This window comes from Candidatus Poribacteria bacterium, assembly GCA_009839745.1.
GTDB lineage: Bacteria > Poribacteria > WGA-4E > WGA-4E > WGA-3G > WGA-3G.
The window spans coordinates 1-48,162 of record VXPE01000021.1; the positions used below are offsets into that span (position 1 = coordinate 1).

Sequence of the window (48,162 nt, forward strand, 5' to 3'; positions counted from 1 at the left end):
CGAGGTCCCCTCGCCCGCTGTCAAATGTCCCATTAATTATGGGTTTTACTATAAATCAGATTGTTGGGGATTTACAGGAGATGCGTCTTGAATTAGAGGAGGTGGAACCGTATCTACGAAATGTAGAATTTTTAAGATACGCCCGCCAGAACCGAAAATCAGAGAATTAGCATCGTAAAGTGGAGAAGGACGAAAAGTAGGCAGGACACGTTTTGGTCCTGCCTATTGCATTGCAAGAATATATTTTGAAGTCATCTAAGACGTTACAGATAAACCCGCTACAATCCCCTTGCATTTTACGGGTAGGGTTACCACAGCGGGGCATCTTTTTCAAGGGGCTTGTAGGGCATTCTCGAAAGTTTTTTTTACAAGTTGTGTTTCCGGTTTAAGACACACCAATAGAAAATCTCTAAAATCCTAAAAAGTCAGCCATTGATGAAAGAGGACACCTTTCCCTTCGGGTTCGACCACTCGTAATAATACTTTCCCATCGTTGAGAAAATCTATCGCCATGAAACCGGTATGTTGATGTGCGAACAGGGTATTGTCCCCAGACATCACTTCCGTCACTTTTCGGCGCGCCGCTGCACCACTCACAAGAAGATAATCGGTAACGTCGCCTTTCAAAACCTGCAGGGAATGTTCATGTCCGGCAGCGTAAATTAAGAGCGGTGGACCTTGGGGCGGCAATTTTCGCGTGGCAAATGCTCGGTTTAGTGCCGCGACCATAGCTTTGTTGCGTGTGCTATGCATGTCTTGATCGGATCTAAAGAGGTGCGATCGTGCATAAGGATACATGGAGCCGACTATCGGTATCGGGATCCAGAGCCACTCATTCAGAGCTCTAACGGGAAAGAGGTGTGCCTTCCAGTCGTAGACCCCGCCATGTTCACCATACGTTTCCAATGGATGGTGTCCGACAACGATGACCGGTAATTCCGTATCTAAGAGTGCGATGAGCTCTTCTATCACCTGTTCAGGTGCTTTCTTCGGTTTTTCATGCTGATGGAGCCACCACTGCGTGTCCAGCACGATAAGACGCAGAACCGGATCGGTTTTCGGGAGTTCAAGGGCAACAGGACCCGGTGAGCCGCCGGGTGGCAGAAAATTCGATTCACCAGCGAGGGCATCGTTGATAAACTTTTCTTGTGCAAGGACTGCCCTAAGTCCTTCTGCCCTTCCACTCGCCCAATCATGGTTTCCGGGGATAAAGAGTCCGTGGGCACCAGCAGTTTTGGTAACAGCAAGTTGTGGGGTAAGTCGAGATGAGGCTTCATGTTTTCTCCGTTCCGTCATCCCGTCAGGATACATGTTGTCTCCTAAAAAGATGACGCTTGTGCGTGCCGCATCCTTCTCTGCCCATTTGCTGAGCGTTTTCAAGACAGGTTCATCCGGTTCCGGTTCTCCACCATCCCCCAATAATAAAAGGCGGTATTGGAGCGTGCCTTCCGTTTTGCTCTCATGTTTCGCGCTATCGGGTATATCGGGATGGTAATACGGTTTTGTGTGACTACACCCCGCGATTGTCAGTTGCACTGCTTGAACAATACAACAAAGAAGGATAATATAGCGAGTGAAATTGGGACGTTGATAAATTTGCCTCATGTTTCCCTAACGTTGCTATTGCTATTTGGAAGATTCAAGTGAATAATCGTTTTAACTGTCTATCCATCGTTGGATGTGCTCGACGAGTGCTTCCCGCGGGACGACCTGCTGCTCTCTGATTGCGAGATTCCGAATCGCTACGTTGCCTGCCTCCAATTCGTCAGAGCCAAGGATAACAGCATACGGGATACCTTTCGTATCCGCATATTTTATCTGCGTGCTGAGACGCGTTGGGCGACTGTAGACCTCTGTCCGAATACCATTTTGGCGTAGAAGCGTCGCCAATTTCAGGGATTCTTGGGCGAGTTCAGCATCGAAAATAGTGACTAACACCTGTGTCACCGTTTTGCCCACAGTCGTGGGGAACATATCAAATTCTTCCATCACGTCAATAATCCGCTCAATGCCAAAACTGGTCCCAGTTGCCGGGTAACCCTGCTTGCTGAAACTTCCGATGAGTTCATCGTATCTGCCTCCACCAGTGATGCTCCCAATTTTCGGTTCCTCTACAACGGTTTCATAGATCGGACCGGTGTAGTATTCCAAGCCGCGCACCATTGAAACGTTCATCCTATAGAATTTGTCCGGCACGCCAAGCGTTGTGAGATAGCCATTCAGCTCTTCTAATTCCGCGACACCCTCTCTCGCTATCTCAGAATCCCCGAGTTGTTCACTGAGTGCATTCAGCACCGTCGCTGGATCGCCTTCAATCTGCAGCAGCGCGAGCAACTGTTCAATGACGGGTCCCGGAATCTGATTCTCCGCCAACTCGTCCCTGACACCCGAAAGCCCAATTTTGTCCAACTTATCAATGGATCTATAGAGTCCGCCGAGTTGTTCTTCAGGCACACCAGCGAATTGCCCGATACCGGTGATTAATTTTCGATCATTGATATTAACCTCGAATTGTTCAAAACCGAGTCGCGTTAGCACTTGATAGATGAGATTTACATTTTCAGCATCAGCGAGCATACTTTCGGTGCCTACGGTATCCGCATCACACTGGAAAAATTGACGATAACGTCCTTTTTGTGGGCGTTCTGCGCGCCAGACAGGATCGATTTGGTATCGCTTAAACGGTTTCGGAAGTTGCGGATGCATCGCAACCACTCGGCAAAGTGGTACTGACAGGTCGTAACGAAGGGAGATGTCCTCCTTTCCGCCAACATGTCCTGCCTGATAAATGAGTTTCTCAGCATCCGGTCCGTATTTGCCCGTGAGCACTTCAGACAATTCAAGCGCAGGGGTTTGCAGAGGTTCAAATCCGAATTCCTCGAACACGTCCCGAATCACATCTATAACATACTGTCTGCGAATCATCTGCTCAGGCAAAATGTCTCGCATCCCGCGCGGAACACGCGGTCTAATAAAGGTTGCCATGCGTTTTCCTCCTTCAAAGGGGCTTCCCTTCTAACCTAAGGTTTATATGTGTCCGGGGAGCACTCGACTCCGCCGTCTGCGCAAACCTTTCCGCAAGGTCTGCTTCAGTTCTTCAATCTTCCCATGTTTCCATGAATCCCGGAGTGCCTTCGGATTCGCAATAAGCGTAGATTCGGATTCGCGCAACAGTTCGATCACCTTAAGTTCATTCGCCTTGAGCGTGCGCCGCGATGTCGTCGAATTGTCAATGATCGCATCCGCCTCTTCCGGAGGTTTCCCCTCAGTGGCACCAAACGACAGCATGAGTGTGATAGGTGACTGGTAACTGCCAAGCGTGTTTAGTCGCTTCCATGGTGTTAGAATCGTAGGAGCGACCCTATTTTCCGTCTTTTCAAGGATATATTTCTCGGCGATGTTCAAATATTCGGTAGATATTCGGATGTCTCTATCTGAGAAATTCACCAGCTCGTCGAACGTGTTGATATCGTCTCGTTCTTCACGTACCGCGAGGATAATATCAATATGCCCGTATTCCAGAGGCAAGATTTCCTCAACATCTGCGTCAGTTTCTTCGACCCAATCTTGACCGGTAATTCCTACATCGTAGAAGTCATCCATGCCGACATAAACCGGTATCTCTTGGGGACGTGAAATCTTGATTTGAAATGCGTTGTCGTTACGGAAGGTCGCGCGATAAGACCTATCCGTTTCGGTATAACCGTTGAGTTCATAACCGGCACGCTGAAACATTTCAAGCGTATCCCCCTGTAGACTCCCTTTCGGTAAAAGTAGTTTCAGCGTCCGTTGTGATTCCGTTTTCATCGTAAATTCTCCTTCTTCTATAAAGTGCGAAGAAATATTTATAGAAGATCTGCGACAGTAACCATCTGTGTATCGCCGGTTTTGATATGAATCCTGCGGATCGACGCATCCGGGACCAGGCGGAGCAGATAATCGTAGTTCGCTTGACTGGCGTAATCTTGTTGTGCCTGCAAATTGCGTTCCATCAAGTCTACTTCAACGTTCTTACCTGATCCCCGAAGTATTTCAGCAAGTCGTTGTGCTTCAGCAATACCTTCGGGTGTTTCCGCTGCGATGAAGTAGTCTTTTCTCCCGTTAACAGTTGTCTTATTTGTGTCATTAAAGGCTTCCACAAGCACGTCAAATTGGAAAGCAAATCCAGCACCAGGTATTGACGGCCCACCGAAGGAAGCGATCAAATTGTCGTATCTCCCACCACCACAAAGCGATAGACGTTTCTCAGGCAATTCGATTTGAAAAACCGTGCCGGTATAGAAATCGAAACCACGCGTGATACCCAAATTGATTTCAAAATCTGTAATACCGTAGTTTTCCAGAGAGTCACAGAGGGTAAGTAGTTCTTGGCGCGCGGGTTGCGCGGTATCCCCGAGACACTTCTCCCACACTATCATCACAGTGTTCTTATCACCACAAACTTTTGAAACCTCTATACAACACCGCGCCATTTCTTCAGCAACATTGAAATAACGGTGCCATCTCGCCTTATAAGTCTCCTCAGCGATAGTCGGTAGTTTTTCTGCAAAAGTGGGGACGGTGCTTTCGGTTAATTCCTGAATCCAGTCAGTCTCAATTTTGCCATCGCCTTGGTAATCAACTCCTTGCAGACGCCGCAGCATATTGAGCGTATCTCGTAGTGTTTCGAGATCCCAAAGTTCACTGTCATTACGGAGACTTACAAGATGGTCGATGTCCCAAATCATTTCTGCTTGGTCTTTTGGATCAAGCCCGCCTTGTTTGAAAATCTCACGGAAAACACCTGTATTGCCAATTTTTAACTGTGTATGTGAGATGTTGAGTTTCTCAAGGACTCGAATCGGCATCGTAATAATTTCAGCATCTGCGTGGGCGGAAGCCGGTCCAATGAGTTCAACACCTGCCTGTCGGAATTCCCGCTTTACTTCAGCACCATCAGTAATCGGTTCCTGTCGGGCACACTGCCCAATATAATAGAGTTTATACGGATAGGGAAGGTGTTGTAGTTCGCCATTGGCAATGAGTCTGCAGACAGGGGCAGTCAACTCAGGTCTCAGGGCATAATCCACCCGATCCGAACCCACGAACGTGAACATCTTGTGTCGGATCTCTTCACCAGATTGCGCCGATAATAGAGCAAAGGATTCAAACAAGGGGGTCTGAACTTGTGCATATCCATAAGTTTCAAAGGTTTCACGGACAATATTTTCAACAAAATTTCGCTGAACCATCTGCTCAGGTAGAAAATCGTTCGTTCCAGCGGGTTTCTCAAACTTTTCCATATTTTAATTTTTCCTTAATATGTCAAAAAAAAACCCAGTAAACGGTTTGCTCTTTTTCTCACGGGCACCGACAACGCGGTGCGGAGGAGAGCGGCTTGTTTACCAGGGTCCAGACAAGTTAGACTTGCTTCGTATCAAAGATAGTTATTCATATTCCCTCATCCGCTCAACTTAGAAGTGGACCGAATGATGGTGATGAATGTTAAATGTATTGATGTTACACATTTTTTAGTATCGCTTGCAAGTTGGAATTTGCCATTAATAAAGTCGTTGATTTTAATTCAATTTAATGATATTATACCTCATTGAAGAATGAATGTCAAATTTTTTTACAGACCACCGAACAACGCAATGCAAATTAAACCTATTTACATCATCTCTATCCTCGGTGTCCTGCTATCGATATTCCTATGCGGTATCTATTTTCAGTTCTCCTACTTTGAGCCAGACACCGTCTCGTATCTATTCCAAGCAAAGCTGTTCGCCGAGGGTAAGCTCTCAGTACCATCCCCCCCGGAACACGGATTCTCCTCTTCTCCGCATATCAATGTGCTAAACGGGAAATGGTATTCAAAATACCCATTCGGAAACGCCTTGATGCTGATGTTCGGCGTATTTATCAACGCGCCGTGGCTGATTCCCGCACTTGCAACAGGGGGCGCGTTGCTGCTGCTCTACCTATTTGTGAAAGAGATATATGGAGACATCCATCCGGGAATCGCACTGATTGCCGCAGGATTCGCGCTTATTTCGCCAGCAACGCTTGGGATGGGTTCGACGTGGTTTAGTGAACCGGTAAGTCGTTTCTACCTTTCACTTTATCTCCTTACACTCCTCAGGACGCTGAATTGCAAAGACGATGCCTCTCTGCTCGCACGGATTGGCTACCCGCTTCTCTCAGGGTTTGCGTTGGGATATGCGTTTAATACACGTCCACTCTCGGCGGTCGTCTTTGGTGTTGTCGGTGCGGGGTTAACCCTTTACCATCTGTTCACCCAATGGTTCAAAGTATCTGATCATCGCAAGTCCCTCGAAGGTTTATTAACACTTGACTATCTGTTCACCCAATGGAAACATCAACACGAAGCAGCGCAGGCGTTGCTTCCTACACTGAAACGCTTAGGGTTCTTCTTTATTCCATTCGTTGTGATGTTGGGTGTGTGTATGTCATGGAACGCACATTTTACGGAAGATCCGTTCATGTTCACGCATACGGTCGCGCAGCCTTACGACAAAATCGGTTTCGGGCTTCGCATGGAAGGATACGAACCCAATCTTGAAGAGGGGTTTATTTTTACACCCGCATGGGCACTCGAACGGACCTGGCGACACATCCTCCCAGGCATCAGTTTCAACGCCCTCGGTTGGGGAAGTTATCACCATAATTTATTGAAGGAGATAGAACTATCAGTGACGTGGTTCATCGCCTTTGTGCCGTTAATCCTGCCGTGGTGTCTCGTCCTTCTGCCGTTCTTCCACGGCTCGCGCAACAGATACGATGTGTTTTGCATCGCCCTACTCGTGGGCAATTTATTGCTTTATGCCTTCTTCTACTTTGAGGGTTCGACGTGGGGATTCACGCCTGTGAATGCGCGTTATTATACCGAGTCAACATTTCTTGGGTTCATCCCGTTAGCAGCGCGTGGTATATGTATCCTCTATGAACGGTTCAAACCGTTCCAAAGACGCGGGCTTGCAATTGGGGTCGGGATATGTTTTCTGTTGCTCAGTGTCAACATCGTGTGGAGTTATGTCCGCATCGGAGAGGTGTATCAGAATTGGGACCCTGTCTATCAAAAATTGCCGCCGATGGTAGCGGAGCAGAACATTCATAACGCTGTTATTTTTGTACCCCAGCGCCGCGATGCACCGATTGGAGATTATCCCTTTCAGTCTCTGGAAGAGGCGGATATTGTCTATTTTAAACTCGGTCCCTTACCTCGATGGAAATTGACAAACAGTGATTGGCAGAATGTCTACGCCCAGTATTTCACGGGTCGGAACGCCTATCTGTATGACCGGAGCGAGAATAGCCTTACACAGCTGAAACAGGAGTAATACGATCCCTACGAGGCGAGATTCTACATTACCTGTTCCAAGATGATAATATCCCCAGGGTTCCACGATTGCGCAATAATGTAAAGTTTGCCGTCAATCTTGCGGATTACCGCGCCATGCAGATGCTGGAAGGTCTCCACACCCAATTCCGCTTTTAACATAACCGTTGAAACAAGGTTGTTGCCCTCCAAGATGTAGAGCGGTGCGCCTTTTTCCTTGTTGGGTCCAAACAGACACGCGACGACAGCGTATCCCGCTTCGTAGTCAATGCTACACGGGAATGATCCTTTAATAAGCGGGAGTGTTTCCAAGTAGGCGCCATCTGGAGAATAGCGTTCAATTTCTGCATTTGCCCGATCAGAAGCATCCAATCGCTTTGTTCCGTCCGGCACGGTAATGTGATGTCCTGTACCGAATTGCCCCGGTTCATCACCTTTACCCCCGAATGCCAACGGATACCAACTCGCCTCAAGCGGTTCAAGGCTCGTGAGTTCCGCGCCCAAAATGTAATCTAAATCGGAGTAACCCGTCGTAACGTAAAGCATTCCATCAATATGTGTTATGCCGGTAGGCACAAACTTCCCACCTTCGCTGAAATAGGTGTTAACTGCCTGATGTTTGAAATCCGTCATTGCGTCCGGAGCTTCCAGTGTATGGACGAGTGTTCCCTCCATCGTCGTCGTGAAAATCTTGCCGACATCGTTTGCTGGGAAAGAGAGATAGGGAGTTCCTTCAGAGGTCATCCAGACGGTTGTGTAGTGTGCGTTGGCTGCTTTCAGAGCTGGAGGGGTCTCGATGAGGTGTGTGGTCTTCAGGTCAGCACTTATCTGGATGATGCCGACCCCCGGTAGTGCGAAATAGGTTTCACCTTTCCCGTCCCGTCGGTCCACATCAAACCCACCGTGTGCCGTGTCGAGTGCGGCGACAACTTCTGGCGGAAAATGGTCACGCATATAAAGCACCTTGAACTTCAGCGCGCCCTGCCCACTGGTCCGCTCAGATACTTCATGGTGTGCTACAAACTGGAAATCTCCTGTTTCTGTTGGGGGGTGTTCTGGCACGTGTGCATAAACGTGTCCAACTGTTATTATAAAGGTAAGGGCAAAAATTAAAAAGGCAATCCGTCTCATCCGAAATCTCCTTTCTATGCTTGTATCATCGCTCGGAACTTTTGGGTGAACTCGCAGCTGCGCGCGATACTCGCGACATCTTCCATCTTGTACTGGACAACGAGCGGCCCTGAAAAACCGATCTCTTTTAAGCCTTGCGCAAACGTTTCAAAATCGAAAACGCCACCCCCCGGTTCGCCGCGATTACTCCCTGATAGATGCACATCACCGAGGCATGCCTTCATCGCGTGCGCTGCTGTGTGCGGTTCCGCACCATCGTTAAAAAGATGATACGTATCACACGTCAGATAGACCTGCAGACCGGTATCCTCAACAAATTCCACGCCTTCGCGATAGTTATCAAGCGGACACCCCTTTTCAAACTCAAGCGCTATCTTCATTCCATTTTCATTGCAAACGGGTATCATCTGAGACAGACTGTCAGCAAGTGCGTCCAGAGATTCCTGTCGCGATACCCCCTCGGAGGGGTTCACCCACACCCCGATAACTTCAGCGTCAAATCGGCGAGCGACTTCGAGGACAATCTCAAAGTGCTGCAGTGCCTCTTCTTTTCGGGCGGGCGTTGTCAGGATGTGATTGCCGAATCCGATCGTCGGGGCAACGAGATTGTGTTGCTCAGCAAGACTCACAGCGTCATCTATCTCCGCAGTCGAGAGTTCACCGAGAAAGCCGGAATTCACAGGGATGTTGATACCTTCGTAGCCTGCATCAGCAACGAGGTCAAAAATCTCGGCACGTGTGAATCTGCCTAATGTGCCAGAATACGGGTCGTAACAGATAGTTAACATTTTTCCTCGCTTGAATCGGTTTCTTTCGATAAGGGATACGGGTCTTCTTTCGTCAGTTCACCGTATTGTCCTTACCAATGGCGACTTCCTGAAAGTGTTCCGCAGAGTTGTAAAACAGATGCCACCGATCCACCAGATCACTTTTTGTTTAGACAGCACTGCTTATATTTCCGTCCACTACCACATGGACACGGCGAGTTTCGTCCGATTTTCCGTGAGATTGTTGTGGCGCTGACGCGTGTTTTCTCCTGTTGACGTTGACGGAGGAGTGGCATAATACTATTTGCAGGGCGTCCGGCTTGTAGTGCGGAAGCCATCATCTTCATCGGTTCGTCAATGTGATTGAAAAACCGTTTATAGCCAGCACAGAGGTAGTTCAAGCCATCTTCACCTGTAGGCGTTTTGATGAATCGGTTCTTTGGGCAGCCCCCATTGCAGACGAACTTCACTTCGCAATTCCGGCAGTATTCAGGCAATGTATCCCGTTTATCGGTCCCGAATTTGCGTTGGAATGTTGAATCCACCATCTCGGCAATCGTATTTTCGGCAATGTTTCCGACGTGATAGTCGGGTGTGACATAATGATCACAGGAGTAGAGGTCGCCGTTATGCTCAATGGCAAGCGCATCCCCGCAGGTTTCATTGAATATACAGAGGCTCGGATTATAACCCAGCCATCCCTCTAATGCGACATCAAAAATTTGGACGAAGATCCTTCCGATGTCGTTGACGACCCATTCATCGAAAATAGTGCAAAGGAATTTGCCATATTGACGCGCCGTGACGGAACGCGGGGATACATTCTTGCCCCCGAAATGCTCAACCGCTGGGATAAACTGCATGAATTCTGCGCCGAGCTCTTTGAAATAGTTGTAGACCTCCAGCGGATATTCAGCGTTATGTTTATTGACGACGCACAGTATATTGTAATCGACCCGATGCTGCTGCAAGACACGCAACCCGCGAATTACCTGATCAGAGGATGGCCTGCCGCGTTTGTCATAGCGGTATTTATCGTGAATTTCTGGGGGACCGTCGATGCTGACCCCGATTAAAAATCTGTTCCGCTTGAACAGTTCCGCCCATTCATCATTGAGGAGGGTGGCGTTCGTCTGAAACGTATTTTGGATCTGCATACCGGGACGTCTGTACTTCTGCTGGTATCTGACTGCCTGTCGGAAGAAGTCTACCCCCATCAACGTGGGTTCTCCGCCTTGCCATGCGAACGTGACTTCGTTGGTCTCCTGTGCATCAATGTATTGCTTGATGTAGTTCTCCAAAATTTCGTCAGTCATGCGGAAGGAGCGCGTTTCGGGATAGAGTTTCTCTTTATCCAGATAGAAGCAGTACTCACAGTCTAAGTTACATATCGGCCCGATCGGTTTCGTCATTACGTGAAATACGCGCGGTGTGTTCTGTTGAACCATCTGATTGTCCTCTTTTCACCTTAACCGTGTAACATAAAGTTTCCAAAGATGTCTTAAAGTTTAGCATATTCCACATGAATCTACAAGTTTTAATTTTTCCTTGCGGTTCGGTCAGGTGCATTTGAACTTTAATGTGCCTTTACGTAGAACCGCTTGCGCCGTTGTTGCAAGCTACGGGTTTGGTGAAAAAGAACATCTCTTAACTGATAACTGAGAACCGACTGCCAATTTTTCCTTGCGGTTCGGTCATGCACAAATCCTGGTTTAGAAAAAAGAGAGATGTGATATAATATCTTATGTAAAAAATAGAGGATAACCCGTTGGCTCAGTATTTTAAAACTGAGTGTCCAACAAGATTTTAGACGTTTCGCATTTCATGGAGAATTTCAAATGAAACTATTATATATAGGTACTGCTTTGCTTTTATGCTTTGGTGTCACCTCGTGGGCATTAGAAGAAGACGATCCGGCGATTGTTGGCGTCTGGCTCTTTGAAGGCGATGTTAAAGATGCAACAGCTAACGGCAATGATGGAAAGCTTGTCGGTAATTTTAAGTTTGAAGACGGTAAATTTGGTAAAGCCGTCGTTGCGGGTGGTGGGGGTAGCATTGATGTGTCAGATTCAAAAAGCCTCCAAAGTATATCAGACGAATTGACCGTGGCTGCCTGGTTTCGCGTAGATGCCGACTCAGATACCGGTGTCAGAAAAAACGGTGCCTACCTGTTAGAAGACCAGTCCGGTGGTGAACCGATACCCGACGGTTTCTCATTCAGAGTCTGGACAGGTGCCGGTATTACACCCGGATTCTACGGTAAAACAGAATTGGAACAAGGGAAGTGGTACCATGTCGCCGGGACATACGACGGAAAAAATGTTGAGATGTACGTTGACGGCGAACCTGAGAGCAAAAAAGGAGCGTTGTCATCCAATAAAGCAGATTGGAAACCGGAGTGGAACGGTAAGGTTAATCCTGGAGAAACGCTACAACTTAAATTCGGTCCAGAACAGTTTACAGGGGGTATCGACGAGATTGTCCTTCTCAGTCGTGCCCTTGAGGCGGATGAGATTCAGCAGCTACTCAATGGGTGGGACGAGGCTTTCGCCGTTGAACCGGAAGGAAAACTGGCGACGACATGGGCAAGAGTGAAGACAGCCCGATAAGTTGATGATGAAACAGTGAATCAAGCAGAAGGTCGCGGTTCAGAGATTGACCCTGCGATGAAGAATCGCGACCAAAATACCGCTCTTACGATACCGAATTGGCAGACTATGTTGGATAAATCAACTACAATTGGAGAGGTATTTACCCCACTGGAATGGGCAAAGTGGCTCATCAATAAATGGGATATTTTCGATGCATGGATTGAGGGTGCACACATCTGCGACCCCGCAGCTGGGAAAGGCGCATTCGTCCTCGCATTTCTGGACATCGCGCGTCGTAGAGGTGTTCCAATTACCGCAGAGCGCTTATCCCGACTCACGCTCATCGAGATGAAGACTTCACATCTAACGTGTTTTAGAAAAAACGTCGCACAAGAATTCGGTTTTGATTTCCCAGCATCCCAACTCTTCTGCCAAGATGTGATTATAGAGTCGCACGCCGGAAAGTATGACATTCTTGTTGGCAACCCACCGTGGGTGAATTTCGCAAATCTGCCATCGGATTACAAAACGCGTATAAAGCCTTTTTTTCTCTCAGAAGGGTTGGTTCCAGACAAACAACGATTGCTCTTAGGTGCCTCTCGTATCGACATCGCGGCACTTGTTTTGAAGATCGGCCTCGGTCAATTGCTAAAAAAGAACGGAGTTGGGTATTTCTATCTCCCGCTTTCCCTCTTTTTCGGTGACGGCGCGCATAGTGGTTTTAGAGAGTATCGCGCAAACCGGCGCGATTTCGCCGTAGATACGGTTTATGAATTCACGTCGACACGGGTATTTGAAGGGGTCGGCACGTCATACGGTTGTGCTAAATTTCGGTGCGATACGCCTCAGAAGTTTCCAGTTAGGTATTTCAGGGAACTGAACGGAAACTGGACCGAGCATCAGGCTGTTCCACTTAAAAAGTCTACAGACCCATGGCGGGTCGTGCGGGACCTCAACGAACTAAACACAGACATAACTGTTGACCTTAATTTGCCGCCGACACAAACCCCACGACAGGGCGTGAATACATGTGGTGCCAACAGTGTTTTTATTTTTGAAGACAAGCCTTCACATCTTCCTGAAGCATTTTTGTATCCGCTTGCAACAAAGGAGATTTGGCGACAGGACGCGTCATCTCCTTATAAATGGATACTGCTACCGTATCATCGGGAAACAGGAAAACCGCTTACGCAGCATCAGATTGAACAGCATCGTCCGTTGAAAGAATACCTCCGCGATGCTGAACAAACACTGCGATTCCGGAAGGGAACGCTTCTCAGAAGGGCGATTGATAGGGGGTATTGGTGGGCACTGTTGGGTGTCGGTCCCTACTCGTTTGCGCCGTTCAAAGTGATGTGGGAAGCGTATGGGAAAAGCCAATTTAAGCCTGTTGTGCTGAGCTGCGTAGATGGACAGGCGTGGCAAGGCAACCAATCGATGCATGCGTTTATCCCGTGTTGGTCTGAAGATACCGCACACGAGATTAAGCGTGTGCTTGAGAACCCCGAAATCCCGAAATTGTTGCGGCAGCTCAACGGTGCAGGCAAATGCAATTGGGCACAGCCGGGAAAAATCAAAAAACTTCTAATGTAATTTCTCGAATTGAATTTTAACTTGATAAGGGGCATATAACGGGTTATAATTTTAAAGTGCTATCCTACCGATGGCAAATGCCCTGTATGGAGTGCTATTTCCATGCGTCGAGATAAATTGCTGGAAAAAATGAGGAATAATCCGCGCGATAACTGGCGGATTACCCATGTTGAGACCTTAGCAAGACGATATGGATTTTCAATCAACCGACCGAAACGCGGAGGCAGCCATGTTACACTACGTCACGATTCAGGTGTTCGGTTGACCATTCCTGACCACCGCCCAATAAGACCTATGTATATTCGACGACTTGTGAAAATGATAGATCAATTGGAGGTATGAATTATGAATAAGCTCGGGTATCCATTTTATATAAGTATACTGCCTGATGAAGAAGGTGGAGGGTATTTAATTGAATTTCCTGACTTGGAGGGGTGTATCTCCGATGGAGACACCATTGGGGAAGCAATAGCAAATGGTGCAGACGCGATATCCTGTTGGATAGAAACATCAAAACAGTATGGCGATGAAATCCCTCAGCCTCGCTCATCTGTGGACTCCCCCGAACTTTTTGAAACGGAAGTTGAGCAGGATGAAAATCCGTCAGGTGTTGACCTTGGTAACGTAATTCGCGAGTACGAACCTTTCCCTGAAATTTCGTCTTCAACTTGGCGGTTCACTTGGGCTGTAACTTATCCTTAAACTTCTTTGGCAATGAGGGCAGAATCGTTACTTGATACTGTGCTTTGGATATAACAAATGGGCATAGAGGAGAACAGCATGGGAAAAATAGCCGATGCAACTTTTAAAGGCAAATTCAGCACCTATGCCTTTGAGGTTTATACTACAGACACAGTTTTCAATTCTGTTGGGGCAGTTTACATACTCTCAAGACGTACCGTTGGTTCAGACGGAATAGGTAAACACGCGTTTTTATACATTGGTCAAACCCACTCACTGAAGGATCGAATTCCAAGTCACGAAAAGTGGCATTGTGCGAGAAATTACGGTGTTAATTGTATTTGTGTCCATCGGGACAATAATGCGAATTCCCGCCTGCACAAAGAACTCGACCTTCTCTCCGTAAACAAGACTCCGTGTAATACCCAATAGTCACTCTAACAATCCAAGGTCCAAGGACTGCCAATATGACACAAAAAACAGGGTTCGCCTATCATCCAGATTACCTTAATCACGACACCGGTCCGAACCACCCAGAACGCCCCGATCGGCTGCGCGCGAGTTTAGCCGCACTTCAGGAAAGCGAGGTCTGGGAACAGTTACATCCCATAGAACCGGTACCCGCGAGTGTCGCACAACTCTGTTACGCACATAATCCTGCTTATCCGGAACATATCCGACGACACTGTGAACAGGAAATTCCGCTCACTTATGATACCACCGTCGGGCATGAATCGTATGATATTGCTTTGCTTTCAACTGGGGGTGTGTTGCGTGTAGCGGAGGCGGTTGCAATAGGAACTGTGAAAAATGCTTTTGCGATGGTGCGTCCGCCCGGACACCACGCGACACAGGGACAGAGCATGGGGTTTTGCTTGTTCAACAACATTGCGATTGCTGCTCGTTATCTTCAACGGGAACAAGGGATTGGCAAGGTCGCGATTGTAGACTGGGATGTCCACCACGGAAACGGCACACAAGACATTTTTTATGAAGATGAGACGGTCTTCTTTTTCTCGATTCACCAGTCGCCGCTCTACCCCGGCACAGGTTCCAGTTATGAACGTGGAAGTGGAAAAGCACGTGGCACAACGCTGAACATGCCGATGCCTGAAGGGAGTGGTGATAATGAATACACTGCGGTCTTTACGGATGTTCTCATTCCTGCCTTAAGAGATTTCTCGCCGGAGGTCATCTTAATTTCAGCCGGTTTCGATGGGCACTACCTTGATCCGCTCTCAGGGACTGAACTCACGGCAGACGGATTTTCTACACTGACCGACCTAATCCTTGAACTTGCTCAGGAGACGGCATCAGGACGTGTTATCTCTGCGTTGGAAGGAGGTTACAGTTTAGAAGGGGTATCTGAATGCGTTGTGGGGCACGTTGAACGTTTACTGAAGTTTGATGGCAGTGTTTAGTGCCGATGCGTCTGATAGCATTAGGTATGAAGTGCCGATACAATTAGGTCAGGCAGTTATCAGGTTTCTGACCAACATGAATTGAAACGATACCGAACGTTTTTCGATAGAACCGGACATCTGTCAGTCCACACTGCTCCATAACGGCTTTCAACGCCTCACAATTCGGGAACTTCATGACGGAACGGGGGAGATACCCGTAAGCGTCGTCCTGACTCCGAGAGATGAGGTTACCGACAAAGGGTAGGATCTTGGTGAAATAGAAATAGTAGAGGCTCCGGAATAGCGGATTCACGGGCTGCGTAAACTCCAAAATAACGACCCGACCTCCGGGGGCTGCGACGCGCGCCATCTCGCGTATCCCCATCTCCAGATCTGAGACATTTCGGATACCAAAACCGACAGAAACCACATCAAACGTATCGTCTAAAAAGGGAAGGATCAGGGTATCCGCTGCCAGAAAACTCGTGCCTGTTCCGCGTTCCTTCCGTTCCACCTTCTCATCGCCGATGACCAGCATCTCAAAGCAGAAGTCTGAAGCGATTACAAACCCTTCTGCTCCAATTTTATCGGCATACGCAAGGGCGAGTTCACCCGTGCCTGTGCAGACATCCAGCACCTTACTCCGTAAGTCAACACCGCTTGCTTTGACCGTTTCGCGCCGCCAAGCCCTGTCGCGTCTGAGACTCAACAACGAGTTGAGAAAATCGTAGTGGTAGGCGACGGCTGCAAATAGATTTTGTATTCTTTTCTCGCTCAAATTTGGTCGAAGCCTCAGATATATAGCAATCGGCTTTTAGTAGATCGTTGTGCGGTTACAAACGTTTTGTCCGGCACAAGCGGGCGACTAACCACTGACCACTGACAACCGATAACCATTAAACTACATGCGTAATTCCGCGCCCAATTCACGATTCAGCCCTTTGACAACTTCGTCGTGAAGGGCATTGACGGCTTTATCTGTCAAGGTTTCGGTCGTAGAATGATAGGTGATCGTATAGGCGAGACTCTTTTTACCCTTCGGAACCTGTTCCCCTTCATAGACATCAAACAGACGCACCGAGTCTACGGAGTCGCCGCCCGTTGTATAGATAAGTGCCGTCGGCATATCTGACAGTATCTCCTTATCCACGACAATCGCAAGGTCGCGAGCCACCTTCGGATAGACGGAAATCGGTTCAAAGCGTTTGGCAAATGTAGCAACATCTGTTAAGCCGTCAAGGTCAAACTCAAAGAGGTATGCCTTATACGGTAAATCGTAATTTTCGAGAACTTCTGGATGTACCTCGCCGAAAACACCGATCCGTTTATCACCTAACAGCACTTCCGCGTTCCTACCCGGATGGAAGGTCGGAGTATCCGTCTTCTGTAGCGTCCAATCAACAACGCCGCATACCTCAAGCATCTCCTCTACAAGTCCTTTGATGTCAAAGAAATCTGGGGGACGGTAAGGATCGCTATAGACCCCTTCCCCAATCTGCCCTGCCAGAACACCCGCAACGCGTTCCGGTTCTTTCTCTTCGCCATCGTGGACGAATACACCGCCGATTTCAAAGAGCGCGATAGTGTCTATCTGGTGGTTACGGTTATGCTGTGCATTTGCGAGCAGCCCTGGCGTTAGTGTTGTGCGTAGCACTGACATCTCTGGACTCAACGGGTTCTGGAGTCGCAAGGTGTTACGAAGTCGATCATCCGGATTCAACCGGATCTTATCAAAACAATTCGGGTCGCAAAAACTATAATTCACCGCTTCCATCATCCCAGCTGCGAGGAGAAAATGTTTGATTCGCTTTCGAATTTCTGTCTTCGGATCCTGTGCTGGAACAGGAATATCGCCTTTGGGCAATGTTGTCGGGATGTTATCGTAGCCGTGGACCCGCGCGATTTCCTCGATGAGGTCGATTTCGCGAGTCATGTCAGCCCTGAACGTCGGCACAGTGACGTGATAGATATCTCCAGTAGCATCCACATCGAAACCGAGACGATTCAAAATCTGCACCATTTCTGATGCTTCAAGGGTCGTCCCCAATACGAAATTGACGCGTTCCGGACGGAGTTGAATTTCGGTCAAGGGCTGTTGTCCCGGATAGACATCAACGACACCTTCACAGATTGTTCCACCCGCCAACTCCACAATGCGTTGGGACGCACGGTCAAGGGCAGCGAGGACAACACCCGGATCGGCACCACGCTCAAATCTGTAGGATGCCTCTGTGCTGATTCCTAACGCCTTTGCGGTGGCACGAACGCTTGATGGGTTGAAATAGGCACTCTCTAATAGCACATCACAGGTCGCTTCCGTAATTTCCGAATCGTAGCCACCCATAATTCCAGCGAGTGCGACAGGTTGTTCAGCATCCGCGATGACGAGCATATCGGATGTGAGTTCGTGTTCAACTTCGTCAAGCGTTGTTATGTGTTCACCCTCCCTCGCCCGGCGAACAACAATACGGTTCTCTGTGAGTTTGTGATAATCAAAGGCATGGAGCGGTTGTCCATATTCCATTAAGACGAAATTAGTGACATCGACAATGTTGTTAATAACGCCTATACCGACAGACGCAAGTCGCTGTTGCAACCATGCTGGAGATTCTGCTACCTTAACGCCTTGAATGACGCGTGCTGCGTAACGCGGGCAAAGATCTGGGGCATCAATCGTGACAGATGTTAACTCTTGGGCGTCGATGTCGCTTTCTGTCAGGTCAACAGTAGGCGGTTTTAAAGGATTTCCGGTTTCCGCTCGGATTTCGCGAGCGATACCGATCAGGCTGAGGCAATCCGGACGGTTGGGCGTAATCTCGAGTTCAAAGACGACATCGTCCAATCCGAGAGCCTCTGAAAGAGGGGTCCCAAGGGGTATATCTGTCGGGAGTTCCATCAAACCGGCGGCAGCGTCAGAGAGTCCTAATTCCTTTTCGGAACAGAGCATCCCTTCTGAAGTTTCGCCGCGCAGCTTCGCGCGTTTGATTGTCAAACCGACGGGTAGTGTCGCTCCGATTGTCGCAACAGGCGCGAGCATTCCCTCGCGGACATTCGGGGCACCGCAGACAATCTGAAGTTCTTCAGGACCACCAGTATCTACCTGACACAGCACAAGCTTATCAGCATTTGGGTGAGGTCGGACCGAGGTGACACTTCCCACAATTACACCTTCGAGATCGGCTCCAAGATGCTTGACGGATTCTACCTCAACACCTAACATTGTCAACCGATCGGCGAGTTCAGTTGGAGAAAATTCAAAATTGATGTAGTTTTTAAGCCAATTTAGGGTTACATTCATAACTAACGAGGCTCCGGTCTGCTATGTCGACGTTTCAAGTCCCCCCAAGCGATCGGCAATTTTGCACGCGGTGAAACATCAAATGGCACGAGAAGATCTTCAAAATACTCAAATTGCGCGATCTGCTTACCTTTACCGTCACAAATACCGGCATAGATACCGACTTCAAGGGGTTCATCGAACTCCTGTTCGGTTTCGCCGATGTCTATCCATGTATCCTTGGCCTTCCGTTTCCACCATGCCGTGAAAGTATCTTTTTCACGGCGGAGTCGCATGTAAAGTGCCATTTCACCCACTGGGTCCTGGAAACCGGGGACGACCCCGACAAGTCCTTCACCGCCATCAAATTGTCGTTTCTGGTATTGGATAACGGCATTGTTGTTTTGCGCGGGACCGCGTCCCCAGAGTTTAATCGTCACCCATTCCCCTTCACGTCCCTGATGATCCTTTGTGGTCGGCGAGTACGCAACAACTCCCGCGACGACACAAGCATCTTCGTAATCCATAAAGAGATGCGTCTCTATATCAAAATCCCCTTCGTGTTCCTGATAGAGCCGATTCGTCGTGTCTGAGGGCCAAAGATTCCGGTTCAGTTCACCTTTGATGTGAAGCCATCCGGCTTTCGTTTTGCCCATATCCCATTCTTTCGGTTCAACGCCTTCTTCGTCGGAAGTCTTCCATTTCCAATTCGGGTTCTTCAAGGCGGTTCCATCGAAAGGGTCCCCGAGAGAGGCCGCGGCTTGCACGGAAGTTATGCCGTAAAGCATCGCGAAGCCGATAGAAAATAAAATAATCGCTTGTTTCAAATCTTGTCTCCATAAAGGAACTGGCGGCATTAGAGCCGCCAGTAATTCAAAGTAGCTGCGAACATCGGTCGCTACTACTATTGTCCTTTCAGTTCGCCCCACGTAACAGCGAGTCTACCGCGCGGATCAACAGGGGTCGCCGGACTTGACGCTTCTCGGAAATAGTCAAAAGTGACAGTCATCTTACCGGCACCTTGACCTTCGCAAATACCGACGTAGATGCCGACCTCAAGAGGTTCCTCGAGTTCGTTAGTCGCTTTACCGACCGAGACCCAGTCACCTTCTGCGTTTGGCTTGAACCATGACTCGTATTCGTCGCCGTCGCGTTTGACGCGTAATTCAACCGGAATAACACCTTGATCTGGCATGTAGTCGGGTTGTGTGCCGACGTATCCCAAAGCAGAATCATCATTTTGACGGCGTTGATACTGAAGCACTGCGTTGTTATTTTGTGCAGCACCGCGCCCCCACAACTTCAAGGTCACCCACTGACCATCGCGATTCTGGTGATCCTTCGTCGTTGCAGAATACACAACGATGCCGGCTACGGTGCAAGCATCAGCGTAGTCAACAACCATTGATGTTTCTATGTCAAACTGATCCATATCTGTGATTTGATAGAAACGTGTGGTGGTATCGTCTCCCCACAAGTTCTGGTCGAAGCCTGCCTCGGCAACGAGCAGTCCGTCTTGGAGTTCCCATGGGCTTTTATCGCCGTCCTTGACCTGCCAAAAGGATTGAAGGTCTTGACCGGTTCCAGTGAATTCGTCGCTCATCAATGCCTGTGCGAAAACGCCGGGGATGAGACATACAGATAGAAACAAAATCGTAGTTATACAAGTAATCTGTTTCATTGAACATATATCCTCTCTATTTTATTTACATACTGGACGACCTTTTTCGGTATCCAATGGGATTCTTTTACCCGTCAGATAACTCTTGGCGCGTCCGGACAGATAATTCATCTAAAATATGTTAACACATTGGTTGAAAAAAATCAACTTTTTTCACGTAGTTTCGTAATTAACACTATAATGTGAAAAACAAAAAGTGGATCTCCTTGCAATTCGTGCTAAGACTATGTTAAAATTCAGAATTAATGCAAAATTCAGTTTGAATCGCAGATTATATCCATCAGGAGGTTGTGTATGAAGGTAGGTATTCGGGACGGGATGTTGCCCGTTCCTTTTGAAGAATCGTTTCAGAAGGCGAAAGAAATTGGGTTTGAGGGTGTCGAAATTTGCATGGGCGTTGACTACCGTGAACATCTGCTCTGGCAAGATGGCGGGATTGACAAAGTGAACAGTTTGGCAGACGCCGCTGGCATTGAGGTATCTTCGCTGTCACCAGGTGGCTTCACGGCATATTCGTTTATGCATCCAACCGATAGCACGCGGACCGAGGGAATCGCAAAATTACAATATCTGGCAGAAACATGTCCACAACTCGGAGCGAAAGTGATTTTGGTGCCGTTTTTCGGGAATGGTCAGATCGAAGACGAACATATCAGCGCATCGCGGTTTATTGATGGTCTGAAAATGGCTGCTGAAACCGCTGAAAAACATGGTGTTTTCCTTGCAATTGAATCCACTTTAAGTGCTGAACAGCATCAACAGATCATTGATAACGTCGGTTCGTCGACTGTTGGGGTTTATTACGATATGGGGAACGCCACAGGGCTTGGCTACGATTCACCCTCTGAAATTCGCAGCTTAGGCGGGGCTATCTCACAGATGCACATCAAGGACACTGATGGGAATCACGCTGGGGAGGGCGATGTTGACTTTCCTGCTGTTTTTGATGCTATTCATGCCGTTGGATACGATAGTTGGTTTGTCCTGGAAACGCCCGGTAAAGATGATCCAATTGCGTCAGCATCAAAAAATCTCGATTTTGTGAGAAATAGTTTTTGAGGTAGGGACAGAGGCGATATTCATTATCAGAAATTGATGCACTTCAATATTGAAACCCCTTTCATGATGGAGGGTCGGCATGAACAGCCCAAAAACAACAGCCCCACGTTCCGAAAGTAAGAAACTTTTGTCCCTACCGGCGCGTCAAGCGGAGCAACTCTTTCAAAGCTACGAGAAGCAACAGCAATTGGATATTCTCAGCGCGACTCGTAATCCGAGATCTCGGGAGAAACTCTACTACCTCGTCCCCGATTGCACTGAACTTATCCAAGAAAGTCCTACCGAAGATGTCCTCCAAGTCTTGGACACGATGCTCGGTACAGGACTCGCTTCAGTCCTATTGCCATGTCTCTCAAATGAGCAATTTGAGGAACTGCTGGACATTGCGGTCTGGCGCGACGGTAAACTCGATGAAGAGTCATTGGACCTCTGGCTTTTTGAACTTTCTGAATGTGAGCGAGATGATCTTGGACGGTTTCTCAGAGAACTTGATCTCCGTTTGTTGGCAGCACTTCTCCACAGTCGGGTCACACTTCAGGATGACCATAGTGGGATGCTGCTTGAAGCTGGGTATCTCGATCCGAGTTCCCCAGCGATCAATTATGTAGATGAACGCGCCCGGGCGATTTGTAATGCTATCTGGGAAGCAGATGATGAAGTCTTTAGGATGTTCATCAGAGAACTCTTCGCAATTGATACGGAGGAAGATGTTGAGGCTGAACTCGCCGCTGTTTTCGATGCCGTCCAGGCTGACAGAGCACAGCGCGTCGCAGCACGTGATAAAGAAGCCGGTATTGATATCACTGAAGCCGACCTCATAGAAACGGTCGACTTAGAGTTGCTTACATTAGATGACGATGAGGACGACGATGACAAAGACGAATAAATTTTCTCTCGTCGCCGAGGCGCAGCTTGACGGGCGACTCTTCCTCACACAAGCCTTAGCGCACGGAGACACTTTCGGTGGAATTCCGCGTGAACGGGCGGATACGCTCTATCAGAATATAGCCGCTATTGCGCACAAACTCATTACAATGAAGACGACCGACCTCTCCGATCAATCAGGACTACGGACGCAGATTCAGACGGCTTTCACGCTCACCAGTCTTGGGTTAGAGTATGGCAGCAAGGGCGATCTCGACAAAGCGGTTCGACTCCTCTGTAAAAATAGGGTCGTCAAATTTTTCCAAATCGGGAACACACTGACAGAAAAATTGTTAGACAGCGCGCGCCAACTTCTGCAACACGGTGTAATTCTACCTCCTGATAGAGACGAGGTAGGTGTGCTTGGGACTACCTACACTGACCTTGAAACAGAAGGTATCCAAATTTATACGCAAGCCGAACAGGAATTCTTAAAGGCGTTGTTGACCTATAGAACCACGATTCGGTCGCCTCAAATCACTATCAGAGATACGGATGTCCCACGAGCCCTTATCCATTTGGCTGAGGCCAATATGATTGATCAGCAGCTGGCGTGTATCGAAAATCGCTGCCACTACGTAAAAGCCTTACCACTGGATAATCTGTTCGCATTGGATCCGCCACTCAGTATCCTCCCTAACCCTATTGAACACCTTACTCTCGGACTGATAGTCAATCTTGTCCTCTATCGCCAGGTCGATTTTCAGTTAGATGACGACACACGGCTGGATTTCTACGAGTTGGCTTATGTGGATGGCGAGATTCGACAATCACTCCGGCAACAGTTATTGGACTGGATAGCGCAATATCTTGAACAAGCGCACCAATCTGAACCTGTGAAGACGTATGCTGTCTCTTATTGGGATGATTGTCTTAGAATGGAAGGGGAGAAAGTTTCGGCTAAATAGTCTCAGCGATCCGCCAATCCTTTCTTTGCGTCCGCAATTGCCTTGCGGGCTTGTGGAGTACCGATGTCGTTCAGGGCGCGTTCTGCCATACGGCGGAGGTCAGCGTTAGGTGAATTGAATGCGACAACGAGAGAATCAACCGCAGGCGTACCGATTGTAGCCAAGGCACGCACAACCAGACGACGGACGTTCCATTCTGGATCTGTCAATGTATTGATGAGTGCTGGCAAAATTGCGTCAAGCGGGGTCCCGATTTCACCTAACGCATAAGCGGCATTCAGCCGAATCTCTGCTGTCTCCGCTGTTAAAGCATCAATGAGATACGGCACGGCAGGTTCACCTATATTTTGTAGGGCAACAGAGCCGACAACTCGGATGTTTTCATCGGGATCTGTCAACACAGAGATAAGGGCAGGGACAATGCGATCAGCAGGTTTTTTGATTTCGCTGAGCGTCCATGCCGACATCTCACGAATCTGCGGATTTTCATCGGATACGCCTTCAATGAGAGCATTGACCGCCTTAGGTCCCATTTTGACTAAGGCTTCGGCGGCTTGGGTGCGACGCAGAGCCGCCCTGTCACCAAGTTGATTGACAAGCGTTTTTATCTGTTGCTCCTGGGACTGGCATGCCATCAGACACAGGAAAATAGGAAAAAAAAAGAAACGTTTCATAAGGTATGAGTATAACATAGTTTTCCACTTTTTGCAAGTTCGACTGATAACCGACAACTGTCAAAGGAGGACACGGGGTTTGCCACAGCGCGAAAACCGTCAATAAAGAGATGAAATTAGAGACAGCGACGCTTGGAGCAGGGTGTTTTTGGTGTGTTGAGGCAGTCTTTCTGCAAGTGGAAGGGGTTCACACGGTCGTCTCCGGGTACACCGGCGGCACCACCGTCAACCCAACATATCAAGCGGTGTGTATGGGAATGACAGGGCACGCCGAAGTGGCTCAGATCCAGTTCGATCCGGACGTTATTTCTTACGAAGAATTATTAGAAGTTTTTTGGCATACACATGATCCAACAACCTTAAATCGGCAGGGGGCTGATGTCGGTACCCAGTATCGTTCAGCGATTTTCTATCACACAGAAACGCAACAACAGATCGCCGAAAAATCTAAAGCCGAAATGGACACATCCGATATATGGAACGCTCCGATTGTTACGGAGATTACTCCGTTGGATGTCTTTTATCCTGCCGAAGATTACCACCAAAACTATTTTCAATTGAATCCAAACCAGCCATACTGTCAGTTTGTGATTCATCCAAAGATGCAAAAGTTCACAAAGGATTTTAAGGACAAACTTAAAAATGATTAATAGACATCTACTGAGGGTTTGCGCTATCATCTTCTCTTTCAGTGTTGGAAGTGTAATTGCCCAAAAGGCAGCATCACCGATCACTGTGCCGGTGGCGACAGCGAGGCGCGGGACGATTGTTTCCACGAAGCAGTATACCGGACATTTAGAACCGCACGCTGAGGTGAAGGTATATGCCAATGTTCCCGGGAAGATTGTTGCCCTGACAGCGACCGTTGGTCAAAGTGTAGCGAAAGATGATGTGCTTGCAGAAACGGATTCAAGAGAAGCCACACTTGCCGTGATACGCGCGGAATCGGCATTCAGCAGTGTAAAATCCCGACTTACCTCAACGGAAGCAAACGCTCAAGCAGATGTAGAATCTCAGTTGGCGATCGCACAAGAAACGTTAATGACAGCGCAGTCGAACCTTGTGGAGACACAAGCGCTCGCTGAAATGCGGGTCCGTAACCAACTCGTGCAGGCAGAAGCGACGTCCCAAGCAGCCGTGGAGACGATTGAAAAATCGAAAACAAATGCGGAACAAAGTTTAGAACGTGCGAAGGTGGAGCACGATGATGCTGAATCGGATTATAATCGAAACAAATCGCTCCACGAGAAGCAGCTCATCAGTGATAGCAATTTTGAATCCGTAGAAAAACGTTTGAGATTGGCAGAAACCCGTTTAGAGGAAGCGCAGGTCACAGCGAGTCAGTTTGTGGACGACTCAACACACCCCTCCATAGAGAAAGCAAAGGCGGAATTAGCCGTCGCTCAGAAACTCGTGGAGATCCGCAGCTGGGAACGCGAGATCGCTTTAGCAGAATCAAAAGTTACGCAGGCGCAAGCCGACCGCAACGCAGCACAGAAACTGGTAGCGGCGAAATCTTGGGAGCAAGAGATTGAAATTGCGAAAGCGGCAGTGCGTCAAGCTGAAGAACAACGCAAACTCGCTCAAGAACAGGCGCGTGCTGCGACGCTTAAGTCCCCGATTGATGGCGTTATTGCCGAGCGCCACTTGAACATGGGAGACTATGCAGGATCCGCCACCTCACCTACAGGGAAGCCGGTATTTACAGTCATCGGTGTTGATGCGCTCAAAGCTATTTGGAAAATGCCTGTCACGGATGCGCGTCGCATTCACAGCGGCGAACTCGTCCTGATTTCTACGGATGCCGGTATTCGGAATATCGTCGGCACAATCGATTTTATCAGTCCTACGGTCAACCGTGAAGACAATACGGTGCTTGTCCATGCCAACGTCCCGAATTCTGTGGGGACACTCTCTCACACTGGCGGTCTAAGACCGGGTGGCACAATCACGGTTTCTGTCAAAATGGGTGAGCGGAAAAATGTGCAACTCCTTCCCTTGCATGCAGTTCTGCATATTCAGAATGGGAGCGGAACTACCTTCACCGTTGAAGGGAACACGGCACGCCGGGAACAGGTCAGCGTTGGTGCTATTTACGGTGGCGAGATAGAAATTACCTCGAAACTTGCGGCAGGGACGCTGATAATTGTTGATAAACAACACCAGTTACAGGATGGAACCCCAGTGTCTATCCTTCGGGATTAGCCTTTTCTTCCGCATCGCTCAGCATAGGAACGGACCCGTTTGTAGTAGTGCGATTCATCGCACGTTGAGAAATTATTGGAATTCATCTTATCAATGCTGCTCTCGCGTAACATCTGTTCACTATGGTTTTGGTGGAGTGATAGGAAATGTTTACGGCAGGCATGTATTGGAATTACTGCCCGCGATGTTTGTTATAGGCAAATTCCAGCACAGGTCTAAGTTCTGTAATATCATCAGGGATATTGTAATAACGTGAGTTTGAAAATAAAACTGTAGGTGTTTTTGCTTGGGTGTTTCCTCTAGGTAGAGCGGTAAAGACGGACGAAACCCCTCGAAATTCGGACAAATCTGCGGTTTTCAAGGGCCTTCTTGGGGTCAGAAACCATAGCGAAACCCGACATGCCACTTTTATCAAACTGGCGTTGACAGTAGGTTGTCAGGGATAGCATTTTTAGGATTTCGGAAGGATACAACACACATTAACAGGTTTCGCAAATTTGAAGATATTTTCATAGTTTTCATAGCAAACCGAAAAATCAACAAGTGTGGTGAGAGGCGATAAACCCTGATAGACATTGGGTTTTAGGAAATTTCATTAGGAGTCACTATGAAAGCTGCTATGAAATTTGCTATGAAAATTTCACGAAGGTTGCGCGTAAAGTCTACAATCATTAGCCCCAATCGCTCATTGCTGACTCTCTTGCTTGTAGGAGGGATCTCTGAATTTCGACTGCCGACCACTGACTGCCACTATCATGTAAAAAATATAGGCGAGGAAAAAGATTCCTCGCCCAAAAAGAATTGGATGGCATGTCTAATAGACCTTTATCCATGCTCAGGACTTTTTAACTTCACTCACACTTCTCCCAAGATGATAGGCATCGGTTGGCATATCTTTCCGAGCCAGTGGGTGTGCCAGGTTATAATCTGCGCCCTGTTTTTTACCCGGAATGATGCCTTTTGAATTAGTGACCATACGTTCGTGTTCCTCTAAGAGTTCGCGGTCAATCTTCGGATTGTTGAGAATTATTATGTCAGTTCCCTGTTTGCGTAACATAGGAACCCCGGTGGTTCTCCCAAAAGTCTTGTTTTCAACATCCACTACCGAAGAGGGAATCGAAAATTGACGTAGGTTTTTCATTATGAAACTCCTTTCTTTAATCAAAAATATTCGCGAGTGTGCACAAATGTGGGAAACGATTCTCTCTGCACATAATCTTTGAGCAGTCCAACATAGTTATCAAGAGTAGGGAAAAGATTCGGGACATCTTCAATATTCTCAATTTTCAAACGGATTTCTTCTGAGGTTAATATGTCCCTTGGAATCATACGACCGTGAGAATGCCAACGCTCATTGTTGCTCAACACGGATGCAATTTTTTTTGCTCTTTTCTTTTTTTCTTCGGGCGTAACGGGTTTCCCTGTTGAACTATGAATGTCCCAATCCTTGAACTTATAAGTAGAAAGCCAATCAGTCAGAAGGTCATGGGACAATTGACGTGCTTGTTCAAATTGGTCAAGTTCACCTAAGTCAAGCTGACGGACAAGTTCAAACTCAACGGTGTTCAACTCACCATCCTCCGCTTTTTTACATAACCGTTCATATTGGTTTAAATATGACAAAGCTGGAACGAACTCTCCATTCTTATAAACTTGTGGATCAATCGGTCCCAAACAAGAAAAATAATTCATGAAGATCCGGTCGCCCGACATCGCAAAAACCGTTCCGGCAGACATAGCTCGGTCAGGAATCAAAAAGTCAACCTCATTGTAGTGGTACCGGATAATAGAAACGATACGCTCAGCTACTTCAATTGTACCACCAAGTGTATCTAGAATAATTGATAATTTAGGTTTTCTGTTTTGCAGGGGTTCAACAGCAGTTTTTACTATATGTTCTAATCCCGGCAGTATGGGACTGGAAATTGTCAATATATCTGACTTAAGGACTTCTTCCATCGTGCCAAGATATTTACTGAGGTGTACGCTTATGTGATGATCAACTGGACGCATTGCCGCCAATAGTTTACTCCTTGACTTAAGAACGTTTATCTGGTATATTGTATTACGCTTATCAGAAATACTATACAACATTTTACCGCAAATGTCAAGAAAAAAACGCATAAAAACCGCAATCTACTAACTTTTTAGATTGTCATGAAGGGAACACAGAATGCCGAGAAGAAAACGCACCACCCAACAAAAAGAGGTCCAAGACTACCGACACGACACTGCTACCCGAAAAAACAATCCACCCGCTGGCATCGCCGCACAAGGCAAAATCCAAGAAACACCGAAACAGGAATACGCCTACAACCCGCACCTACCACCCAACCTCCGATCCGACCCAAACGGAGACGCTGACAAACTCCCCGAACTGCTCCAAATAGCACAACAGCGACCCCTCAATGCCGAGGAAGCCCAAACTCTCGCCGATGCACTCCGACACCACGGACCATGGCTGGAATGGGCAGGCAAACAGGAGACAAAATCTTTCAGCGTCGATCCGGTTGCGTTGCATATCCACGAGCGCGTGAGTGCTAAAGCCATTCTGCAGGTTGCTGAACGCCAAAACGTTCAGCGTGAGCTCTTCGCCGACCCACAGCAGGATTATAGCAAAGCAGTCGATTTTTACCAACACGACGTAGATTGGGCGAACCGCCTCATCCTTGGTGATAGCCTCACCGTGATGAGCTCCCTTGCACATCGAGAAGACCTTGCAGGCAAGGTGCAGATGATCTATATTGATCCACCCTACGGCATCAAATTTGCCTCCAATTTCCAACCCACCCTCTTCCAGCGCGATGTAAAGGACAGAGAACAAGATTTGACTCGCGAACGGGAGCAGATTAAAGCCTACCGTGATACGTGGACACTCGGTGTCCACTCCTACCTCGCCTATCTGCGCGACCGCTTGATTGTTGCTAAAGAACTATTGACGGACAGTGGGAGTATCTTTGTGCAGATTGGTGATGAAAATGTTCATATTGTACGCAATTTAATGGACGAGGTATTTAGACCCAATAACTTCGTTTCTCAAATATCAGTATTTAAGACAACAACACCAAGAAAATTATTAGACAACAATTTGTTTTATTTACTCTGGTACGCGAGGAACATAGAAAACCTCGCATATCATCAGGTTTTTATAGATAAGCCGTGTGATGAATGGGCACGTGAAACTAAGGGAGGCTCTTGGGGCGTTACTATCGATATGAAGGACCGTCCTTTAATTCCAGAAGAAAAAGCAAATACAAATCTGCTACCATCGGAAGCTAAAGTATATCAACTTTCGGGATTAACTTCCGCTGGAGCAGGTTCTGATAGACCTTCTTTTACCTTTGAGGGAAATACACATCTTACAGATTCAAAGAGCCATTGGAAAACAAGTATAGAAGGGTTACAAAGACTTAATTCGGCTGGAAGATTGGAAAGCAGAGGGAAAAAACCATGGTTTAAAAAATATCACCAAGACTTTCCCGTAAAACGTTTGACGAATGCTTGGATTGATACATCAGGTAAAGCAAACGAGAGATTTTATGTTGTTCAAACCCAAGATAAAGTCATAGAGCGTTGTGTTCTAATGACAACAAGACCCGGCGACCTTGTTCTTGATCCCACCTGTGGAGGCGGCACAACCGCTTATGTTGCCGAGCAGTGGGGCAGACGGTGGATAACCATGGATACGAGCCGTGTGGCGGTCGCTTTAGCACGCCAACGTCTTTTAACAGGGAATTTTGATTACTACAAACTCAAAGATTCGTCAAAAGATGTCGCGGGCGGTTTTGTCAACAAAACAGTTCCACATATTACACTTACTAAAGTTTGGACAATATTATGATATTCAAGCTGCCTTGTCGAAAGGCAGCTCGGTATCTTGTTGAAAAACGGGTGTAATATTGTGTGAGTTTGTATTTTCAGTGGAACTCGTAGAAAATAGTTTCTCCCGGATTTGTGCTTGTAGATAAGCGATGCGAAGCCCTTGTGTGAGTTTCTTTGGGTGATACCAGTGAATGCCGAGAGACTCACAAACGGTCTTGACGTTTATCGGTTTCTGCGTGGGTTGTGGCAGTGTAAAGATGAGTTTTGTCACAGACGCTGCGATGAAGCTGAGTTGTACAAAGCGATTGATGCTTTTTCGAGACTTCACTTGATACGCGCTGAACCCGAAGTGTTGTTTTGCGTCTCGGAAGGCGGTCTCGATGTGCCACCTCTGCTGATAGTATTCTATGATCTGCGGTATTTCGAGGGTCAGGTCTGTTGTAAAGACGAGGAAATACCGATACGGTTTTGAGGGTTTCGGGCGTTTGCGTATCACGACGCGTCGAACATCCACGGGACACATTTTCGTGCGGACGACGGCTGCGGTGACGGAATATGTTTTCTCCAGTACCGACACTGTTTTATAGCGCAGGCGTCTGATATTCAGACGGTCTCCATACTTTTTGGGACGCCCGGGTTTGGGGTGTTTCGGGGGCTTAGGTATCCGATAGAACACGGCATTCGACTTCGCCCGACACAAGATGTGATGTCCCAAACCCAATAACATTTCAAAGACCTTTCGGCGTGCGAAAGCACTATCGAAGATGATAAGCCCCCGAGAGAGTTTTGAAGCGATACGTTTCAGGACGGCATCGCCTTTATCGCGAACCGTCTGCGGGACGATGAGTTTCACCCAGACCGGGAAAAGCAGCCTTTGGGTCGGAGTCGCACAGAGCAGCCCCAGGGCCCCAAACTCATGTCCATAGTGGAACTTTGATGTATTGACGCGCCCTGAAGCATAAGAGAAGTTTCGGAAGAAGTGAAGTCCCCATTGCGAACGACCCGTTTTCAAGGCATGCGTTTGATCATAGACGTAGACCCACTGCGGAAATCTCGCTTGGAGATACTTTATCAAGTGCGCAGCGACCGCATCCGGGTCCCACTTCCCTTGGGACAGGAACTTTGGCAAAGACCAATATCGCGTCTGGGAACCACTCGCTTGGTAAAGCTGGGTCAAGGTACCAGAACCTGTGTGGGTAATAAACCCATAGATGAACGCTTGGAAAAGCGCAAAGTTTTGGGAGTTGAACATAAACCGAAACTCTGATAGAATACCTTCTAAGTGGAGAAGCAGGTGCATTGTTTCTTTCCTTTCAAAACAAGCGTTATGTTTATGAAAGGATACCTGCTTTTCTGCTTTAATGCATCTTAATTCTTAAAATTGACGCCTTGTGCTAATTGACCATGTGTTTTGTTAAATTTCACAGTTGTTGGGTTTTCGTTGTAAATTGAACCTTGATTCCATTGCCTCTTTGTTTTCATATAGAGACTTTGGTTTAAAAATGGGGCAGTATGAACCGAAGCTGTCAAATTACAAGTGGCAAAAGATTAATACTGTGAAATCTAAATCTACAGAAAGTTAATTAGCACAAGCCGTTAAAATTGTCCAAACTTTAGTAGTGAAGAAGTCACCAAAATAAGTTTGCAATGTTACCTTGTTAGTTGGACTAATCTTTTTACGTTCAATATATGGCGGATTGCCAATAGCGATATCAAACCCATCCTTTACACCGAACATCCACTCTGCATCAAAAAACTCGGCGGCTGCATTCTGGTCGTATGGATCCCAGGCAGCGATTTTTTTTGCTTCCTCAAGAACACTACTTTCCGACCCTAATCGCCACTGTCTTGCCACTGCTGCCAAGGCTTGTGTCAATTCAGCACGGCACACCTTTTCTTCCTCAATCAGTTTGAGTTTCTGTTGCCGAGTATTAGCCCTAAAATAGCGTTCTCGAATTTGGGTAATTGATTCACGATGTGCTTCAATATCTTCGGTTTCAAGGAGTAGCTGCGTTTCACTCCTATTTAACCCAATAAGCGTGTTCGCTGCGACAAACTTAACTTCCAGATTCGGCAGGGGGCGGATACCGTAGTTGTCGTCCGGATTGTTGTTCGGTACCTGGTCTATAATAAGTGAGATAAAGAATCGGAGTTTGGCAATTGTGATAGCAATTGGTTGGATGTCCACACCGTAGATGCCCTTCTGAATGAGGTAAAGTTTCCTCCCGTAGTCATTATATCGGTTCGTTTTGGAGAAAACTTCCTTGATTATCTCAAGGGCACCATCTCGGATTTCCGGATCTTTAATACCCATTACTTGTTGGAGTTGTCGCTGTTTCCAATGTTTATTCTGTGGATCCAGTTTTTGAAGAATCAGTACCAATTTATTGAGAATTCCCATCGGGAACGCCCCAGAACCGACAGCAGGATCGATAATTTTTAATTCGTCTACTGCTTGAATCATCGACTCAATTTCAGTTTCATCAATAAGATGGTCGTCAGGTTTATCTGTATCGCCCTGGAATTCATAAGCGAGGAGATCGTCTCGAAGCCGTTCTGCTAAGAACTCTTTGTCACCGTCATAAGGCTCCACCTTCTGAAGGAAATAAGCGATAAGGGCTTCATCTACCATGTAATTGACAATCTGACGCGGCGTATAATAGGACCCAGTCGCTTTGCGCGCGGTAGACTGGGTTTCGGGGTTATATGCACCTAAGAGGTTTTCAAATACCTGACCGAGCAGCTCGGGATCAAGTGCTACCTCCTGTTCAACCGGTGTGTTTTCTTCAACAGTAAACTTATACCGGTCAAAGAGAGGGAAGATACCCATCTCTACATGAAAAAAGAGTTTGGTCGGAACATGGAGTTTTCGACGATCATTTGGGTTGTCCGTGAAACAGTCAATACGTTTCCCACCGTTGCCAGTTGCCTCAAACGTATCAAGGCAGTCGAACAAACCACCATTAACAAACGGAACTTGCTGAAGGCGTTGTAAAAATGCCTTGGGGTCTTGAAGCAAATCAGCATAGCGATATTTGTTTCCATTGCGATGATCGCGATGACTGACGCTACTGAACCCTCGCGCATTTATCGGTGTGTTGAGCGTTGCGAAGAAAAGGTTTTGAAGGATAGCTTGATAATAATCAGATGCTTCTGCAGTGAAGTTGTGAAGATATGCCTGCGCACTTCTTCTCTGTATAGACTCATTGACGTTTTGAGATGAATACTTATTTTTTGTAAAGTGGGGGGGCAGCGGTGCTTGTTAAAAGATCTGAGGGCACCAATCCCTTTTCCTTGAGAAACCAGATAAAAAGGAGGCGCGTTATCATACGGATAACCTGCATATCATTTTCAGAATCCGGGAATTTGCATATTTTCGCTGCCCACTCATACCACTTTTCAAGGTCCTGATAGAACCGTTTATTAAGTGCCTCTGTATTGAGAATGCGTTCCCAGACGTTGTGGAGGGTGTCAAAATTGTTAACACCTTCATTTTCAATCAATTGGTGAAGGTCGAGTTCAGATAGGATGTCAATATGGGCACGCTTCGGAGAATCAAGGTTAATATCCTTAATAAGCGTCACTTTTTCTAAGACTTGTTTTGTATCATTTCTGAGATTAGGTCTACGATTGATAATGGCGAGTGAGAGAACAGCACCGTATCGGAATATCACCATGATCGGTTTTTGATACTCCTTGTTGATGAAACGGGTGATGTCGGCGAGTTGTGTGCGAGTGTAGGTATCCCAGAAAGATACAACGTGACGAACATATAGGAAATTCTGAGCCCATCTTCTATCTCGGTGCTCTCAAACAAAGACCCCTGGGCTGGTGTCGCCTGTTGGTTAATCTCTACATCTGATACTTGCATGATCTGACAAAAGGATCGCCAGTCATCAATGCGGAGTTTTGAGATGGATTGGCAGTCTCAAGCGCAGATTCCGTAAGACGGTTGAACCTCTCAGTGTCAAGGTCATCATTACCGACGCGTTTGCTATTGTAACCAAGAGTGTTTAAGAAGGTTGTAGCGGTTTCGCGTAGCGGTTGGTTATTGAATTTTTTTAGAACGTTCTCAATATTTTTCTTAGTTGTTATTTCTGAATTCATAGGCTACCTTTCTCAGTTATCAATTACTTCTATATCGTAGCACATACTTCCAGTTTGTGCTATGAAGATTTCAGATATTGCTACAAGTCGTATGTTTTGGATAGGTAGTTCCACTTCCATTCTTTCCATCCTTTGACTAAACCTATTTTTACCGGATTATTGAGGACATACCTAATAATCCGATGCAGTTCATCTGGATTACGGATACAATGGTCGTAACTTTCGTGTTGCCAGAATGCACCGCTACGTCCTAATATTTGATTTGCTTTTTGTGCTGTATAACTTTTGAGTGAATGCATGATGGAAGATAGCGAATGGTAACGCATATTGTGAGTCTGTTTATCGTCTGTTACAGAAGGTTGGATTTCCAGTGGTGTAAATACGACATGGACATGGTTTGCCATGATGCAGTATGAAATTAAAGAATATACTTTCCCATTTAGGTGGTGAAGACTCTCAGTTACCAATTGAGCTATCTGTTCGTTTTTGAGCCATACGGGTCCGTTATTTGCTTGATCTAATGTTTCTTCAAATTTTCGGAACCACTCACGTTTCTTTTCTGGGATATCTTGTTTCTGTTTGAAAGTTATCTGTTCTGCTGCTTCAAGTTTTCTCTTTTCTGTGATGTACTGTTGTAAGATATGTTTTGGTATTGATCCTGTCAGGTTAAATGTTATGAAGAAGGTTGCCCCTGGGGGTTGTATATGTGGTAAGTTACGACGATAGTATGGTTTGTAGTTATATTGATTCATTTTTAGTTTTTTCCGTTTTACATCTATATTTTTTGTAGCGTCCACTTCCGAAGTGGCATATTCATTATCTGTGTAGCGTCCATTTCCGGTTGGCGAAAAACAGAACTCTACAGCAGACACAATCTGGAAGATTGTGGTACAACATGGGCTAATGTCTAATGACCAACCACGTAACAAGTTCAAACTCGGTTTTTTCGGTAATCTGACTATCAACAGACGGCAGAAGGGCATCAGGGCTTGCGTCAAGTTGATCGTTGACCTTCCGATTGTATTCTTGGCGTATTGAGTCGGTAGCAGCATCAATGAGCATCTCATAGATTGTCATATCGTTACCGTTGTGGGTTTCTTCGTTGAACCAGTGGCAGAGGTCTTGATCATAACTCGTTTTCCCAACACAAAGTTGGCTGAGGCGTTCTAAAATCCGCTTTGGATTGGTGAATCCGATAGAGACCTCACCTTCATCGCTTATATGAAGGAGATAATAGGGATGAATCGGATTGAGTTTCTCTCCTTCACTATTGTCTTCTGTTTCACCGGCCTGCCTCAAACAGAAGATAACCCCCGGTTTGATATTCACGGGAACTCCGTCGTATGTAAGCGGGGCAGTGACGGCATATAAACCGAGGGACGCGTCCCTAAGTTTTGCTTCATCTTCGCGCAGATATTTGAGGAGCTGCGCCCGGAAATCGTCAAGCGTAAATTGATTGAGATTGAGCTGCTCTTCAATGTCATCGAAATCAAGAATGTCAGTCTGCATGCTGCGGAGTTGTTCGTCTCGATGCGTCCATACCTGTTCCAAACTATCATCCCTGTTTTCCAACGAGAGCAGATCGTCATCGCCTGTTGCGGTAAGATTGACGAGTGCCATTCGGGCCTCAACGCGAGGTTTCAGGTTGATGTATTCGTCGAGTTCAGGCGTGGGCCAAAAATTGACAAGGCGGACTTTCGTGTTCCTGCTGCCGATACGATCAATCCGTCCAAAACGTTGAATAATGCGGACAGGGTTCCAGTGGATGTCGTAATTGATGAGATAATCACAATCCTGTAAGTTTTGTCCTTCAGAAATACAATCAGTAGCGATGAGGAGGTCAATCTCTGGTGTATCCTCCTCTGTGTCGGTTGTTACTCGTTCTTTAGAGATCGGTGAAAAATTGGTCAAAATCTCATTAAAATCATTTCTGCCGAAGGTTGTCCTGTTTGCACTTCCCGTTACAACAGCGCACTCAATATTAAGCGTGTCAGTTGCCCACTCATGTAGGTATTTGTAGAGATAGTTGGCTGTGTCGGCAAATGCAGTAAAAATAAGAATCTTACGATTCTCTTTTCCGTTCTTGTTCGTTGTTGGGTTCTGGACCTTCTCTAAAATGAGTTGCTTGAGTTCTTCTAATTTTGCGTCTCTGTCGGCTGTGATAGTGTTAGCGTTTTTATGAATCTTTTCCAGTTGCGTTTTATCGTTTCGCAGATCCCTCAGCCATGCATCAAGATCGAGGTGTTCAAATGGATAGAACTGGTTCTTTCCTGCCTCTATGCCAGCCTGTAATTCCTGATCTTCACCATCATTGTATTCTTCTTCCGCTTCAGCCAATGGATCGAAACCTGCTCCTTTTTCAGTTTCTCCACTTAAAAAGGCTTCAATTTCGGATTCAAGTTCAACAATTTCTTTAATAGTGCGTCCCAATGTAGTCGCTAAGGAGTGAACACTGCTCTCAAGCCGTTTGAGGAAGTTCACCTTCATCATACCGATAAGGTTGAACTCGCGTTGGCGGAGCAATCCCTCAACGTAATGATGTAGGCACTCAGGACGAATATAATTTGACGGGATAAAGCGCGCAAGTTTGTAGCCATCAATTTGTGTGCTAATCGTTGGGTAGGTAGGAAAGTTTTCTTGAAGGTCAATTTCGGGAAAAATAGACTGCGGCTTGCCACGGTCGGGGAACCCGCCGATCTGATCAATTGTATCACCATAGAAGTTTTCAATATGTGTTCGGGAACGTGCAATCGTAAGCCTGTCTAATAGCGTAAAAAAATCAGCGTTCAGACTTTCCGAAAGACTCTCCTGACGGTTGGATGGATTGGAGAGTCCCTCAGTTTCATCTGTCCATTTTTCAAACCTACCCTGTGCAGTATTGAGTGTTCCTCTGATACTTGGAATGCCTATCTGTTGAAAGATATCGTCTCTGTCCTCTGTGATGAGACGGATCTGATTTTCGAGGTCGGTGAGGCGATTGTTCACCGGTGTAGCAGATAGCATGAGGATTTGCGTTTTACAACCGCTCTGAATAATATCTTCCAGTAGTTTATTATAGCGACTTTTGCGGATGAGATTGTCATCTTCATCGTATTTGTTAGTAGAGCGGTTTCGGAAGTTATGAGATTCATCAATCACGACAAGATCGAAAGCATCCCATTCATAATCTGATGCGCCTCGGTCTGTTAGATCTGTGTGTGCCCGAACATCGTAACGGAAATTATCCTTTTTAAAAGGATTGTGTTTTCTGTTATAGTTTAAGGAATAAAGGGTCCAATTTTGTTCTAACTTTTTAGGGCATAACACCAAAACATTCGCATTTCGCAATTCAAAATACTTGATAATAGCAAGTGCCTCGTAGGTTTTACCCAATCCAACACTATCAGCGATGATACAACCGTTATATGTCTTGAGTTTTTGGATGCACGCCTGAACGCCGTGCTTCTGAAAAGCGAAAAGTTTCTGCCAGATTTCTGTTTCCTGAAATTTGGGATTTGCTTGAGCGAACTCCGCATCCGTTGTGTCTTTCAAGAAATCCTCAAAGAGATGATAAAGAGTCTTGTAGTAGATAAATTCGGGGTCTTTGTCCTGATAAGCATTCGCCAGATTCCGCAAAACTTCGTCAGTGACATCTACGACTTGATCTGATTCCCAAAGGTTATCGAACCATGTTTTCAGATCGGCACAGTCACTTTTACTGTCAACTTCAAGGTTAAGTTCAATGTTACTCGTCTTTTCACTTAATCCCAAACCGCGCACCGTGAAATTAGAACTTCCGATGATTGCATCTTCACTCCCGTCCTTTTCAATATAATACATCTTGCCGTGCAGAAAATTAGTTTTACGGACCGATTTGATTTTAACCTTCTTCTCAATCCAATCCGCACATGCCTTGGCAGTTTCATTTTGGGAAAGTTCATTACGCAGTCCTAACCCTTCCTCGGTGAGACGAAACGCTTTACTCTCTGTTTTTGAGGGATCCATTCCACCGATGACATCCGGTTCACCGAAAAGAAAACGAAGGTTATCAATACCAGTGAGTGAATCCCTGAGAGCATTGAAAGCATTAATCGTAAAATAGGCGGAGACGAAGGAAAGGGAAGCACCGTCTTGGATTTTATCCTTCAAGAAATTGGCAACGGTGCTATACATATTGTTATCGCGGATGCGGGAGGTTTTTGACATGGCGTGTTCTTCCGTAAAGGATTATGGTCTTATAATACCAAAGTCCTTGAAAATTCACAAGCACAAAAATCCAAAATCTGCTATACTAATTGCAACTAAAAAATTTAAAAATAGGTGAAAAAATGACAAAATGGGCAGCCTGCTTGGCAACACTTCTCTGTTTGGGAGTTGCTATCCATAGCAGCAGCGCAAAAGAATTAACAGTAAACGATATTTTCCCAACCGATCGAATTATAGATGTGCAAATCACCGTTCCACAGCGGGATTGGGACACAATCCGATACCAGTCACGAGATTTTATGACAGCACTCGGTGCGTCTCGGCAATTTAAGCCGATGGAGCGTCCGTATACCTACGTTGAGGCAAGCGTCAGTATTGATGGGGTCGTCTTTCCAAAGGTAGGATTGCGTAAAAAAGGGTTCATCGGTTCACTAAGCCACACCCGTCCGTCTCTCAAAATCAAACTCAATCATATTGACAAAGAGGGCGGGATTGAAGGACTCACGAACCTGACACTTAATAACAACAAACAAGACACAGGCTTAGTGAGCCAATTTTTGGGGTATGCATTGTTTAATACAATCGGATCGCCCGCGTCGCGATGCGCCTACGCGAAAGTAACAGTGAACGGCGAAAACCTCGGAATATACGCACACGTGGAGACTGTTCGGAAACCGTTGCTGGAACGCGCTTTCGGAAATAGCGAGGGGCCCCTCTATGAAGGGACAGTCGTGGACTTTTACAAGGGATGGGAAAACAGTTTTGAACATAAACGGGGGGATGACACACGCGGCAGAGCACATATCAACGCTTTGATCGACCTACTGGCAGACCCGAAAGCCACAGAGGCAGATATTGGTGAGTTAGTAAACTTGGAGTCGTTCTATAGATTCTGGGCTGCTGAAAGTTTAGTCGGGTTCTGGGACGGTTACTCCGGGAATAAAAATAACTTTTTCGTCTATTTGAACCCGGAGGACAACAAATTTCACTTCATTCCGTGGGGGATGGACTCCATCTTTACCAAGATGAGTAAACTTGAGTTCATGAACGATGCCCGGGCACCAATCTCTGTCAAGACACAGGGCTTAATTGCTTATCAGTTGTACCAATCCGAGTCTGGACGGCAACGATATAGGGAAGTGCTCACTGAGATCTTAGACAATCACTGGAATGCCGCTGAACTGTTAGCCGAATTAGACAGGATCGCTGTAAGGGTTGAACCCCATTTAGTGCCGGCGCAACGCGTCATTGAAGAAGATTGGAGTAGAGGTGGAAGACGATGGGGCAGCTCTAAAAATCCGACCTTTGAAAGCGAACTGGAAGCAGCCCGAAACTTCATCCGCAACCGTAAGAGCGATATACAGGCAGAAATTGTTGATGGAATGCCGGTATGGAGAAAACGTCCGGAGCCCCCCTTCCTCATTCCAGAAGATGGCGACTTCATGAAAGGCTTTCTGCAATCAATAGAAAATACCTTAGCAGGTGCCGCACGCGCAGGAGACCTTGAAGCCATCAAACAACACATAGCCGAGGGTGCCGATGTTAACGCGCTGCATTTTGAGATGCCGCCGTTGATGTGGGCGGTGACGACGGCGCAGACAAAAGCCGTTGAACTCCTGCTACAAGAGGGCGCGGATGTCAACGGTAGAAACAGAGACGCTAATACCGCCCTACATCTCGCCACAGTTTTCGGTAGGGCAGCGGTCGCGAAAGTGCTGCTTCAGAATGGCGCGGATCTTCAGGCACGCAATGACGATGGCGCAACACCAGCGGATACCTTATCTCTGGATTGGGAAATGACTGCCTTCCTCGGGGGTTTGATTGGCATAGAGACCGGAAAAGAACAGGTCGCAGCGATGAAAACGGGTAGAACTGAAATTGCGAAACTTTTCGGTGTTGATGCCCCGCTTGAAGAAGTAAGCACATTCTCGCCGCAGCGGCTATCAGGAGCGGCGTTTGCCGGTGATGTCGCAGCCATGAAACAGGCACTAACAGAGGGCGCAGACCCGAATACCAAAGATCCACGATCCGGTAACACACTGTTGGCGACTGCTGCCCTGATGGGGCACACAAAAATTGTGGTGCTTCTCCTTGAACACGGTGCCGATGTGAATGCAAAAAGTCGAGACGACGGCACAGCACTGCATGCGGCAGCTTTCCTTGGACGTACCGAGATAGTGAAACTCCTCCTTGAGGAAGGCGCAGATACTACACTTCGAAATAATATGGGAGGCACAGCGATGGCTGGGGCAACGTTAGACTGGGCATTTGCCAAAAGTATTATGGGTATGCTGCGAATTGAGGTAGACGAAGCAAAGGTGAAAGCCGGCAGAGCCGAGGTTGTGAAACTGCTCGAAGGACAGAATAAATAGAGGTATCGCGATCGGAAGATCGCTCTTACGGGGGAGGAAACCGATGCATAATTCGCAAACGAACCCTGAATCCATTCCCGAGAGCGCAGCACACGGGAAACCTATAACACCGGAAGAGTTTCTTGAAAACGATTTTGAGGGTTATGAATATGTAAAAGGAGAATTAGTCCCGATGGCACCTCCATCGATGGAACATGGTGAAATCAGTATCAGAGTTATTCGTTACTTAGATTTGCATGTTCATACACGTCAACTCGGACATCTGTATACTGCGGAAACGACATTTCAATTGGAGGATCGGTGGGTAAAGCCGGATGTCGCGTTTGTTTCGACTGCCCGATTACCAGAAAACAGACGTAAAGGGTCGCCAGTCCCCCCCGACCTTGCGATTGAAATCGTCTCTCCTACAGATAAACAGTACGACGTTACTGAAAAGGCGTTCGCCTATCTGAAAGCAGGGACACGTCTTGTCTGGGTTATCGAACCCATTGCCAAAACAGTAATGGTCTATCGTTCTGAAACAGATTTCACACTGCTCACGTGTGAGGATACATTGACAGGTGAGGATGTTGTTGAAGGGTTTGCGTGTCCAGTCGCGCAACTGTTTGAATAGAAAAGGAAAAATTAAAAAATGGCAAAACCGATTAGTTACACAGACATCTTAGAAACCGGTGATGGCGAAATCTATAACCTCAAAACGCACGCCGCCGGTCCCGAAGGCAGTCTGCCCCTTACGGAAGAAATGCTCCTCAATCGACCCAGTGGAGACATATTTGGTTTGACGCACAACGCTGCTATGGGGTGGGCACCCACAGAACTTCGGCGAGAGGAATTCCTGATCCTTAGCACGCAAGGTGGAATCCGTGCCCCTGATGGAACCCCAATCGCGCTCGGATACCACACCGGGCATTGGGAAGTCGGACTTCTGATGCAAGCAGTCGCATATGAACTGAAGGAACTCGCGACAATCCCATTCGCAGGCTACTGTTCCGATCCGTGTGATGGACGGACGCAAGGCACTGTCGGTATGATGGATAGCCTCGCCTATCGCAACGATGCTGCACAGGTTCTCCGCCGACTTATTCGGTCCCTACCGACGCGGAAGGGTGTTGTGGGGGTCGCCACCTGCGATAAAGGTTTACCCGCAATGATGATGGCACTCGCCTCAATGCGGGAACTGCCTGCAGTCCTCGTGCCGGGCGGTGTGACGTTGCCGCCTACCACAGGCGAAGATGCTGGGAAAATCCAGACGATCGGGGCACGTTTCGCACACGGCGAAATTAGTCTACAGGACGCAGCGGATATGGGCTGCCGTGCCTGTGCAACCCCCGGTGGCGGCTGTCAATTCTTGGGAACCGCAGCGACATCACAGGTCGTCGGTGAAGCGTTGGGAATGAGCCTGACACATACGGCGTTAGCACCATCAGGGCAGGACATCTGGTCGGATATGGGACTCCGTTCCGCACGCGCTGTGGTGAATTTAGCCGCGAAAGGGTTGACGATGAATGACATCGTTACACCGGAAGCGATTCGGAACGCCATGGTCGTGCATGCCGCGTTTGGCGGTTCGACAAATCTCCTGTTGCATGTCCCTGCTATTGCACACGCCGCTGGGCTCGAACGTCCAACGATAGATGACTGGACAGAAATCAATCAAAACGTCCCGCGTCTTGTCGATGTTCTACCGAACGGACCTGTTGGACATCCCACAGTCAGAGTCTTCCTCGCCGGTGGTGTCCCTGAAGTAATGCTACACTTGCGTGAATTGGGATGCCTCAATGAAGACGTGCTAACGGCGACAGGTGAAACCCTCGGCAGCAACCTCGATTGGTGGGCAACCTCTGAACGGCGGGCCCGCATCCGTCAAATACTACAGGATGAAGATAACATTGCCGCTGATGAAGTGATCCTGAGCCCGGAGGCCGCCAAGGAAGCCGGATTGACGAGCACTGTTACGTTCCCACGCGGCAACCTGGCTCCCGAAGGATCTGTTATCAAAAGCACTGCCATTGATCCAAGCGTCGTTGATGCCGACGGTGTCTATCGGATGACAGGACCGGCGCGGGTCTTTGTTCGGGAATCCGACGCGATACAGACCCTCAAAGGTCAGGGTGAAAGAGATATGCAGCCCGGAGACATCATGGTGTTGTGCTGTCGCGGTCCGAAAGGCACTGGAATGGAGGAAGTTTACCAACTGACCTCCGCGTTGAAGCATCTTTCGTTCGGTAAAAATATCGCCTTGATTACAGATGCTCGGTTCTCCGGTGTCTCGACGGGCGCATGTATCGGGCACATCGGTCCGGAAGCACTCGCGGGAGGTCCCATCGGGAAGGTACTTGATGGCGATATAATTCAGATCGAGATTGACACCCGACAACTGGTAGGCAGCATTGATTTGGTAGGACACGGCAGCGAACACTTCGGTGTAGAAGCAGGAACACAGGTTTTGGCAGCACGCGGACCGCGTCCAGATCTCTCTTCAGACGAGGCACTGCCAGATGATACGCGGCTTTGGGCGGCATTGCAATCTGTCGGCGGCGGCACATGGGGTGGCTGTGTCTACGATGTAGATGCTATTCTCAATGCGCTAAGCCAATAACCCCAAAGAGCAGGTATCACGAAAAATTAAAAAAGAGCGCGAAGCCTGAAACGAAGTGGTAGACAGGTCTACGGAGACGAGCGTGAAATCCCAGACGAACCTTATCGAACCGCAAGGAAAATTAAGAAATTGGGTTCCGCCGTTTCTGTACATGATCCTTATTTTCGCCATCTCGTCTCTGGAGCAACCACCGCTCCCAATGCCGGAATTTGAATGGCTGACCATTGACAAACTCTACCATTTTGTTGAATATGCCATTCTCGGTGCCTTAGTCGCACGAGCACTTGTGAAGGCGAAACCCCCTATATTGCCATCGCGATGGGTATGGTGTATCGCAGCGGTGTTCTCTATCCTCTACGGTGCAAGTGATGAATGGCATCAAACCTTTGTGCCGGGCAGATTTGCTACCCTCGCAGATTGGGTCGCAGATGTGTTAGGGTCAATCGCCGGTGTGTTAGGGGTCTATTTCTATTACCAAAAAAAGTAATTAGCAAGCGGCAATCAGGGCTGTCTGAACGGAAACACTTAAGCCAAAACACCCTGAATTTGATACTACACCGCAGATTTTAGTGTTATACCATTTCTGATTGAAAATGCTTCAATAAACGAACTCTTTGTAGCATAGGAGACCGTTAGCCTGTGCAGTCTGGTGGGGTCTTTGAAGCGATCTGTCAATGCAATATAATCTTTTAGAAATGTTATTAGATAGAACGTGTAGCCTGAAACGAAGTGGAAGGCGGGTCTACGGAAAGGAACGTTCAAATCGAAAACCCGCCTCAACGATCCGCAAGGAATAATTAAAGATATGCATCCACTTGTTAATTTGAAAGTACCAGAAGGAGCTGTCGCTGTTCATTGGTTTGAACAGAGCAGTTTTGCCCTGAAAGCTGCTGATGGTACTATTGTCCAAATCGATCCTTATTTTCCGCGTGAACGTCCCGCGGACCGTTTTATTTATACCGAATCACCACTTGACGAGTCAGCACTTCCAACCGATTTCGTCCTCTTGACCCACGCACACGGCGATCATACCTGCTCAGAGTCCATCCGTCGAATCTGGGAGACCTCTGATGCAACGCGGTTTGTTGGACCCGAAGAAAGCACACGCCAAATTGCTACAGAGACAGACGTTGCTGTTGGAAATATAACGGAGATCTCTGCTGGAGAATCAGCAACCCTAAACGAGCTCACTGTGCATGCTGTCTATGCTAAGCCCCCTGAAGGCGACGCCTCCGCTGACATAGCACCCCCTGATGTTACACACTTGGGGTATGTGATTGTCAGTAACGGGGTAGCACTGTATTTCAGCGGCGATCCAATCAATAATTTCGCTGAACACGACACGCTGATTTCAGCAGTGTCCGCATATAAACCGGATATTGGTTTTCTGACGAACCATCCGACCGAAGGCGAGTTTCCGTTCTACGAGGGATGCGTCAAAATGGCAACACGGATTGGACTCAAGCACGCTGTCCCAGGACATCGTGCCTGTTTCGTCACCCGAGATTACGATCCGAATGAGTGGGCAAATCAATTCCCCGCAGACGGACCCGAACCGCTTATTATTGAGAGAAATTCACATATTATTTATTAGTTATCGGTTATCAGTAAAGAGGTTTTCGTTAAATCCAAAGAGGTAGCCTGCAACAACGGCGCAGGCGGGTCTACGGGGAAGCACATCATCTGCGCAACCTCCCTGACCGAACCGCAAGGAATAATTAAAATATGTCCCTTCAAGATCAGAAAACACCGCTTGTCGGTATCGTCATGGGAAGTGACTCCGACTTAGAAAAGATGGCAGAAGCCGCTAAAGTTTTAGAGGAATTTGAAGTTCCATTTGAGATAACTGTATCCTCTGCACACCGTTCGCCGGAGCGGACGCTCACATGGACAGAAAAAATTAAAGCAGAAGGCGGAAAGGTAATCATCGCCGGGGCTGGACGCGCAGCGCATCTCGCTGGAGTCATCGCGGCACATACGACGCTACCCGTTATCGGTGTCCCGATCGACGGCGGACCCCTCAACGGCGTTGACGCACTCTATGCGACAGTTCAGATGCCGCCGGGCATTCCCGTCGGAACGATGGCAATCGGATCTGGCGGTGCTCGGAATGCAGGACTCTTCGCCGTCCAAATTCTGGCGACCCTTTTCCCAGAACTGGAAGCAAAACTGTTGGAATACAAAGAAAAATTGAGTGACGGTGTCGCAGAGAAAGCGGCCCGTCTTCAAGAGGTTGGCTACCAGGATTATTAAGTTATGGGTACTTCGGCACCGCAAGGTAAAATCAAAAAGTGGAATAGTGATACAGAGTTGTTTGATATAATGGAACAGCAGTTATACGCCGCTGTGATTTCGGATGCACTTGATGCAGTCGGGTATCGCGAACAGGCACTGCGACATACCGTCCGTCCACTTCATCCAGAGGCAGTTGTCGTAGGTCGCGCCATGCCCGTGCAGTGTGTGGATGTCTACGAGATTCCGGATGAACCCTATCAGCAGGAGATCGCAGCGGTGGACAGCCTCAAACAGGACGATGTATTTGTCTGTTCTACGAACCAGAGCACCCGTAACTGTATTTGGGGGGAACTCCTCTCAACAGCGGCACGGGCGCGCGGCGCGCGGGGTGCTATCATTGACGGATTTGTCCGAGATGCTCGCCAGATCTTAGCAATGGGGTTTCCTGTGTTTACAACAGGGCTGTCGCCCGTTGATTCCAGTGGACGCGGGGATGTGGTGGCGTATAACGTTCCTATTGAATGCGGAGGGGTTATGGTGAATCCTGGAGACATCGTGTTCGGTGATGCCGATGGAGTTGTTGTTATCCCGCGAACGGTAGAAATAGACGTACTCGAAGCTGCGTTTGCAAAGGTAGCCGGTGAAAACCGGACGCGTGATGAACTCCGCGCTGGCGCAACGCTGCGCGAGGTCTACGACAAATACGGAATTTTGTAGCGCAAACTTTTAGTTTGCGTACTTAGAAAAAGCGCGTAAGCCCAACCAACGGGCCGGGCTGGATATACGGAGAGGGACTTTCTTCACAAAACCCGCCTGACCGAACCGCAAGGAAAATTAAAAGTATGATTTATGAATTACGAACGTATCAGGTCGTCCCGGGAAAGATGAAAAACCTGAACGACCGGTTTGCAAACATCACCGTTCCACTGTTCGAGAAACACGGAATGAAGGTGATCGGATTTTGGGAAACCGCTATTGGCGAGGCAACGACGACGGAACTTATCTATATGCTTGCTTTTGAAGATCTGGGACACTACCAGAGTGCGTGGGATGCGTTCATCGCCGATCCCGCGTGGCAAGAGGCGAAACGCCTAACGGAAGTCGGAGGTCCCTTGGTGAACGTCGCGAGTTCCAAGATTATTGAACCGACAGATTATTCACCACTGCAGTAGTTAACTCAGGTTTGGATAGTTCCTTTTTGGATCTGGCTTCCCCTATCCTCACCAATAGAGGCAGGCACGAGAACGACCGAGAGGTAGCCCCTCTATTTTGGAAAAAAGTTTTTGGTGGCACGACAGAGAAGTGTTGCTATAATGTAGTTGACTGGCACACTCAGGAGACCGAAAAGCGGAATGCCAGTCGGGGCAGCGTCCTATTTTCATAGGGGTGCCGCCGGTGGGCAAACACCGTGCGACGCGTCGCACTGCCATAGTGAGAGTATGACAGTGCTAACCTAATTGTAGCAAGAAACGGCATCGTTTTGCGAAACATTTAGGTTAGCACCCTATTGGGACACATTGCCCAACCACTCTTTTGTAGACACTCTTCGGCATTCATTCCTTGTAGCATATTCATTTGTATCTGTTTCTACCCGAAAAGGAGTCAACGCGTGTTTTTGCAGCAGTTGACGTTTTGCGTGAGTCTTCTGATTTGTGTTGGGGGTCTGTTGGGTCTCTATAGTTTCCTACAGGCAGAGATGCCTGAGGGACCGCCGCCGCCCCATGCCCGCGAGGTAGCTGCGCCACCCCGTAGGACGTTTTTCGAGTCCATTGAGAGCGACTTCTATCAAACGATCATTCGGAATAACCTCTTTGCCCCATTGGGAACGGTGTTGAATCCCGAACCAGTCCCTGGGGCGAACTTGAAACTTCTCGGGACGTTTGTCAGCAAAGACGCTGTGCATTCGACGGCTATCATAAAAAATGAAACAACCGGTCGGCAAGAGATGCTTTCGATCGGTGGGGGACTTGGCGATTTCCAAGTCGTCGAGATTCAGTGCCAGCAGGTGACGCTTGACCACTTGGGCAGTTCTGTTGTTTTACGCCTGCCGTCAGGTGTTCTGCTGAACGCCAAAAGGAGATAAAAGGAGGTCTATATGATGGCAGTGATTGCGTTTTTGGAAGATAAAATTTATGACCTTCAGGCGTTTGTAGGTGTTATTGCAGCATACCCTGTCCACATCATGACTGTTGTGGGGAGTGTCTTACTTTTTTTCTGGTTCTACCACGCCGAAAAAGACGATATAAACCGTCCTCAAAATTGAATATAGTTTCTGTGAGAAAAAAAGAGTTAACACCCGACGAGAAGAAAATCCTTGCTCAGAAAATTCGCGCCGGTGGCATTGAAACTCTGAAAACGAGTTTTTCTCACCGCACGGCTCTCAAATACATCATCCCTGCGACAATTAGTTTTCTCGTGCCGGTGACGCTCTGGTTTTTCAATACCGCCGGTTTCATCGTATTGACTTTATTGTTTCTCGGATTCGGTCTTGCTGGATGGCTGAATCGTAGAAAAAAACCGCCGCTAAGGAGATGAAATCATGTTAAGAAAACGTATCTGGATCCCGATTCTTTGTGTATTCGTGATAGCGATGGGGTGTGGTCTGTTCT

42 protein-coding genes are annotated in these 48,162 nt (G+C 47.5%); 22 read left to right on the forward strand and 20 right to left on the reverse strand.

The features are described from left to right. Window positions 1-417 precede the first annotated feature (417 nt). The 4 genes from F4X88_03090 to F4X88_03105 are packed head-to-tail and all read right to left on the reverse strand — an operon-like array spanning window position 418 to window position 5,282. A complete protein-coding gene (locus tag F4X88_03090; GenBank protein ID MYA55259.1) occupies window positions 418-1,605 on the reverse strand; it encodes a hypothetical protein in 1,188 nt (395 codons plus the stop codon). Window positions 1,606-1,656: 51 nt separating this feature from the next. Then, a complete protein-coding gene (gene hisS / locus F4X88_03095; protein MYA55260.1) occupies window positions 1,657-2,985 on the reverse strand; it encodes a histidine--tRNA ligase in 1,329 nt (442 codons plus the stop codon). A gap of 42 nt (window positions 2,986-3,027) precedes the next feature. Beyond that, window positions 3,028-3,807, reverse strand: coding sequence for an ATP phosphoribosyltransferase (gene hisG / locus F4X88_03100; GenBank protein ID MYA55261.1), 780 nt, complete (start codon window positions 3,805-3,807; stop codon window positions 3,028-3,030). Window positions 3,808-3,845: 38 nt separating this feature from the next. Further along, on the reverse strand, window positions 3,846-5,282 hold the full coding sequence (locus tag F4X88_03105; protein MYA55262.1) for a hypothetical protein: 1,437 nt from the start codon (window positions 5,280-5,282) through the stop codon (window positions 3,846-3,848). Between the two features lie 351 nt (window positions 5,283-5,633). Between F4X88_03105 and F4X88_03110 the strand changes: the two genes are divergently transcribed. Then, the gene (locus F4X88_03110) at window positions 5,634-7,340 is read left to right on the forward strand and encodes a hypothetical protein (GenBank protein ID MYA55263.1); all 1,707 of its coding nucleotides are present in this window, start codon (window positions 5,634-5,636) and stop codon (window positions 7,338-7,340) included. A gap of 23 nt (window positions 7,341-7,363) precedes the next feature. Here F4X88_03110 and F4X88_03115 read toward each other — a convergent pair whose 3' ends face one another. The 3 genes from F4X88_03115 to F4X88_03125 all read right to left on the reverse strand — a co-directional run bounded on the left by F4X88_03115 (window position 7,364) and on the right by F4X88_03125 (window position 10,685). Next, window positions 7,364-8,470, reverse strand: a complete 1,107-nt coding sequence (locus tag F4X88_03115; protein ID MYA55264.1) for a hypothetical protein — start codon at window positions 8,468-8,470, stop codon at window positions 7,364-7,366. 14 nt (window positions 8,471-8,484) lie between these two features. Then, the gene (locus F4X88_03120) at window positions 8,485-9,258 is read right to left on the reverse strand and encodes a sugar phosphate isomerase/epimerase (GenBank protein MYA55265.1); all 774 of its coding nucleotides are present in this window, start codon (window positions 9,256-9,258) and stop codon (window positions 8,485-8,487) included. Between the two features lie 137 nt (window positions 9,259-9,395). Then, window positions 9,396-10,685, reverse strand: a complete 1,290-nt coding sequence (locus F4X88_03125) for an anaerobic sulfatase maturase (protein MYA55266.1) — start codon at window positions 10,683-10,685, stop codon at window positions 9,396-9,398. A gap of 390 nt (window positions 10,686-11,075) precedes the next feature. On the opposite strand from F4X88_03125, the gene F4X88_03130 reads away from it, so the two are divergent. From F4X88_03130 to F4X88_03150, 5 genes are all read left to right on the forward strand, one after another. Beyond that, window positions 11,076-11,846 carry a LamG domain-containing protein gene (locus tag F4X88_03130; protein MYA55267.1) on the forward strand — a complete coding sequence of 257 codons (771 nt, stop codon included), beginning with the start codon at window positions 11,076-11,078 and terminating at the stop codon, window positions 11,844-11,846. A 15-nt stretch (window positions 11,847-11,861) separates the two neighbouring features. Further along, window positions 11,862-13,421: an SAM-dependent DNA methyltransferase gene (locus F4X88_03135; protein ID MYA55268.1), complete on the forward strand. Its 1,560-nt coding sequence runs from the start codon at window positions 11,862-11,864 to the stop codon at window positions 13,419-13,421. Window positions 13,422-13,523: 102 nt separating this feature from the next. Next, window positions 13,524-13,763 (forward strand): addiction module toxin, HicA family, encoded by a 240-nt coding sequence (locus F4X88_03140; GenBank protein MYA55269.1) that lies wholly within the window; start codon window positions 13,524-13,526, stop codon window positions 13,761-13,763. Window positions 13,764-13,766: 3 nt separating this feature from the next. Next, window positions 13,767-14,123, forward strand: a complete 357-nt coding sequence (locus F4X88_03145; protein ID MYA55270.1) for a toxin-antitoxin system HicB family antitoxin — start codon at window positions 13,767-13,769, stop codon at window positions 14,121-14,123. A gap of 446 nt (window positions 14,124-14,569) precedes the next feature. Then, the gene (locus tag F4X88_03150; GenBank protein ID MYA55271.1) at window positions 14,570-15,523 is read left to right on the forward strand and encodes a histone deacetylase; all 954 of its coding nucleotides are present in this window, start codon (window positions 14,570-14,572) and stop codon (window positions 15,521-15,523) included. Window positions 15,524-15,566: 43 nt separating this feature from the next. Here F4X88_03150 and ubiE read toward each other — a convergent pair whose 3' ends face one another. The 4 genes from ubiE to F4X88_03170 all read right to left on the reverse strand — a co-directional run bounded on the left by ubiE (window position 15,567) and on the right by F4X88_03170 (window position 20,463). Continuing rightward, window positions 15,567-16,283: a bifunctional demethylmenaquinone methyltransferase/2-methoxy-6-polyprenyl-1,4-benzoquinol methylase UbiE gene (gene ubiE, locus F4X88_03155; protein MYA55272.1), complete on the reverse strand. Its 717-nt coding sequence runs from the start codon at window positions 16,281-16,283 to the stop codon at window positions 15,567-15,569. A 123-nt stretch (window positions 16,284-16,406) separates the two neighbouring features. Beyond that, the gene (locus tag F4X88_03160) at window positions 16,407-18,803 is read right to left on the reverse strand and encodes a phenylalanine--tRNA ligase subunit beta (protein MYA55273.1); all 2,397 of its coding nucleotides are present in this window, start codon (window positions 18,801-18,803) and stop codon (window positions 16,407-16,409) included. Window positions 18,804-18,805: 2 nt separating this feature from the next. Continuing rightward, window positions 18,806-19,609, reverse strand: a complete 804-nt coding sequence (locus F4X88_03165) for a hypothetical protein (protein ID MYA55274.1) — start codon at window positions 19,607-19,609, stop codon at window positions 18,806-18,808. Between the two features lie 77 nt (window positions 19,610-19,686). Next, window positions 19,687-20,463: a hypothetical protein gene (locus tag F4X88_03170; protein ID MYA55275.1), complete on the reverse strand. Its 777-nt coding sequence runs from the start codon at window positions 20,461-20,463 to the stop codon at window positions 19,687-19,689. Window positions 20,464-20,757: 294 nt separating this feature from the next. Here F4X88_03170 and F4X88_03175 point away from each other — a divergent pair, with 294 nt between their 5' ends. The 3 genes from F4X88_03175 to F4X88_03185 all read left to right on the forward strand — a co-directional run bounded on the left by F4X88_03175 (window position 20,758) and on the right by F4X88_03185 (window position 23,354). Continuing rightward, a complete protein-coding gene (locus F4X88_03175) occupies window positions 20,758-21,522 on the forward strand; it encodes a sugar phosphate isomerase/epimerase (protein ID MYA55276.1) in 765 nt (254 codons plus the stop codon). A gap of 79 nt (window positions 21,523-21,601) precedes the next feature. Further along, entirely contained in the window at window positions 21,602-22,408 is an 807-nt protein-coding gene (locus tag F4X88_03180) for a hypothetical protein (protein ID MYA55277.1), read from the forward strand. Beyond that, window positions 22,392-23,354, forward strand: a complete 963-nt coding sequence (locus F4X88_03185; GenBank protein ID MYA55278.1) for a hypothetical protein — start codon at window positions 22,392-22,394, stop codon at window positions 23,352-23,354. The genes F4X88_03180 and F4X88_03185 overlap by 17 nt, the downstream gene beginning before the upstream one ends. Window positions 23,355-23,356: 2 nt before the next feature. On the opposite strand, the gene F4X88_03190 is transcribed toward F4X88_03185, so the two are convergent. Next, on the reverse strand, window positions 23,357-24,046 hold the full coding sequence (locus tag F4X88_03190) for a hypothetical protein (GenBank protein MYA55279.1): 690 nt from the start codon (window positions 24,044-24,046) through the stop codon (window positions 23,357-23,359). Between the two features lie 92 nt (window positions 24,047-24,138). Between F4X88_03190 and msrA the strand changes: the two genes are divergently transcribed. Together msrA and F4X88_03200 are read left to right on the forward strand one after the other, a co-directional pair. After that, entirely contained in the window at window positions 24,139-24,678 is a 540-nt protein-coding gene (gene msrA, locus F4X88_03195) for a peptide-methionine (S)-S-oxide reductase MsrA (protein MYA55280.1), read from the forward strand. Continuing rightward, the gene (locus F4X88_03200) at window positions 24,671-26,233 is read left to right on the forward strand and encodes an efflux RND transporter periplasmic adaptor subunit (protein ID MYA55281.1); all 1,563 of its coding nucleotides are present in this window, start codon (window positions 24,671-24,673) and stop codon (window positions 26,231-26,233) included. Before msrA ends, F4X88_03200 begins: the two co-directional genes overlap by 8 nt. An 835-nt stretch (window positions 26,234-27,068) precedes the next feature. Here the strand turns inward: F4X88_03200 and F4X88_03205 are convergent. Next, on the reverse strand, window positions 27,069-27,374 hold the full coding sequence (locus F4X88_03205) for a hypothetical protein (GenBank protein MYA55282.1): 306 nt from the start codon (window positions 27,372-27,374) through the stop codon (window positions 27,069-27,071). Window positions 27,375-27,394: 20 nt separating this feature from the next. Then, window positions 27,395-28,357, reverse strand: coding sequence for a serine dehydrogenasease (locus F4X88_03210; GenBank protein MYA55283.1), 963 nt, complete (start codon window positions 28,355-28,357; stop codon window positions 27,395-27,397). A 49-nt stretch (window positions 28,358-28,406) separates the two neighbouring features. Here F4X88_03210 and F4X88_03215 point away from each other — a divergent pair, with 49 nt between their 5' ends. After that, the gene (locus F4X88_03215) at window positions 28,407-30,074 is read left to right on the forward strand and encodes a site-specific DNA-methyltransferase (GenBank protein ID MYA55284.1); all 1,668 of its coding nucleotides are present in this window, start codon (window positions 28,407-28,409) and stop codon (window positions 30,072-30,074) included. A 3-nt stretch (window positions 30,075-30,077) separates the two neighbouring features. On the opposite strand, the gene F4X88_03220 is transcribed toward F4X88_03215, so the two are convergent. From F4X88_03220 to F4X88_03245, 6 genes are all read right to left on the reverse strand, one after another. After that, entirely contained in the window at window positions 30,078-31,355 is a 1,278-nt protein-coding gene (locus tag F4X88_03220) for a transposase (protein ID MYA55285.1), read from the reverse strand. Between the two features lie 279 nt (window positions 31,356-31,634). Further along, window positions 31,635-33,011, reverse strand: a complete 1,377-nt coding sequence (locus F4X88_03225) for a hypothetical protein (protein ID MYA55286.1) — start codon at window positions 33,009-33,011, stop codon at window positions 31,635-31,637. A gap of 271 nt (window positions 33,012-33,282) precedes the next feature. Beyond that, the gene (locus tag F4X88_03230; protein ID MYA55287.1) at window positions 33,283-33,732 is read right to left on the reverse strand and encodes a hypothetical protein; all 450 of its coding nucleotides are present in this window, start codon (window positions 33,730-33,732) and stop codon (window positions 33,283-33,285) included. A gap of 175 nt (window positions 33,733-33,907) precedes the next feature. Continuing rightward, window positions 33,908-34,162, reverse strand: a complete 255-nt coding sequence (locus F4X88_03235; protein MYA55288.1) for a hypothetical protein — start codon at window positions 34,160-34,162, stop codon at window positions 33,908-33,910. Window positions 34,163-34,242: 80 nt separating this feature from the next. Further along, window positions 34,243-34,914 carry a hypothetical protein gene (locus F4X88_03240; GenBank protein ID MYA55289.1) on the reverse strand — a complete coding sequence of 224 codons (672 nt, stop codon included), beginning with the start codon at window positions 34,912-34,914 and terminating at the stop codon, window positions 34,243-34,245. Window positions 34,915-35,062: 148 nt separating this feature from the next. Further along, complete coding sequence (locus tag F4X88_03245; GenBank protein ID MYA55290.1) at window positions 35,063-38,347, reverse strand: NgoFVII family restriction endonuclease; 3,285 nt, start codon at window positions 38,345-38,347, stop codon at window positions 35,063-35,065. Between the two features lie 122 nt (window positions 38,348-38,469). Here F4X88_03245 and F4X88_03250 point away from each other — a divergent pair, with 122 nt between their 5' ends. From F4X88_03250 to F4X88_03295, 10 genes are all read left to right on the forward strand, one after another. Beyond that, complete coding sequence (locus F4X88_03250) at window positions 38,470-40,719, forward strand: hypothetical protein (protein MYA55291.1); 2,250 nt, start codon at window positions 38,470-38,472, stop codon at window positions 40,717-40,719. A gap of 43 nt (window positions 40,720-40,762) precedes the next feature. Next, the gene (locus F4X88_03255) at window positions 40,763-41,332 is read left to right on the forward strand and encodes a Uma2 family endonuclease (protein MYA55292.1); all 570 of its coding nucleotides are present in this window, start codon (window positions 40,763-40,765) and stop codon (window positions 41,330-41,332) included. Window positions 41,333-41,350: 18 nt separating this feature from the next. Beyond that, entirely contained in the window at window positions 41,351-43,318 is a 1,968-nt protein-coding gene (locus F4X88_03260) for a YjhG/YagF family D-xylonate dehydratase (protein ID MYA55293.1), read from the forward strand. A 151-nt stretch (window positions 43,319-43,469) separates the two neighbouring features. After that, window positions 43,470-43,805 (forward strand): VanZ family protein, encoded by a 336-nt coding sequence (locus F4X88_03265; protein ID MYA55294.1) that lies wholly within the window; start codon window positions 43,470-43,472, stop codon window positions 43,803-43,805. A gap of 318 nt (window positions 43,806-44,123) precedes the next feature. Then, entirely contained in the window at window positions 44,124-44,912 is a 789-nt protein-coding gene (locus tag F4X88_03270; protein ID MYA55295.1) for an MBL fold metallo-hydrolase, read from the forward strand. Between the two features lie 131 nt (window positions 44,913-45,043). Beyond that, a complete protein-coding gene (purE, locus tag F4X88_03275) occupies window positions 45,044-45,571 on the forward strand; it encodes a 5-(carboxyamino)imidazole ribonucleotide mutase (protein MYA55296.1) in 528 nt (175 codons plus the stop codon). A 69-nt stretch (window positions 45,572-45,640) separates the two neighbouring features. Beyond that, window positions 45,641-46,270, forward strand: a complete 630-nt coding sequence (locus tag F4X88_03280) for an RraA family protein (protein ID MYA55297.1) — start codon at window positions 45,641-45,643, stop codon at window positions 46,268-46,270. Between the two features lie 125 nt (window positions 46,271-46,395). After that, window positions 46,396-46,725, forward strand: coding sequence for an NIPSNAP family protein (locus F4X88_03285; protein MYA55298.1), 330 nt, complete (start codon window positions 46,396-46,398; stop codon window positions 46,723-46,725). Window positions 46,726-47,162: 437 nt separating this feature from the next. Then, a complete protein-coding gene (locus F4X88_03290; GenBank protein ID MYA55299.1) occupies window positions 47,163-47,636 on the forward strand; it encodes a hypothetical protein in 474 nt (157 codons plus the stop codon). A gap of 191 nt (window positions 47,637-47,827) precedes the next feature. Beyond that, window positions 47,828-48,088, forward strand: coding sequence for a hypothetical protein (locus tag F4X88_03295; protein MYA55300.1), 261 nt, complete (start codon window positions 47,828-47,830; stop codon window positions 48,086-48,088). Window positions 48,089-48,162 lie beyond the last annotated feature (74 nt).

Coding starts and splice junctions, on each gene's coding strand:
- F4X88_03215 (MYA55284.1), top strand. CDS start 28,407: ATGCCGAGAAGAAAACGCACCACCCAACAAAAAGAGGTCCAAGACTAC.
- F4X88_03105 (MYA55262.1), bottom strand. CDS start 5,282: ATGGAAAAGTTTGAGAAACCCGCTGGAACGAACGATTTTCTACCTGAG.
- F4X88_03140 (MYA55269.1), top strand. CDS start 13,524: ATGCGTCGAGATAAATTGCTGGAAAAAATGAGGAATAATCCGCGCGAT.
- hisS (MYA55260.1), bottom strand. CDS start 2,985: ATGGCAACCTTTATTAGACCGCGTGTTCCGCGCGGGATGCGAGACATT.
- F4X88_03090 (MYA55259.1), bottom strand. CDS start 1,605: ATGAGGCAAATTTATCAACGTCCCAATTTCACTCGCTATATTATCCTT.
- F4X88_03245 (MYA55290.1), bottom strand. CDS start 38,347: ATGTCAAAAACCTCCCGCATCCGCGATAACAATATGTATAGCACCGTT.
- msrA (MYA55280.1), top strand. CDS start 24,139: ATGAAATTAGAGACAGCGACGCTTGGAGCAGGGTGTTTTTGGTGTGTT.
- F4X88_03180 (MYA55277.1), top strand. CDS start 21,602: ATGAACAGCCCAAAAACAACAGCCCCACGTTCCGAAAGTAAGAAACTT.
- F4X88_03190 (MYA55279.1), bottom strand. CDS start 24,046: ATGTTATACTCATACCTTATGAAACGTTTCTTTTTTTTTCCTATTTTC.
- F4X88_03170 (MYA55275.1), bottom strand. CDS start 20,463: ATGAAACAGATTACTTGTATAACTACGATTTTGTTTCTATCTGTATGT.
- F4X88_03220 (MYA55285.1), bottom strand. CDS start 31,355: ATGCACCTGCTTCTCCACTTAGAAGGTATTCTATCAGAGTTTCGGTTT.
- F4X88_03185 (MYA55278.1), top strand. CDS start 22,392: ATGACAAAGACGAATAAATTTTCTCTCGTCGCCGAGGCGCAGCTTGAC.
- F4X88_03260 (MYA55293.1), top strand. CDS start 41,351: ATGGCAAAACCGATTAGTTACACAGACATCTTAGAAACCGGTGATGGC.
- F4X88_03125 (MYA55266.1), bottom strand. CDS start 10,685: ATGGTTCAACAGAACACACCGCGCGTATTTCACGTAATGACGAAACCG.
- F4X88_03160 (MYA55273.1), bottom strand. CDS start 18,803: ATGAATGTAACCCTAAATTGGCTTAAAAACTACATCAATTTTGAATTT.
- F4X88_03285 (MYA55298.1), top strand. CDS start 46,396: ATGATTTATGAATTACGAACGTATCAGGTCGTCCCGGGAAAGATGAAA.
- F4X88_03270 (MYA55295.1), top strand. CDS start 44,124: ATGCATCCACTTGTTAATTTGAAAGTACCAGAAGGAGCTGTCGCTGTT.
- F4X88_03280 (MYA55297.1), top strand. CDS start 45,641: ATGGAACAGCAGTTATACGCCGCTGTGATTTCGGATGCACTTGATGCA.
- F4X88_03230 (MYA55287.1), bottom strand. CDS start 33,732: ATGGTGATATTCCGATACGGTGCTGTTCTCTCACTCGCCATTATCAAT.
- F4X88_03255 (MYA55292.1), top strand. CDS start 40,763: ATGCATAATTCGCAAACGAACCCTGAATCCATTCCCGAGAGCGCAGCA.
- F4X88_03240 (MYA55289.1), bottom strand. CDS start 34,914: ATGAATCAATATAACTACAAACCATACTATCGTCGTAACTTACCACAT.
- F4X88_03175 (MYA55276.1), top strand. CDS start 20,758: ATGAAGGTAGGTATTCGGGACGGGATGTTGCCCGTTCCTTTTGAAGAA.
- purE (MYA55296.1), top strand. CDS start 45,044: ATGTCCCTTCAAGATCAGAAAACACCGCTTGTCGGTATCGTCATGGGA.
- F4X88_03130 (MYA55267.1), top strand. CDS start 11,076: ATGAAACTATTATATATAGGTACTGCTTTGCTTTTATGCTTTGGTGTC.
- F4X88_03115 (MYA55264.1), bottom strand. CDS start 8,470: ATGAGACGGATTGCCTTTTTAATTTTTGCCCTTACCTTTATAATAACA.
- F4X88_03235 (MYA55288.1), bottom strand. CDS start 34,162: ATGAATTCAGAAATAACAACTAAGAAAAATATTGAGAACGTTCTAAAA.
- hisG (MYA55261.1), bottom strand. CDS start 3,807: ATGAAAACGGAATCACAACGGACGCTGAAACTACTTTTACCGAAAGGG.
- F4X88_03250 (MYA55291.1), top strand. CDS start 38,470: ATGACAAAATGGGCAGCCTGCTTGGCAACACTTCTCTGTTTGGGAGTT.
- F4X88_03200 (MYA55281.1), top strand. CDS start 24,671: ATGATTAATAGACATCTACTGAGGGTTTGCGCTATCATCTTCTCTTTC.
- F4X88_03210 (MYA55283.1), bottom strand. CDS start 28,357: ATGCGTTTTTTTCTTGACATTTGCGGTAAAATGTTGTATAGTATTTCT.
- F4X88_03150 (MYA55271.1), top strand. CDS start 14,570: ATGACACAAAAAACAGGGTTCGCCTATCATCCAGATTACCTTAATCAC.
- F4X88_03205 (MYA55282.1), bottom strand. CDS start 27,374: ATGAAAAACCTACGTCAATTTTCGATTCCCTCTTCGGTAGTGGATGTT.
- F4X88_03145 (MYA55270.1), top strand. CDS start 13,767: ATGAATAAGCTCGGGTATCCATTTTATATAAGTATACTGCCTGATGAA.
- F4X88_03110 (MYA55263.1), top strand. CDS start 5,634: ATGCAAATTAAACCTATTTACATCATCTCTATCCTCGGTGTCCTGCTA.
- F4X88_03120 (MYA55265.1), bottom strand. CDS start 9,258: ATGTTAACTATCTGTTACGACCCGTATTCTGGCACATTAGGCAGATTC.
- F4X88_03265 (MYA55294.1), top strand. CDS start 43,470: ATGATCCTTATTTTCGCCATCTCGTCTCTGGAGCAACCACCGCTCCCA.